The organism is Kordia sp., from assembly GCF_965283645.1.
Lineage (GTDB): Bacteria > Bacteroidota > Bacteroidia > Flavobacteriales > Flavobacteriaceae > Kordia.
The window spans coordinates 5,024,902-5,082,572 of the sequence record NZ_CBDIPG010000001.1; the positions used below are offsets into that span (position 1 = coordinate 5,024,902).

Annotated in this window: 58 protein-coding genes and 1 tRNA gene (1 of these 59 running past the window's edge); 27 read left to right on the forward strand and 32 right to left on the reverse strand. The window is 32.8% G+C overall.

What is annotated here, in order from left to right:
* The 5 genes from ACQ654_RS22065 to ACQ654_RS22085 form a co-directional block, all read right to left on the reverse strand.
* Positions 1–2,462: the 5' portion of an amidohydrolase family protein gene (locus tag ACQ654_RS22065; RefSeq protein WP_430412511.1), read on the reverse strand. 511 nt of this gene lie to the left of the window's left edge; only the first 2,462 of its 2,973 coding nucleotides appear in the window; its start codon is at positions 2,460–2,462; its stop codon lies off the left edge, out of view.
* 93 nt (positions 2,463–2,555) lie between these two features.
* On the reverse strand, positions 2,556–3,335 hold the full coding sequence (locus tag ACQ654_RS22070) for a hypothetical protein (protein WP_430412512.1): 780 nt from the start codon (positions 3,333–3,335) through the stop codon (positions 2,556–2,558).
* A gap of 37 nt (positions 3,336–3,372) precedes the next feature.
* Positions 3,373–4,008 (reverse strand): DUF6702 family protein, encoded by a 636-nt coding sequence (locus ACQ654_RS22075; RefSeq protein ID WP_430412513.1) that lies wholly within the window; start codon positions 4,006–4,008, stop codon positions 3,373–3,375.
* A 67-nt stretch (positions 4,009–4,075) separates the two neighbouring features.
* Entirely contained in the window at positions 4,076–5,098 is a 1,023-nt protein-coding gene (locus tag ACQ654_RS22080; protein WP_430412514.1) for a YHYH protein, read from the reverse strand.
* A gap of 17 nt (positions 5,099–5,115) precedes the next feature.
* Complete coding sequence (locus ACQ654_RS22085) at positions 5,116–5,403, reverse strand: EF-hand domain-containing protein (RefSeq protein WP_430412515.1); 288 nt, start codon at positions 5,401–5,403, stop codon at positions 5,116–5,118.
* Positions 5,404–5,600: 197 nt separating this feature from the next.
* On the opposite strand from ACQ654_RS22085, the gene ACQ654_RS22090 reads away from it, so the two are divergent.
* The gene (locus ACQ654_RS22090) at positions 5,601–6,611 is read left to right on the forward strand and encodes a sensor histidine kinase (RefSeq protein ID WP_430412516.1); all 1,011 of its coding nucleotides are present in this window, start codon (positions 5,601–5,603) and stop codon (positions 6,609–6,611) included.
* A complete protein-coding gene (locus tag ACQ654_RS22095; RefSeq protein ID WP_430412517.1) occupies positions 6,604–7,269 on the forward strand; it encodes a LytR/AlgR family response regulator transcription factor in 666 nt (221 codons plus the stop codon). Before ACQ654_RS22090 ends, ACQ654_RS22095 begins: the two co-directional genes overlap by 8 nt.
* A gap of 18 nt (positions 7,270–7,287) precedes the next feature.
* On the opposite strand, the gene ACQ654_RS22100 is transcribed toward ACQ654_RS22095, so the two are convergent.
* Positions 7,288–8,361 (reverse strand): DUF3810 domain-containing protein, encoded by a 1,074-nt coding sequence (locus ACQ654_RS22100; RefSeq protein ID WP_430412518.1) that lies wholly within the window; start codon positions 8,359–8,361, stop codon positions 7,288–7,290.
* Positions 8,362–8,558: 197 nt separating this feature from the next.
* On the opposite strand from ACQ654_RS22100, the gene ACQ654_RS22105 reads away from it, so the two are divergent.
* Complete coding sequence (locus tag ACQ654_RS22105) at positions 8,559–10,022, forward strand: aminoacyl-histidine dipeptidase (protein ID WP_430412519.1); 1,464 nt, start codon at positions 8,559–8,561, stop codon at positions 10,020–10,022.
* Between the two features lie 177 nt (positions 10,023–10,199).
* On the opposite strand, the gene ACQ654_RS22110 is transcribed toward ACQ654_RS22105, so the two are convergent.
* From ACQ654_RS22110 to ACQ654_RS22130, 5 genes are all read right to left on the reverse strand, one after another.
* Positions 10,200–10,385: a hypothetical protein gene (locus ACQ654_RS22110; RefSeq protein ID WP_430412520.1), complete on the reverse strand. Its 186-nt coding sequence runs from the start codon at positions 10,383–10,385 to the stop codon at positions 10,200–10,202.
* Positions 10,386–10,722: 337 nt separating this feature from the next.
* On the reverse strand, positions 10,723–10,953 hold the full coding sequence (locus tag ACQ654_RS22115; protein ID WP_430412521.1) for a hypothetical protein: 231 nt from the start codon (positions 10,951–10,953) through the stop codon (positions 10,723–10,725).
* A 183-nt stretch (positions 10,954–11,136) separates the two neighbouring features.
* Positions 11,137–12,339, reverse strand: a complete 1,203-nt coding sequence (locus tag ACQ654_RS22120; protein ID WP_430412522.1) for a peptidylprolyl isomerase — start codon at positions 12,337–12,339, stop codon at positions 11,137–11,139.
* A 13-nt stretch (positions 12,340–12,352) separates the two neighbouring features.
* On the reverse strand, positions 12,353–12,916 hold the full coding sequence (gene gldI / locus ACQ654_RS22125) for a gliding motility-associated peptidyl-prolyl isomerase GldI (RefSeq protein ID WP_430412523.1): 564 nt from the start codon (positions 12,914–12,916) through the stop codon (positions 12,353–12,355).
* 3 nt (positions 12,917–12,919) lie between these two features.
* Positions 12,920–13,933 (reverse strand): DHH family phosphoesterase, encoded by a 1,014-nt coding sequence (locus tag ACQ654_RS22130; RefSeq protein WP_430412524.1) that lies wholly within the window; start codon positions 13,931–13,933, stop codon positions 12,920–12,922.
* Between the two features lie 186 nt (positions 13,934–14,119).
* Between ACQ654_RS22130 and ACQ654_RS22135 the strand changes: the two genes are divergently transcribed.
* The gene (locus ACQ654_RS22135) at positions 14,120–14,539 is read left to right on the forward strand and encodes a nucleoside-diphosphate kinase (protein WP_430412525.1); all 420 of its coding nucleotides are present in this window, start codon (positions 14,120–14,122) and stop codon (positions 14,537–14,539) included.
* 139 nt (positions 14,540–14,678) lie between these two features.
* Here the strand turns inward: ACQ654_RS22135 and ACQ654_RS22140 are convergent, their stop codons facing one another.
* The 3 genes from ACQ654_RS22140 to recF form a co-directional block, all read right to left on the reverse strand.
* The gene (locus ACQ654_RS22140; RefSeq protein ID WP_430412526.1) at positions 14,679–14,885 is read right to left on the reverse strand and encodes a hypothetical protein; all 207 of its coding nucleotides are present in this window, start codon (positions 14,883–14,885) and stop codon (positions 14,679–14,681) included.
* Positions 14,886–15,109: 224 nt separating this feature from the next.
* Positions 15,110–15,406 (reverse strand): DUF721 domain-containing protein, encoded by a 297-nt coding sequence (locus tag ACQ654_RS22145; RefSeq protein ID WP_430412527.1) that lies wholly within the window; start codon positions 15,404–15,406, stop codon positions 15,110–15,112.
* 6 nt (positions 15,407–15,412) lie between these two features.
* Positions 15,413–16,492, reverse strand: coding sequence for a DNA replication/repair protein RecF (gene recF / locus ACQ654_RS22150; RefSeq protein ID WP_430412528.1), 1,080 nt, complete (start codon positions 16,490–16,492; stop codon positions 15,413–15,415).
* A 111-nt stretch (positions 16,493–16,603) separates the two neighbouring features.
* On the opposite strand from recF, the gene ACQ654_RS22155 reads away from it, so the two are divergent.
* Together ACQ654_RS22155 and ribH are read left to right on the forward strand one after the other, a co-directional pair.
* Entirely contained in the window at positions 16,604–17,416 is an 813-nt protein-coding gene (locus ACQ654_RS22155; protein WP_430412529.1) for a hypothetical protein, read from the forward strand.
* A gap of 5 nt (positions 17,417–17,421) precedes the next feature.
* Positions 17,422–17,907 (forward strand): 6,7-dimethyl-8-ribityllumazine synthase, encoded by a 486-nt coding sequence (gene ribH / locus ACQ654_RS22160; RefSeq protein WP_430412530.1) that lies wholly within the window; start codon positions 17,422–17,424, stop codon positions 17,905–17,907.
* 125 nt (positions 17,908–18,032) lie between these two features.
* Here the strand turns inward: ribH and ACQ654_RS22165 are convergent, their stop codons facing one another.
* From ACQ654_RS22165 to ACQ654_RS22175, 3 genes are read right to left on the reverse strand one after another with little or no spacing between them, the layout of a single operon-like run.
* Entirely contained in the window at positions 18,033–18,593 is a 561-nt protein-coding gene (locus tag ACQ654_RS22165) for an RsmD family RNA methyltransferase (protein WP_430412531.1), read from the reverse strand.
* Positions 18,594–19,430 (reverse strand): DUF3822 family protein, encoded by an 837-nt coding sequence (locus tag ACQ654_RS22170; protein WP_430412532.1) that lies wholly within the window; start codon positions 19,428–19,430, stop codon positions 18,594–18,596.
* Positions 19,408–20,262 (reverse strand): hypothetical protein, encoded by an 855-nt coding sequence (locus ACQ654_RS22175; protein ID WP_430412533.1) that lies wholly within the window; start codon positions 20,260–20,262, stop codon positions 19,408–19,410. The genes ACQ654_RS22170 and ACQ654_RS22175 overlap by 23 nt, the downstream gene beginning before the upstream one ends.
* Positions 20,263–20,452: 190 nt before the next feature.
* On the opposite strand from ACQ654_RS22175, the gene ACQ654_RS22180 reads away from it, so the two are divergent.
* The 6 genes from ACQ654_RS22180 to ACQ654_RS22205 all read left to right on the forward strand — a co-directional run bounded on the left by ACQ654_RS22180 (position 20,453) and on the right by ACQ654_RS22205 (position 26,063).
* Complete coding sequence (locus tag ACQ654_RS22180) at positions 20,453–21,877, forward strand: ATP-dependent DNA helicase (RefSeq protein WP_430412534.1); 1,425 nt, start codon at positions 20,453–20,455, stop codon at positions 21,875–21,877.
* 61 nt (positions 21,878–21,938) lie between these two features.
* Positions 21,939–22,808, forward strand: a complete 870-nt coding sequence (locus ACQ654_RS22185; RefSeq protein WP_430412535.1) for a hypothetical protein — start codon at positions 21,939–21,941, stop codon at positions 22,806–22,808.
* A 100-nt stretch (positions 22,809–22,908) separates the two neighbouring features.
* Complete coding sequence (kdsB, locus tag ACQ654_RS22190; protein WP_430413044.1) at positions 22,909–23,622, forward strand: 3-deoxy-manno-octulosonate cytidylyltransferase; 714 nt, start codon at positions 22,909–22,911, stop codon at positions 23,620–23,622.
* Positions 23,613–24,311: an HAD family hydrolase gene (locus tag ACQ654_RS22195; protein ID WP_430412536.1), complete on the forward strand. Its 699-nt coding sequence runs from the start codon at positions 23,613–23,615 to the stop codon at positions 24,309–24,311. The genes kdsB and ACQ654_RS22195 overlap by 10 nt, the downstream gene beginning before the upstream one ends.
* On the forward strand, positions 24,311–24,934 hold the full coding sequence (locus ACQ654_RS22200) for a CatA-like O-acetyltransferase (protein ID WP_430412537.1): 624 nt from the start codon (positions 24,311–24,313) through the stop codon (positions 24,932–24,934). The genes ACQ654_RS22195 and ACQ654_RS22200 overlap by 1 nt, the downstream gene beginning before the upstream one ends.
* 46 nt (positions 24,935–24,980) lie before the next feature.
* The gene (locus tag ACQ654_RS22205) at positions 24,981–26,063 is read left to right on the forward strand and encodes an iron-containing alcohol dehydrogenase family protein (protein WP_430412538.1); all 1,083 of its coding nucleotides are present in this window, start codon (positions 24,981–24,983) and stop codon (positions 26,061–26,063) included.
* Between the two features lie 153 nt (positions 26,064–26,216).
* Here ACQ654_RS22205 and ACQ654_RS22210 read toward each other — a convergent pair whose 3' ends face one another.
* Positions 26,217–27,791: a hypothetical protein gene (locus tag ACQ654_RS22210; RefSeq protein WP_430412539.1), complete on the reverse strand. Its 1,575-nt coding sequence runs from the start codon at positions 27,789–27,791 to the stop codon at positions 26,217–26,219.
* A 201-nt stretch (positions 27,792–27,992) separates the two neighbouring features.
* Between ACQ654_RS22210 and ACQ654_RS22215 the strand changes: the two genes are divergently transcribed.
* Together ACQ654_RS22215 and ACQ654_RS22220 are read left to right on the forward strand one after the other, a co-directional pair.
* Entirely contained in the window at positions 27,993–28,550 is a 558-nt protein-coding gene (locus ACQ654_RS22215) for a 1-acyl-sn-glycerol-3-phosphate acyltransferase (RefSeq protein WP_430412540.1), read from the forward strand.
* A gap of 109 nt (positions 28,551–28,659) precedes the next feature.
* Positions 28,660–29,430 (forward strand): cupin domain-containing protein, encoded by a 771-nt coding sequence (locus ACQ654_RS22220; RefSeq protein ID WP_430412541.1) that lies wholly within the window; start codon positions 28,660–28,662, stop codon positions 29,428–29,430.
* 3 nt (positions 29,431–29,433) lie between these two features.
* On the opposite strand, the gene ACQ654_RS22225 is transcribed toward ACQ654_RS22220, so the two are convergent.
* The 6 genes from ACQ654_RS22225 to udk are packed head-to-tail and all read right to left on the reverse strand — an operon-like array spanning position 29,434 to position 35,104.
* Entirely contained in the window at positions 29,434–30,039 is a 606-nt protein-coding gene (locus ACQ654_RS22225; protein WP_430412542.1) for a carboxymuconolactone decarboxylase family protein, read from the reverse strand.
* Positions 30,040–30,042: 3 nt separating this feature from the next.
* Positions 30,043–30,546, reverse strand: coding sequence for a hypothetical protein (locus ACQ654_RS22230; RefSeq protein ID WP_430412543.1), 504 nt, complete (start codon positions 30,544–30,546; stop codon positions 30,043–30,045).
* A gap of 58 nt (positions 30,547–30,604) precedes the next feature.
* Positions 30,605–32,761, reverse strand: a complete 2,157-nt coding sequence (gene scpA, locus ACQ654_RS22235) for a methylmalonyl-CoA mutase (protein ID WP_430412544.1) — start codon at positions 32,759–32,761, stop codon at positions 30,605–30,607.
* A 21-nt stretch (positions 32,762–32,782) separates the two neighbouring features.
* Positions 32,783–34,144, reverse strand: a complete 1,362-nt coding sequence (locus ACQ654_RS22240; RefSeq protein WP_430412545.1) for a methylmalonyl-CoA mutase subunit beta — start codon at positions 34,142–34,144, stop codon at positions 32,783–32,785.
* Complete coding sequence (locus tag ACQ654_RS22245; protein WP_430412546.1) at positions 34,137–34,445, reverse strand: FtsB family cell division protein; 309 nt, start codon at positions 34,443–34,445, stop codon at positions 34,137–34,139. Before ACQ654_RS22245 ends, ACQ654_RS22240 begins: the two co-directional genes overlap by 8 nt.
* A gap of 50 nt (positions 34,446–34,495) precedes the next feature.
* Complete coding sequence (gene udk / locus ACQ654_RS22250; RefSeq protein WP_430412547.1) at positions 34,496–35,104, reverse strand: uridine kinase; 609 nt, start codon at positions 35,102–35,104, stop codon at positions 34,496–34,498.
* Positions 35,105–35,465: 361 nt separating this feature from the next.
* Here udk and ACQ654_RS22255 point away from each other — a divergent pair, with 361 nt between their 5' ends.
* Positions 35,466–35,708, forward strand: a complete 243-nt coding sequence (locus tag ACQ654_RS22255; RefSeq protein WP_430412548.1) for a GIY-YIG nuclease family protein — start codon at positions 35,466–35,468, stop codon at positions 35,706–35,708.
* Positions 35,699–35,773: transfer RNA gene (locus ACQ654_RS22260), tRNA-Pro, on the forward strand. The genes ACQ654_RS22255 and ACQ654_RS22260 overlap by 10 nt, the downstream gene beginning before the upstream one ends.
* 207 nt (positions 35,774–35,980) lie before the next feature.
* Here the strand turns inward: ACQ654_RS22260 and ACQ654_RS22265 are convergent.
* The 4 genes from ACQ654_RS22265 to ACQ654_RS22280 all read right to left on the reverse strand — a co-directional run bounded on the left by ACQ654_RS22265 (position 35,981) and on the right by ACQ654_RS22280 (position 39,979).
* The gene (locus ACQ654_RS22265; protein ID WP_430412549.1) at positions 35,981–36,454 is read right to left on the reverse strand and encodes a DUF4440 domain-containing protein; all 474 of its coding nucleotides are present in this window, start codon (positions 36,452–36,454) and stop codon (positions 35,981–35,983) included.
* 4 nt (positions 36,455–36,458) lie between these two features.
* Positions 36,459–37,958 carry an ankyrin repeat domain-containing protein gene (locus ACQ654_RS22270; protein ID WP_430412550.1) on the reverse strand — a complete coding sequence of 500 codons (1,500 nt, stop codon included), beginning with the start codon at positions 37,956–37,958 and terminating at the stop codon, positions 36,459–36,461.
* Positions 37,955–38,830 (reverse strand): CPBP family intramembrane glutamic endopeptidase, encoded by an 876-nt coding sequence (locus tag ACQ654_RS22275; protein WP_430412551.1) that lies wholly within the window; start codon positions 38,828–38,830, stop codon positions 37,955–37,957. The genes ACQ654_RS22270 and ACQ654_RS22275 overlap by 4 nt, the downstream gene beginning before the upstream one ends.
* Before the next feature lie 96 nt (positions 38,831–38,926).
* On the reverse strand, positions 38,927–39,979 hold the full coding sequence (locus tag ACQ654_RS22280) for a helix-turn-helix domain-containing protein (protein WP_430412552.1): 1,053 nt from the start codon (positions 39,977–39,979) through the stop codon (positions 38,927–38,929).
* A gap of 190 nt (positions 39,980–40,169) precedes the next feature.
* Here ACQ654_RS22280 and ACQ654_RS22285 point away from each other — a divergent pair, with 190 nt between their 5' ends.
* The 4 genes from ACQ654_RS22285 to ACQ654_RS22300 are packed head-to-tail and all read left to right on the forward strand — an operon-like array spanning position 40,170 to position 43,352.
* Entirely contained in the window at positions 40,170–41,108 is a 939-nt protein-coding gene (locus tag ACQ654_RS22285; RefSeq protein ID WP_430412553.1) for a hypothetical protein, read from the forward strand.
* A gap of 12 nt (positions 41,109–41,120) precedes the next feature.
* Positions 41,121–41,942, forward strand: coding sequence for a hypothetical protein (locus ACQ654_RS22290; protein WP_430412554.1), 822 nt, complete (start codon positions 41,121–41,123; stop codon positions 41,940–41,942).
* 51 nt (positions 41,943–41,993) lie between these two features.
* Positions 41,994–42,869 carry a hypothetical protein gene (locus tag ACQ654_RS22295; RefSeq protein ID WP_430412555.1) on the forward strand — a complete coding sequence of 292 codons (876 nt, stop codon included), beginning with the start codon at positions 41,994–41,996 and terminating at the stop codon, positions 42,867–42,869.
* 9 nt (positions 42,870–42,878) lie between these two features.
* The gene (locus tag ACQ654_RS22300; protein ID WP_430412556.1) at positions 42,879–43,352 is read left to right on the forward strand and encodes a DUF1905 domain-containing protein; all 474 of its coding nucleotides are present in this window, start codon (positions 42,879–42,881) and stop codon (positions 43,350–43,352) included.
* Positions 43,353–43,614: 262 nt separating this feature from the next.
* Here ACQ654_RS22300 and ACQ654_RS22305 read toward each other — a convergent pair whose 3' ends face one another.
* The gene (locus ACQ654_RS22305; RefSeq protein WP_430412557.1) at positions 43,615–44,196 is read right to left on the reverse strand and encodes a TetR/AcrR family transcriptional regulator; all 582 of its coding nucleotides are present in this window, start codon (positions 44,194–44,196) and stop codon (positions 43,615–43,617) included.
* 421 nt (positions 44,197–44,617) lie between these two features.
* Positions 44,618–45,373 (reverse strand): SDR family NAD(P)-dependent oxidoreductase, encoded by a 756-nt coding sequence (locus ACQ654_RS22310; RefSeq protein WP_430412558.1) that lies wholly within the window; start codon positions 45,371–45,373, stop codon positions 44,618–44,620.
* A gap of 140 nt (positions 45,374–45,513) precedes the next feature.
* Between ACQ654_RS22310 and ACQ654_RS22315 the strand changes: the two genes are divergently transcribed.
* The 3 genes from ACQ654_RS22315 (at position 45,514) to ACQ654_RS22325 (ending at position 47,679) form a co-directional block, all read left to right on the forward strand.
* Positions 45,514–46,011 carry a hypothetical protein gene (locus tag ACQ654_RS22315; RefSeq protein ID WP_430412559.1) on the forward strand — a complete coding sequence of 166 codons (498 nt, stop codon included), beginning with the start codon at positions 45,514–45,516 and terminating at the stop codon, positions 46,009–46,011.
* A 6-nt stretch (positions 46,012–46,017) separates the two neighbouring features.
* Complete coding sequence (locus tag ACQ654_RS22320) at positions 46,018–46,539, forward strand: MepB family protein (RefSeq protein WP_430412560.1); 522 nt, start codon at positions 46,018–46,020, stop codon at positions 46,537–46,539.
* Positions 46,540–46,602: 63 nt separating this feature from the next.
* Complete coding sequence (locus tag ACQ654_RS22325; RefSeq protein WP_430412561.1) at positions 46,603–47,679, forward strand: DUF418 domain-containing protein; 1,077 nt, start codon at positions 46,603–46,605, stop codon at positions 47,677–47,679.
* An 11-nt stretch (positions 47,680–47,690) separates the two neighbouring features.
* On the opposite strand, the gene ACQ654_RS22330 is transcribed toward ACQ654_RS22325, so the two are convergent.
* Positions 47,691–49,028 carry a sensor histidine kinase gene (locus ACQ654_RS22330; RefSeq protein ID WP_430412562.1) on the reverse strand — a complete coding sequence of 446 codons (1,338 nt, stop codon included), beginning with the start codon at positions 49,026–49,028 and terminating at the stop codon, positions 47,691–47,693.
* Complete coding sequence (locus ACQ654_RS22335) at positions 49,029–50,399, reverse strand: sigma-54-dependent transcriptional regulator (RefSeq protein WP_430412563.1); 1,371 nt, start codon at positions 50,397–50,399, stop codon at positions 49,029–49,031.
* Positions 50,400–50,564: 165 nt separating this feature from the next.
* On the opposite strand from ACQ654_RS22335, the gene ACQ654_RS22340 reads away from it, so the two are divergent.
* From ACQ654_RS22340 to ACQ654_RS22355, 4 genes are all read left to right on the forward strand, one after another.
* Entirely contained in the window at positions 50,565–51,809 is a 1,245-nt protein-coding gene (locus tag ACQ654_RS22340; protein WP_430412564.1) for an efflux RND transporter periplasmic adaptor subunit, read from the forward strand.
* A 284-nt stretch (positions 51,810–52,093) separates the two neighbouring features.
* Positions 52,094–52,795 carry an ABC transporter ATP-binding protein gene (locus tag ACQ654_RS22345; RefSeq protein ID WP_430412565.1) on the forward strand — a complete coding sequence of 234 codons (702 nt, stop codon included), beginning with the start codon at positions 52,094–52,096 and terminating at the stop codon, positions 52,793–52,795.
* 38 nt (positions 52,796–52,833) lie between these two features.
* Entirely contained in the window at positions 52,834–55,251 is a 2,418-nt protein-coding gene (locus ACQ654_RS22350; protein ID WP_430412566.1) for an ABC transporter permease, read from the forward strand.
* A gap of 1 nt (position 55,252) precedes the next feature.
* Positions 55,253–57,646, forward strand: coding sequence for an ABC transporter permease (locus ACQ654_RS22355; RefSeq protein WP_430412567.1), 2,394 nt, complete (start codon positions 55,253–55,255; stop codon positions 57,644–57,646).
* Positions 57,647–57,671: the final 25 nt, after the last annotated feature.

Genomic DNA, 57,671 nt, shown 5'->3' on the forward strand with positions numbered 1-57,671 from the left:
GCACCATGTGCTTTCATTTTATCAGCAACTTTATATCCTTCAAGAATATGTGTAAATGTATTTATAGTGAAGCCAAACTTGTCAGCAACTTTCATCAACATATTAATTTCGCTTTGTACATATGAATGACAAGAAACAAAACGTTTACCGTTTAAGATTTCAAGAATTGTTTCCATTTCTATATCATAACGATAGTTTCCTGCTTTCTTTTGCGCTTCGTATTCTTTCGCTCTTTGAAAATAATCTGTAAATACTTGCTCAACTCCCATACGCGTTTGCGGAAAACGAGTTGTTTCGGTATCGCCCCAATTACTTTGTTTTACGTTTTCACCTAAAGCAAATTTGATAAATCCGTCAGCATTTTTAAACAACATTTCGTCTGCGGTACGGCCCCATTTTAAGCTTAAAATAGCAGAACGTCCACCAATTGGATTGGCAGATCCGTGTAGCAATTGAATTGCTGTAACACCACCAGCTAAGTTTCTGTAAATATCTACATCTTCTGGGTTTACAACATCTGACATTTGCACTTCTGCTGTAGAATTGTGTCCAGCTTCATTAATGGCAAAAGCTCCAATGTGCGAATGTTCATCAATAACACCAGCTGTTAAGTGTTTTCCTGTGGCATCAACTACTTTGGCATTTCCTGCGCTGAGGTTTTTTCCAATACGTGCAATTTTTCCATCTTTTACTAAAACATCCGTATTTTTTAAGATTCCGTCTTTTTCATTGGTCCAAACGGTTGCATTTTTAAATAAAATGGTTTCTTGTTGTGGTAAAGTTCTTGATCCGTATGCACCATTTGGATAGGAGATAGGCAACATTTTTGGTGCGTCCATCTTTTTATCATTTCCACCTTTGTCAGCTGTCGGTTTAGAAACTTCTTTTTGAGTTGCATTGAACGCTGTTTCTGAACCATTTGCCAAAATAGCTTTTCCAGAAAAATATGTTGGATTGTCTATGCGTGATGTTAAACGAATAAATGCTGTTTTCGTTGTATCAGCAGTTGTAAATTGTAATTGTAACCAATTGTCTTTAAGCGAAATTTTAGAACCTAGTTTTAAAGAATCTTTCTTTACTTGTGCTTTTAATTTTGCAGGCGTACCAGAAATATCAACATCATACGTTTCTCCAGCTACATTAAACACATATTTTCCACGAATATCTTTTTGAGATTTATCACTAAATACATTTGGATTTCCTTGAACCCAGTTTTCATAAATAGTAGTTTTATTCTCAAAAATATCGCCAGAAGTGATTAAAAAGTTAGCTTGTTTACCATTTTGAAGCGTTCCAACTTTGTCTTCTTGCTGTAATATTTTAGCAGGAATTGTTGTCAAAGCTTCCAATGCTTTTGTTTTATCTAAACCGTATTTGATAGCTTTTAATAAGTTCGCTTTAAAATCTTTAGCCGTTTTTATATCGTGCATTGTAAAGCTAAACGTAATGCCTTTATCTGTTAATACTTTCGGATTTGAAGGCGCTTGATTCCAATGTTTCATTGCTTCCAATTCTACAACACCAGCCGCATACGGGTCAGAAACATCATATGCTTTTGGAAAGTTGATAGGAATAATGAACGCAGCATTGGTAGCTTTCATTGCGTTGATATTTTCATATTCAGTTCCATCACCAACTAACACATATTGAATTCCAAAATTGTCACCAATAGCGTCCGTTTTGATACTATTATGTTTGTTTCCAGAATGAAATATTTGTACTAAGTTTTTATTTTTGATTAATGCTTCTAAGGCTAAATCTTGACGTTTGGCATTTCCTTTAGCATACCAATCTGCATCGTAATACATTTGACGAATGAGCGCCATACTTCCCATTAGAGAAGTTGGATACGATTGACGTGAAGCGTTACTTTTACGATACGATAAGTATTGTGCAGAACGATTGTCCAAAATACGTGTGCTGTTGTCTCCATCGGAATTTAATGCGACTAACATTCCGTTACCTCTGACAATTCCGTCTTGTACATGTGTATTTACAGTACCGAAACCAGCTTTTAGCAAATTGGTTGCTTTTTTAGCATCAAAAGAAAAAGTTGTTAATGGATTTGTTTCTGGACGAATATGATCGTTCCAGTAGTAACCTTCACGACCAGCGTCGTATTGTGGAGCGGATCTCCAATTACCATTTCTTTTTGGTTTTGTAGTTCCAAAATCTGAAAATGGATCAATAAATGAAGGATAGATACTTTTTCCTGTCAAATCTACGACTGTAGCGTTTTTGGGAATAGAAATATTTGCTCCCGATTGTAATACTTTGCCATCTTGTATTAATAGAGTTCCATTTTGAATCACTTTTGTGGGAGTGACGTAAATTGTGGCGTTTGTGAATGCTGTTATGGTATGTTGTTCAGTTTTTACACCATCATTTTTAGGAAAATAATCCTGTGCAAATGTGGAAAGACTACACAAAAATAATAACAGCAGTAAGTACGATTTTTTCATTGCTTACTTTAGATATTAGGTTGATTAGTTATAAAATTTAAAGATAAGATATAAATGCCTTTTTGTGCTGTATTCAGTGTTTTTTAACGTTTATTAACGAATTGGAATCTGTGTGTTTTGAATCCATTTTTGGACTAAATTTCGATTTGTGGTAATTTCCGCAAAAACATAGATGTCACTTTGGAAACAAGGAGAAGTTTCTGCTTTTTCAATCATCACTTTGTTGTCGTAATAACTTGAATGTAGAAAGTAGAGTTCGTTGTTTTTGATAAACACATAGCCTACGTGATTGCTCAATCCTACAAAGTAGATTCCATCTTTATAAGCGTTGTTCAGTTTTGTTTTGAGTTGATCAAAGGAAACATTTCTGTAGATTTTTAGTTCAGTTCGCGGTTGTAAACTGAGGGCTTCATTCATGCCACCTTCTTGCGCCATTCTGTAACGATTTAATTGAAAACCAAGATGTTTTAGCGTTGTGGAAACAAAATAGCCACAAGCAATCTCACCATCATTTGGAATGTTGGTATGTCCGTTAAAATCCCAAGGTGTTCCATACCAATGTGGAACAATTTCGTTTATGAGTTTGTCATGCAGATATTGCGAAGCTGTGTCAATTGCCTTTTGTTTGTTTTGTGTCAATTGTCTCGCAAAATATTGACGATCAGTTGCAATTTGTTGTTTCAAGTTATTGTAATTTCCTTTTGGCGTAAAGTTGATTCCTAACCTTAAAGAATCAAGCGTAGCCGAATCTATAGAAATTTCTGTTGTTTTATCAGAAGTTTCAATAGTTGTTGCAATTGTTGCCGTATTTCTATGTTCTTTCGCGCAAGCAACACAAAAAACACATATCATAAGAAGTAAAACTCTTGTCATATGTGTTAAACGAAAAAAAGGATGTTTTCTTTTGTAGCTAATTCAAATTTTGAAACGAACTTTTTTCTTTTTGCTGTTTTCTTCTGATATATATTCCAACTGGAATTAAGATGAGTGCCAAATATCCTAACATTTTGAGGTCGAAAATACTTGCTGTTTGTGTTTTTGAAGCTATAAATTTAGCGTCTTTTACTGTTAATTCTAAAGTGTGTTTATTGGCGTTGTTTAAGACAAAATGTTCTTTGTTAAATCCTTCCTTCAGAATTACCAATGCACTTTGATTTCTGTGAATGTCACTAAATGAACTGTTTTTAATATGTACAGATTTTAGGTCAGTTGGAATTCCTGACACTTCAAAAACGACACTTGTTTCATGCCCTAGTTTTACACTACCATTACTAATTTGAATAGTTTCACTGCCATTGCAACTAATTTGAAGATTGTTTTTGATGTGCTGTATCACCATTTGCTTAAATTCTTCAGGCGTTGTATATGGCGTGTCTGCAAAGTGTAGATTTACTTCTTGTTGAAAAGCAGTTAAGGATGCTTTTATTTGAAGAATCCATGTATTGTTTTCGGTTTCTACTAACATTGTTGTAGATGTATCTGGCTGATGTGCGTTTGCAAAAAATGATAGTAGCAATACACTTAAGAATACGATTTTTTTGTACATAGTATGTTGTTTTTATGTTTAGTGAACCATCAATCTCAATATATAATAAGATTGATGATTCGTTTTTTTAAAGTGCGTATGCACCATTTAAACAGTCAATAAAACTATTCGTTCCAGGTGCGGCAACATGATAATGATAACCTCTAGTTTCGTCTGTGTGGCCTCTACATTCGTCTAAATCAGTTGGTTCATCACCATTTGCATCTAACTGTGCGTACAATCCGTAACCATCAACGGCATACCCAATCATTGCTGCATGATTGTCTGTTTGTGCTAGTTGTGTAGAAACACCTGTTGCGGCATGATAATGATACCCTGCGGCTAAGTTTATGTGTCCACCAGCATCATCAAAAGGAGCAAGTGTGTATGCGCCTAATATTGCATCTGTTGGTGCTGGCGCGTCAAATCGGACGCCATTAAAGGCAAGTCCTCTTACAGATGGACCAGTTGTAGCTTGTCCTGGAGGTCCTGGCGAACCAAAAGAAACTGGACTTGTTTGTGCAACTGGCGTTATTGGAATTAGATACGTTTGTGTAAGATCGGCAACATAGGATGGCAAACATTCTACACAGTAATTTTCATACTCGGCTCCTACATTTGGATTGGCGGCATTGGCACAATCATCTTCTGTTAGTGTTTTGTATATATTTCCACTTGCATCATACATTTGCCATGTATTGTCATTGTAAAATGTTGACATGTTTTCAATAAAAGCTCCATCTACATCATATACGAGTCCGTTTTCTAACCAAATTCCTCCAGCTTCTGCAGTATCAGAAATACTATCAGGGCACCAAGGTCCCATGTTGTGATCGGCTGGAGTACTTGTAGAAACAATTTGATAACAATCGGTTTCTGTTCCGTCAGAAAGTGTACATGGAACAGTTGTAATTGTTACCGAGCCATCTGTTGTGAGGAAAAGTGATGCATCTACGCTTACAGTTTCATTACTTGTTGGATCTGTCGGGTCAGTTGTATCAGTAGTTGTAGTTGCATCATCACTACTACTGCAACTTACGCAAGCTATTGTCATAAAATTTATTAAAACCAAGCTTACTATGTTGATTATATTATTTTTTATTTGGATCATAGGTGTGTTTTTTTGAGTTAGTTTCTTTCTCTTCTTTTTGGTTTCGGAGCTTTTTCAAGTTCTTTTTTCGTGATAAAACCATCTTCATTGGTGTCAATTTTAGCAAAATCTTTTTTTAATGGACCTTTGATTTCTTTCAACGAAAGTTTGCCATCTTCATTTTTGTCTAGTTCTTTGAAAATTTCATCAACTGTTGGCGGTTCTTTTCGTTCATTTTGATTTCTTGATTGTGCATTTACAGACATAATTGATAAAGCTGAAATGATTGCAAATCCGATAATTGCTTTGATTGTTTTCTGTGTCATGATATTATTTTTTTTAAAGTTCGTACGCTATTATGACTTCAAAGATGCGGTATAGATTAATGCAGTTTTTGACTTTTCAGCGAATGCTATGAAGTTTTCTGTGAATGCCTAAATTGCTCCTGTGAACGTTTATTATTGAAGCGTGTATTTGACTACTTTTTACATTTCTTTTATTTTTATTTACCTTTATTTGTAGCATGAATAGAGGAAATAGAGTTTTAATACAAGTTCTTTTTTGGGCAATTGTTTTGTTTGTAATTGCACTAAGTCAGGTAGATGCAGTACGTTTTTTAGGTGAAAACTGGCTGGCTTTTATTTTTCAAGCAGTGTTAATTATTAGTGTTGTATATCTGTTGGCAGATAAGTTATTATTTAAGAAAAAATATGCTTGGTTTGTATTGATTTCGATAGTACTAGTTGTAGTTTTTACAATTATTGCTTCCATGCTTCCAGCCGCCGCTGGACCGCCAAGATTAGAAATGATTGATAGACCTAGAAAGTCACCAACTCCCTTTTTAATCAACTTTTTATTACTGAGTTTAACATTTGTAGTAGCCGCAGTTATCGAAATATTTCTTTTTGCCAAACGAAAAGAAGAAGCATTAATTTTAAGCAAAACGGAAACATTGGAGACTGAGTTGAAGTTCTTAAAGGCACAAATAAATCCACATTTTTTATTCAATTCTTTAAACAATATTTATGCGCTTTGCGCGATTGATACCACTAAAACTCAAAAAAGTATTACATATTTGTCAGATATGTTGCGCTATGTATTATATGAATGCGAACAAAAAACAGTTTTAATTCAAAAAGAAGTAACGTATATTGAAAATTATATAAATTTATTTAAATTAAAAAGTAGTAAAGAATATTCTATAAAGACACATTTTTCTATTGAAAATCACGATTTAAAAATTGCACCGATGCTTTTTATTCCTTTTGTTGAAAATGCTTTTAAACATGGTAATATTGAGCAAATACATGAAAATTACATACATATTTCAATTGTGTCTAGCGGATCAGAAACTATTTTTACGATAGAAAACACAAAACCCAACATACCAACCGAAAAAGATGCTGTTGGCGGGATTGGAATTAAGAATGTAGCAAAACGATTGGAAATTTTATATCCTGAAAAACATTTGCTTGCAATACAAAATACGAATACCATTTTTAAAGTAGAATTAAAACTAGAAACGAATGCTTAGTTGTTTAATTATTGATGATGAAGAATTAGCAAGATTATTGCTAACGTCGTATGTAGATAAACTAGATTTCCTAGCATTGAAAGGTTCGTTTGAAAATCCGCTTGACGCGATTTCTACATTGAAAGAAACCACTATTGATGTCGTTTTTTTAGACATTCAAATGCCGCAACTTAAAGGAACCGATTTTGCAAAGTTGATTCCTGCAACTACAAAAATTATTTTTACAACAGCGTATTCTGAATATGCATTGGAAGGTTTTGAACTTAGCGCGTTAGATTATTTATTAAAACCAATTTCGTTTGAACGTTTTCTAAAAGCCGTTCATAAAGTACAAGATTCAAGCGTTTCGGAAGCTCCAAAAACAATTACGGTAAAATCAGGATATGACTTGCATAAATTGCAATTGGAAACGATTACACATATTGAAAGCGCAAGTGAATATGTCGTTTTTTATACAGATGCAAAAAAAATAATGAGCCATCAATCGTTGAAATCTTTAGAGAAAACACTAAATGCAACACAATTTATGCGCGTGCATCGTTCATATATCATCAACAAAAATAAAATTACGGGACTCAAAGATAAATATCTATTATTGGATACGATTAAAATTCCTGTGAGTGAAAGCTATTACGAAGCGGTAAAAAAGTTGTTTTAATATATAAAACGATAAAATTTAAGGAATTAAGGTGTGTTTTTTATCATAATTCACCAAAAGCGAAACCACATAACTATAACTCAAAATTCCTCCAGATTGATTATTTGCTTTCAAAAACTGATCAAATGTAAACTTAAACATAGGTTTTAGTGGATTTCTATGTGAAGTCCAAAAAGCCCGAACTTCGTCGTAATTCTTCTGAATTCCAGGGTGTAACGTTGCTTTTAAGCGTTCATATTCTTCAGGATTTCTATTGTAAACTTCTCGTAACGAATGCCACACCATAAAATTATACGCGCCATACTGAAAGTAAATATCGTCATTATGTAAAGCCGCCATGCAACCAATAAAATTTGCTTCGTTTTCAGCAGAAAAACCTATCTGATGCGCTTCTTCATGACTTGCCGTTACAGGAAATTTATACACAGGAATTTTACTATTAATCTGTGCTTCGTTTGTAAACGGATTCAAATAACCACTAAAGCCCATAGTTGTCAAAAAACTACTATAAATAGACTTTTTTAAACTGCGATGAGCAAATGTAAATTGCGGTTGCGTTACACTAAAATTATCATAACCATTCAATGTCTTGGTGAAAATTTCACTCGTTTTATACGGAATTTCAACTTTTACCGTATCATTTTGCGTAATTTGATATTGAATTTGATTTGCTTTTGTGATGGCTCTTTCGGTAAAATTCACAAGTTCTTCTGTGGTATATTTTCGATCTAAATCAAGTGATTTGTAAAGCGGCAATCGGTAATAATTCATTCCCCAAAGTAAGTGGAATGTAAAATATGTTAATGTAATTACAATATACGTATCAAGCAAAATACGCTTATACTCAGTTCGAATCAAACGGAAGTTTTTATATACATAGCGAATGATTAAAATTCCTGCAATTGTATAAAAAATATCGCCTATCGAAAACGGAATCCAACCAAAAACAACTCTAAAAACCTTTGAAATAATAGGGTAAAAACCATTACTGTAATATGTTTCTACAAACGCAGGGTACTTTGCAAGTATCTTAATAGCAATGAATTGAATTGGAAAAGATAGTGCAATCAGTAGTTTTGTTCTCTTGGTCATAAGCAATACATTTGAACATTATTTGGGAAAATGATACATAGCTAATGTAAAAAAACTAAATCATTATTTCTAAAATGATACACTATTTTTCAAGCTGTATAAATTATCCTACAATCTATTTCGTTAAAAAAAGAGCTATATTAAGAGCAAACATTTACCTTTGTAAAACAATTAATTCAATCCATAAACAAAATAGAATGAGTCAAGAAGTAAGAACTTTAGCCCCTAACGGGCTTTGGAATAAATTCGCAGATTTAAATGCAGTGCCAAGACCTTCAAAAAAAGAAGAACGTGTCATTGCTTTTATGAAGAAATTTGGAGAAGATTTAGGTTTGGAAACCGTCATTGATGAAGTTGGAAATGTAATCGTAAAGAAACCTGCTACTACAGGAATGGAAGATAGAAAAGCCATTGTAATGCAATCGCATTTAGATATGGTACATCAAAAAAATGCAGATACAGATTTTGATTTTGACGCACAAGGAATTGAAATGATTATTGATGGCGATTGGGTAAAAGCTAAAGGAACGACACTTGGTGCAGATAATGGACTTGGAGTGGCTACAATTATGGCAGTTTTAGAAAGTTCAACAATTGCACATCCAGCATTGGAAGCTTTATTTACGATAGATGAAGAAACTGGTATGACAGGTGCAATGGGTTTAAAAGGTGGTTTGCTTGAAGGTGAAATACTTTTAAATTTAGATACGGAAGAAGATGACGAAATCGGAATTGGTTGTGCAGGAGGAATTGACGTTACTGCAAGACGTTCATACGTTGAAGAACCAACGCCAGAAGGAGTTGTTGGCTATAAAATTACCGTAAACGGATTGCAAGGTGGACATAGTGGAATGGACATTCATAAAGGATTTGGAAATGCAAATGTGTTGATGAATCGTTTGTTGTTTGATGGATTTGAAAATTACGGATTACGCATTGCAACAATAGATGGCGGAAGCTTGCGAAATGCAATTCCACGAGAAAGTGTTGCAACAATTGTAATAGACAAAGTACATCAAGATGCGTTTGAATTTGAAATGAAAACGGAAATTGACACAATTAAAAAAGAATTTGCAACTATTGAAGCAGATTTAGAAATTGAATTTATCATTGTTGAAACACCAAATAATGTAGTAGAATTAGGTGTGCAAGAAGGAATTACACGTTCACTATATGCCGCGCACAACGGTGTGTTTCGTATGAGTCCAGATATTGAAGACCTAGTAGAAACGTCAAATAATATTGCACGTGTGATTATAAAAGATGGTGAAATTAAAATTGGATGTTTAACTCGTTCTTCTGTAGAAAGTGGGAAAATGGACTTGGCAACAAAATTGAGAGCTTCTTTTGAATTATCAGGTTGTGAAGTAGAATTTTCAGGTTCGTATCCAGGTTGGGCACCAAACATGAATGCTTCTATATTACCTGTAATGGTTGATTTATACAAAAAGTTAAACAATAATGAAGAGCCAAATGTAGCGGCTTGTCACGCAGGGTTAGAATGTGGAATTTTAGGAACAAATTATCCAGAAATGGAAATGATTAGTTTTGGGCCAACCATTCGCGGAGCACATTCACCAGACGAAAGAGCTAGTATTTCGTCTACTCAAAAATACTGGAAATACGTATTAGAAATCTTAAAGAACATTCCAAAGAAATAATTTTACTTAAAATACAAAGAGGTTGTCTAAAAAGACGTCATTGCAAATGAAGTGAAGCAATCTGTAAAATTTAAGTTATTAATTTACAGATTACTTTGAAATTTAAAATTTCTCATAATGACAGTACTAATAGCTTTTTAGACAACCTCTTTTTTAGTTATAAAAATGTAGTTCTATTTAGCAAGCCAATCTTGAAAGTTCACAACATCCTGTTTGATTGGTTAATAGTGTTGTCTGACATGCATTGCCGCAATAGGTTTGTAGCGTAAGACATTGATGATGCATACCTATTGTAAAATTATATTTTCCGCCAGATGTATCTAGTTGAGTAACGGAAGAAACTTTTTGTTTGCGTAGGTTCAATGAGATTTTTTGTTTTTTCATGGTAAGTTTAATTTTCTGGTTAAATTCTTAACCTACAATATACATCAAGTATTTACTATTGAATTACGGGAAAGCCATCAAAAAACGTTTTGTTATAGTTAATATACGGTCTAAATTTTGACTAATATGCCATCAATCTACTTTGATAATTACAACTCTGCTACTATTAATGAAGCCAATAATCAATCAGTCTTAAAAATCTCAAAATGGAGAGTTAAATAAAATAGTTTCTGTATTTACACTTGTAAAAAAGCCTCTTTTTGACTAAAAAGAGGCTTTATTTTTTTTCTAATATTAAATGTATAGGTTGTTTTACTTAACAAACTAATGTAAACGGATGTGTAGTTGTTTGTGTATGTGTACAACAGCTAGATGGCATTGTAGGACATGTATCTGTTGGACAAAATACTGTGCGACAATTTGCTTGTATAGTTATAAACTGAATTGTAGTTGTAGTGATTACAATGATTCCACCATTCAATTGTTTTTCATCTAAAGAAGAAATTCTTTGCTTCTTCAACTTTAATAATGCTTTCTTTTTTTTCATGATCTTAGTTTTTGGTTATGCTGGCTAATATCGTGTTAAGAAGTTATTTATAAAAGAGTAGAAAAACGTATCCTATATGGTGTTTTTCCTAAAAATAAGTATGGTTTTACTATAAGACATAAAAAAACGGTCATTTCAAATTAAAGAAATAACCGTTGTATGATTTTACTATGTTTCGTTGAATTACTTTTCACCAACAACAACTAGTTCAAAAACTAAATCTGTATTTGGTTTAATCCCAGGTCTTCCTCTTTCTCCATATGCTAAATGCGAAGGAACAAATATGGTAGCTTTATCCCCAACGCTTAATTGTTGAAAACCTTCTTTAAATCCTGCAATCATTTGTGCGTCAGGACCAATTGCTGTTGTCATTGTAGTATAACGATTAGCCGCTTTTTGTTGCGGATTTACTAAATCTAATGCTTCAGCTGTTTCTAAATTATTTGTTTGTAATAAATTTCCATCTGTAAAATACACTGCATAATATGCTTCAACTGTAGAATTTACAGTTAGTTTTTCTCCATTTCCTTTTTCAGAAATAAAATATTTTAGACCTGAAGGTAGCTCAGTCGCTTTCGCTTTTTGCTCAGTAAACTTAGCTAATGTTTTTGCTGTAATTTCATTTCTCTTTTTCTCAGCTTCTTCTTTTGCTAGTCTAGCTTCTTTTGTCTTCTCCTCAAAAACTTTTGGTGCATTAAACGAACGTGCTTCTGAACCTTGACGAATAATTTCTACTTTGTTTATTTTAATAGTATCCACAGGTCGGTTCATGGCTTGTGGTGTTTTAGTTACGGGAGTTTTAGCAATAAGATCTACTGTGACCATTTTTACAGAATCGATAGCTTTTTGTAATGCCGTCGCATCAGAAATTTTAGCTTTCAATGCTTTTCTGTCTTCTGGCTTGATCACAACTTTTCCAAAAACAGTATAGTTTCCGTTTAATGAAGGGTATGGTACGTGTGTAATGTAAAATTGACTTCCATTTGTATTTTTACCTGAATTAGCCATTGCTAACGTTCCAGCCTGATTGTGATCTAATGTTTCTATAATTTCATCATCAAACTTATAACCAGCATCACCAGTTCCGTTTCCTAATGGATCACCAGTTTGAATCATAAAGTTTTCCATAACTCTATGAAAAATAATTCCGTCATAAAAAGGTTTCCCTTTTTTATCATCCGCTAATAATGGATGTGTTCCTTCTGCTAAACTTACAAAGTTAGCCGTAGTAACTGGTGTATTTTTATAATCTAACTCTAAAAGTATATTTCCTTTCGTTGTTTCTATTTCTGCATAGAGTCCATCTGCTAAATCTGGGTATTTAGAACTGTTACAAGATGTAAATGCTACTGCTATGATCGCAATGAAAATTGTGATTTTCTTCATGATAAAATTCATTTTAATTTTCTGTTTCTAGGTTTTTGTTATCTTTTTTTATGTTGAGTAATGTAATTGTAGATTGAATCGGAATATTAGTTCCTACTTTTTTATTATCACCATGATATCCATACGCTACATGTGATGGGAATAGAAACGTAACAGTTTCTCCTTTTTTCATCAATTGTAATCCGTACCGTAATCCTGCAATAATCTGTTGCTTATTTACAACATATTCTTGTATGCCTATTTCTTGTTTTGTGTAAATGGTGTCACCTGCAATTTTGGCGATATTGTACTCATAACGAAGTGTATCTCCTTTTTGTGGTGTATATGTTTCTTCTGGTGAAGATTTTTCATAGAAATACCAAAATCCATTTTTGGAAGCTATATAGGTGTGTGCTGTATCTTTCTTAATAAAATCTTGAATCATTGCTTCTTCTTGCGCAATTAATGCTTTGTTTCGTTCAACCGATTCCTTTAAAAACGTTCCTGAACGAACATTTATAGGTTTACGTGCTTCTTGTTGCGCGCAGGAAACTATTGCCAAAAAAATAATACCAAGAAGAATGATTTTTTTATACATAGTCTAACTTAATTCATTTTTATAACCTGCTAAAATTTTAGTGAAATTTTTAACAGTATCTTCCATAGAATTATCACTTCTTCCACCTGCGGCATTTGTATGTCCGCCACCATTAAAATGTGTCCGTGCTAATTCATTTACCGAAAAATTACCTTTTGATCGTAATGACATTTTTATATACGGTTCTTGTAAATTTTCAATAAAAATTGCTGCAAATTTAATGCCTTTTAATGATAATCCATAATTTACAAAACCTTCTGTGTCACCTTTTCGGAAATCATGTTGTAAAAGTTCTTGTTTTGATAACGTAATATATACCGTATTGTATTCTTCTAAAACTACTAAATTTTTCAAAGCACAACCTAATAATTGTAGCTTACTTAAGCTATTGGTATCATAAATTGCATTATGAATTTCTGAGTTTTTAGCGCCTTTATCCATCAAACTAGCAATGACACGATGTGTTGTACTTGTAGTTGCAGTAAAGCGGAAAGAACCTGTATCTGTCATGATTCCTGAATACATACAAGATGCCATTTCTGGTGTAATTGTATCTTCTTCACCAAGAAAACAAATAAAGTTGTATACCATTTCACAGGTAGAACTCATACTTGTGTCCGAATACGTATATTTTGCATAATCAGCAGGTTGCTGGTGATGATCGATCATAATAAAGGTAGCATCACTTGTAGCAACAACACTTGACATTTCTCCAATTCGACTCAAATCATTAAAATCTAACGTAAAGATAACATTCGCTTCTTTTATAAATTTTTCAGCAGCTTCTTGTTGTGTGTCAAATTTTATAATTTCTGTTTCTCCAGGCATCCATTTTAAAAACTCAGGATAATCATTTGGAGCAACTATAATTGCTTCTTGCCCTTTGTTTTTCAAGTAATGCCAAAGTGCTAGCGTAGAACCAATAGCATCACTATCTGGATTTTTATGCGGAATGATTACAATATTCTTTGGTGTTTGAAGTACGGTTTTTATGGCTTGTATATCAACTTCGTTCATGCGTTTGGCTTCTCTTTTGTATATCTAAAAACTATAAAAAATGGAGCAGAAATACGTGCTTCCCTTTTCATAGGTGGCTAATATACTAAAATAGCCTTGTAAATAAATTGTATTTGTGTACTTTTGCACCGAAAATCAACATAGATTTTACAAAATACGAACTTATAATTATTTATACATACCATAATGGCTGGAAAAAGAACTTTTACCATGATTAAGCCTGATGCTGTAGAAAACGGACACATCGGAGCTATTTTAGAAAAAATTACTGCTTCAGGATTCAAAATCGTTGCGTTGAAGTTAACGCAATTAAGCAAGCGCGATGCAGAAGCATTTTACGCAGTTCACAACGAAAGACCTTTCTTTGGTGAATTGGTAGAATTTATGACTAGAGGACCAATTGTTGCAGCAATCTTAGAGAAAGACAATGCAGTGAGTGATTTTAGAACGTTAATCGGAGCTACAAATCCTGCAGAAGCAGCAGAAGGAACCATCAGAAACTTATATGCAACTTCTATTGGAGAAAATGCAGTTCACGGTTCTGATAGTGATGAAAATGCAGCTATTGAAGGTGCTTTTCACTTTTCAGGAAGAGAGATTTTCTAAGGAAAATTATACTATAGTTTATAGAAGAGCTTCAATCGTTTGATTGAGGCTTTTTTGTTTTTAGAGTATTGGATTGTTAGTATCGCTTCGCTCTTAGTACGTCAGTATTTCAGTTTTTACGATAAATTCCACATAATACTTAACTTGTATGACAATTATTAGAACAATAATAACAACCATTTACGTCATCATAATACTTCTTTGCCTCTTTAACTGCATCTTTGCAATTGTCAAAACTCCCTAAGTATATTCTATTTTCTTCTTTTGGAAGCCAGCTACATCCAGATTTATGCACTTCATGATCTCCATTAGATTGTGCATTTTTATTAACATAATAGTATGCCATATTTTCAAATATTTAAATGTTGAAATCAAAATTAATTAAAGAAAATATGATAACATTATGGTATTCCTCATATGTATGAAAATTAAATAGTGAATTAGTTTAGTACTAACTCTCGATAACTTTATATTAGTTTTAGTATTTTAAATAGATTCTTGCTTTTGAAGGAATGACAGTCAGATAATCTAAGAGCGAAGCGATACTTACCCTCTAAAACGTTAGCGTATCTATCGTAAAACAATATGCTTTATTAATTCCTTTCCTAGACTTTCATTAAGCATTTTGATCATTTTGTCTTTTCCATAGCTTAGTTCTTGACGTAAAACTGCAGAAGATAAAGAAACGTAGAGTGTATCATTTTTGAGAATGACATTTGTAGTGTAATTATTTACACCATTTCCCATCAATTTTGCCCAAGCATCACGTGCGTCAATTTTGTCCAAACCATCTTCCAAACGATTTTCGGTGACAAAATCCTTTAATACTTCACTAATAGTTCTATGTTCGGTGTGTCTTTTCTTCAAAATAAATTACAATTTAAAAATCTCGTATGACTGATGAATCTCTTTTACAATCGCTTCTGTTCTATCTACATGCGTATCACTGATAAAAATTTGTCCAAAATCTTCATGATTTACTAATGACATTATTTGTGCAACACGTTGTTCATCTAACTTATCAAAAATATCATCTAAGAGTAGGATAGGAGTCACATTGACTAATTGTTTGATAAAATCAAATTGTGCTAACTTTAACGCAATTAAAAATGATTTTTGCTGTCCTTGACTTCCAAATTTTTTGATTGGATACGTCGCTATCGAAAATATCAAATCATCTTTGTGCACTCCGACACTTGTATATTGCAATACTTTGTCTTTAGTCAGATTCTCTTCAAGCAAAGATCGAAAATCTTTTTCATGTAATTGACTCTTGTATTCAATATTAACAGTTTCTTTTTCATTTGAAATCGCGTTATATCGCGATATAAAAATTGGCACAAAGGCTTCTAAAAAGTTCTTTCGTTCAGTATAAATTTTCACACCTAAATCATGTAGTTGATCGTTGTAAATGCTGAGTGTGTCACCATCAAACGTACTATTTAATGCAAAGTATTTTAATAACGAATTTCGTTGCGAAAGCACTTTGTTATAATTGATAAGATTCTGTAAATATTGTTTATTTGATTGCGAAATAACACTGTCAATAAACTTTCTACGTGTATCACTTCCTTCAATAATCAAATCACGATCTGCAGGCGAAATAATTACCAATGGAAGAAAACCGATATGTTCTGAAAGTTTGTCGTATGCTTTGCCATTTCGTTTTACAATTTTCTTTTGTCCTCTTTTAAGTGTACAAATAATATTTTCGTCACGTTCTCCTTTTTCATACGCGCCATCAATCACAAAAAACTCTTCTCCGTGTTTAATATTTTGTGTTGCCACAGGATTAAAATAGCTTTTACCAAATGATAAATGGTAAATAGCATCTAGAACATTGGTTTTTCCAACACCGTTATTCCCGACAAGACAATTTATTTTTGGACTAAAATCGAAAGAACTCGTTTCGAAATTCTTATAATTTACAAGTGATAATTTCTTTAGAAACATGAAAATAGTAGCATCATTACAATAAAAATGCAAATTATTGAAAAATATCAAATAAATAAGCTTTTAATTCTACTTAAAAATTTTATTTTTGCGCACATTAATATACAATATATGGCAACTTACAAGAAAAGAGGATATAAAGTAAAATCTAAAGAAGAGAAAGAAAAAGAAGTTTCAGCTGAAGAACTAGAAAGTACAACAGCAGAAGTTTTTAATACTTTAGACGAAACTGCATCCAAAACAGAAGAATGGGTAGCAGGGAATCAAAAATATATCTTTATCGGTATCGGTGCAATTGCAGTTGTTCTTTTAGGATATTTAATTTACAGTAAAGTATTTGCTGCTCCACAAGAGCAGGAAGCTGCAAATGAAGTGTTTCAAGCAAACTCTTATTTTAACGAAGCTTTAAGTGTAAATTTAAATGACAAAATGGTAAATGGATTGACAACAAGAGATTCATTATTCAATTTAGCTTTACAAGGTGGAGAAGGAAAGTATGGTTATTTAAATATCATTAAAAACTATCCTGGAACAAATGCGGCAAACTTAGCAAACTATAGTGCTGGTATTGCATATTTGAACTTAAACAATTACGAAAAGGCAATTGAGCATTTATCAAACTTTGATTCTTCTGATATTATCATTGGAGCAAAAGCAAAAGGTGCTTTAGGTGATGCATTTGCTCAATTAGACCAGCAAAAAGAAGCATTAGAATACTACGAAAAAGCTTTCAAGCATAGTGATAATGAAGCAACAACTCCAATGTATTTACTAAAAGCAGGAATTACTGCCTTAGATTTAGGAGAAGCTGGAAAAGCATTGCAATATTTCAATAGAATTGAAAGAGAATATGCTGACTTTAAAAACACTGCTGACGGGAAAATGTTAGAAGTATACATTGGAAAAGCAGAAGCCTTGAACTAGAAAAGATGGCAACAGTAAATAAAAATTTATCTACATACGATAAAGCTACAATCCCAAATGCGAAAGATTTTCGGTTTGGGATTGTTGTTTCTGAGTGGAACGAGAATATTACAGAAGGACTTTGTGAAGGCGCAATTGCCGCTTTAACAGAGAATGGCGTTACAGAAAATAACATCATTCGTTGGAATGTGCCAGGAAGTTACGAGTTAGTGTATGGTGCAAAACACATGCAAAAAACACAAAAAGTAGATGCTATTATTGCAATAGGAAGTGTGATACAAGGTGAAACGAAACATTTTGACTTTGTATGTAGCGCAACTGCACACGGAATTAAAGATTTGAATGTACAGTCCGATATTCCAGTAATTTTTTGTGTATTGACAGATAACACGTTGCAACAAGCTATTGACCGTTCTGGTGGAAAACATGGTAACAAAGGAATTGAAGCTGCTGTAGCGGCGATTAAAATGGCAGCGTTACGGAAGTTTTAAATTATGAATTCATAATTCTGAATTAAGAATTAGAACAATATACAAACCGTTATAGAAACTTCTGTAGCGGTTTTTTTATGAAGTAAACCCAAAACCAAACACCCAAAACCTAAAATCCAACACAACTACTCTTCTTCACTAGAAACTTCAGGAAGTTGAAAAAAGCTAAATACCGAACTTCCATAATTTTTTGAGAAGCTAAAATAAGGTGCATGCTCAAGTTTTGTTTCTTTTGCGTGTTCTAAGATTAAAAACCCATCTTCGAGTAGCAATCCTCTTTCAAACACAATGGAAGCAATACGTTCAAACTGTTCTTGTGTAAACGCGTATGGTGGATCTGCAAATATAATATCCGATTGTATGTGTGTGCGTTCTAAAAACTTGTACACATCACTTTTAATTGCTGTAATATCGAGTTCTAAAGCTGTAGTTGTTTTCTTTATATAACTCACACAATTATAATCTTTATCTACGGCAGTAATTTTTTCTGTACCACGCGAAGCAAATTCGTAACTGATGTTTCCAGTTCCAGAAAATAAATCCAATACGCTGATTTCATGAAAGTAATAATGATTGTTCAGAATATTGAAAAGCGATTCTTTTGCCAAATCCGTTGTTGGTCTAACAGGTAGCTTTTTTGGCGCTGTCAATCGTCTTCCTTTATGTTTTCCAGAAATTATTCGCATTTAAAAATTTGTTAGTAATGTGAAATCTGTATGATTTTTTGGTTTAAGAACACTTTCGTGAAATGTAAACGGGTATTTTTTATCTATAAACGAAACATTTCGCACGTATGTGTATGTAATAGTATATAAATGATCTTCTTTTTCAATATCACCTAAGAAATAAAGTTGAAGTTCATTGGTATTCAATTCAAGCTGTTCTATGGTGAACAAAACATAGTATATAAAATCTTCAGCAGTTACATATTCAAAAGAATTATAGAGTAATAGCTTTTTATTTTTGACTACAATAATTTCAAATTGATCTTTCTGAACATGAACATATACTACAGTTCCATCACTAGTATCGGGCAATTGAAAAATGTTTTCTAACAAAATTGTCGCAAAATGTTTGTAAGTAAACGATCCGTATTTGTCAAAAAACAAATTATTAATATTTACATACGGAATGTACACATTTACCATGTCATTGTTAGTGACCACATCAAAAGTAATGTAGTCATTTGGTAAAATTTTGTTATTGTATTTTAAGTAATCAGGCAAGTTTTTATCCGAAAACAAAGGTTTTGGAACAAACGTAGCTAAGGTATTTATGTGACTGATTGTTACTTCTTGAAAAGACTGATCAAATATGTTTTTATGTGCATTTAGGGTATTGATGATCTCAACTTCTAACTGCAACGGATTGGTAACCGTTTCAAATGTAAAATGCTGTAAAGAAGTAATTTTATTCTCAATAGTATCTAGGATACAAAAAGAAAGTCCATTCAGAGAAATCTGAATGGACAACTTTTGAAAATCTGATTGATTTATAGTGTTACTTTCTTTGTTCAATTTCATAACTCGTTGGCCAGTTTCCGCTATCACTTACTTTATCAAGTGAACCTACGAAAATTTCTTTTCCATCAACTTCATCTACAGAAATAATTCTTTTCTCTTGTTTTAGTAAGTCTTTATCTTGATCGTATAAAATAACATCTTTAGCTACAGAAACTTTAAAAACAGGCGCATTGTATCCGCTAATTTCTATAGTTTTTGTTTCCATTTTGAATGTTTCTTTATCATTTTTAGCAAAAGGTACATATTTCATTTTCTTATAACGATCTGTTCCTTTAAACAAAGAATCTATAACTGGCTCAAAACTCAACGTATCAATAATGACAACTTCTTTTAACTTGTCAATTTTATACACCTCGTCATATTCCATATAACTAGAATCTCTTTTTTCAACGATAGCAAATTTAGCTGTATCAATGAATACTTCTAACGCAGAAAAATCCTTTGCATACGTTCCAGTAATGGTTTTGTGCGCTAACTGTGAATCTCTAATATCTTTTAAATTATCAATAACAGCTCTGTATCTTTTCACTTTTTCTTGCTTAAACTCTACAGGAGCCATGATAGAATTGTAAATTTTATATCCAAAAAATACAGAAGCTAACATAAACCCTAAAGCAAATATTGGGCGTAATTTTCTAGGAACTAACTTTTCGATAAGGACTAAAAGACCAATTGCAATTGCAATAGCAACAATAAGAATTAAAGGCGTTTTAATCGTATCCATAAAGCCTCCTTTAACTTCTGCGTTTTGCGCAAATGATGCTACAGGCAGTAATAAGAAAACAGTTACTAATGATAAGACTAAATTGAATTTTTGTTTTACGTGTTTCATCTCTATTAAGAATAGTTTTGTTTTAAGAACATCAATATACGCAAATCTACAATTTTTTTTTAATCGTAAAAGTATTTAGCCAAAAAAAGCATGTTTATATTTATAAAAAATCAATTGATACACAATCATTCAATTTACTTTTCTATTTTCGTTCCCTGATATCTGAAAAGATCAGATAATTTTTACAATTATGGATGCAACTACATTTTATAAATTACTCAAAAGTAAATTCCCACACGAAGTTACTTTTAAACAAGATGTAGTTTTACACAAACTTTCAGAGTTTATCTACGGAGATGATAATGATGCATTATTCTTGCTAAAAGGATATGCAGGAACTGGAAAAACTACAACAATTGGTACACTTGTTACCCATTTGTGGAATACCAAAAAAAAGTCAGTTTTGCTTGCGCCAACAGGTCGTGCCGCAAAAGTAATTAGTAATTATGCAGGAAGACAAGCACATACAATTCATAGAAAAATATACTTTCCTAAAAAAGATAAAGGTGGCGGTGTAAGTTTTGTATTGCAACCAAATAAGCATAGAGATACACTTTTTATTGTAGATGAAGCGTCCATGATTCCCGATTCGCCAAGTGATTCCAAGCTTTTTGAAAATGGTTCATTATTAGATGATTTAATGATGTATGTCTATTCTGGACATAAATGTAAATTGATTTTAATTGGAGATACGGCGCAATTGCCACCTGTAAAACTTGATATAAGTCCAGCGTTAGACGAAAGAACGTTAGAACTGAATTATGATAAAAATATAACACTCATTGAATTAGATGAAGTTGTCCGACAAGATGCAGATTCAGGAATATTAGTCAATGCAACCAATTTACGCGAACAATTGCATGATGAATTTTATGCAGAATTCAAATTTCAACTCTTAAATTTTCCTGATATTATTCGATTAATTGATGGATACGAAATTCAAGATGCCATTAGCGATTCCTATTCTGATAACGGAAAAGAAGAAATGGCAATTATTGTCCGATCTAATAAAAGAGCCAACATTTACAATCAGCAAATACGAAATAGAATTTTATTTAATGAAAATGAATTATCTGCTGGCGATTATTTAATGGTTGTAAAGAATAACTACTTTTGGTTGCCAGCCACTTCTGAAGCTGGATTTATTGCCAATGGCGATATCATAGAAGTCTTAGAAATTTTTGCCATTAAAGAATTATATGGTTTTCGCTTTGCAGAAGTAAACATACGCATGGTCGATTATCCAAATCAGAAACCATTGGAAACGGTATTATTATTAGATACGATTCATGCAGAAACACCAGCACTTTCGTATGAAGACGGAAACCGATTGTACCAAGAAGTCATGAACGATTATGAAAGTGAAACTTCTAAGTACAAGAAATTTCTAAAAGTAAAAGGCAACAAATATTTCAATGCACTACAAGTAAAATTTAGTTATGCAATTACCTGTCACAAATCGCAAGGTGGACAATGGAAAACGGTTTTTATTGAGCAACCATACTTACCCAATGGAGTTGGAAAAGAATACATGCGTTGGTTATATACAGCCATGACGCGTGCGCAAGAAAAGCTATATCTCATTGGATTTTCAGACGACTTTTTCATTTCTTAAAATACACTAAAAATAATTTTACTATTTTTAAAAAATTAACCATAATCAATAATTGTATCGCATGAATAATTTGTACTACAAGCCTTCGGGCAAAGTAAACCCAATTAGTATAGTATACCTACTTTTAGCAATATGTCTTGGAGCGCCCATTTTGGCATTCATTTATACATATGCAATTCTCTGGATTCCATTTATTTATCTAAACTTTTTATGCTTAGCTGGAATAGCTTTTGGTCTCGGATTTGTAGCAAACTTTGTCGTCGGTTTTGGAAAAGTAAGAAACGCTATGGTTGCCGCTATATTCGGATTGCTTGTCGGAATTGCAGGATTGTATGTAAGTTGGATAATATGGTTAGCGCATCATTTCGGACAAGCATACATGGATATTGCTCTTAATGCAGATGTAATAATTAATGAAATCGGATATGCCAACGAAGAAGGGACTTGGGGAGTAGGAAGAAGTGGCGGACTTGTTAGTGGAACAATACTAAGCATTATCTGGATTATTGAAGCTGTTGGAATGATAGGAATTCCTGTATTCTTTGCATTTTCGAAAGCTGGTGAACCTTATATTGAAAATGATGATAACTGGGCAGAAGAAACACTCATTGGTCCTTTTGAAATTGTATTGAATCAGACAGCACTAAAACAGCAACTAGAAACTAAAAACTACGAAGAATTATTAGCCATTGCACCAGCAGAAAACGCAGGACAAGGTTCGCACACAATACTTCAATTGCATCACGGAGAAAATAGAAATCAAGCAAAAGAATTTTATCTAACTGTAAAGAATATGATTGAAAAACGAGACAAAGACGGAAATCTTGATTTTGATGAAAAACCATTAATTAGTTTCATTCATATCAGTAAAGAAGCTGGACAGCAATTGCTAGCCAAAATAATTTCTGATGCGACAGTTGTAGAAAATTAAAAATGAATTCATAATTTCAAATACGTTTTAAACACGTCAAATTATATTAAAAATTGTATTTTTGAATTCATAAAAACAAGCACATTTGAAAATAATAGCAATGATTCCGGCACGATATGCAGCTTCTCGCTTTCCTGGGAAGCTAATGCAAGACTTGCATGGAAAAACCGTAATTACCAGAACGTACGAAGCTACGGTGGCTACAGGGCTTTTTGAAGAAGTATATGTAGTTACAGATAGTGATGTCATTCGTGAAGAAATAGCACGCAATGGCGGCAATGTAATTATGAGTAAAAAAGAACACCAATCTGGAAGTGATCGTATTGCGGAAGCTGTACAAAATGTGGAAGCAGATATTGTTATCAATGTTCAAGGTGATGAGCCATTTACGGAAAAAGAAAGCCTTCAAAAAGTAATAAATGTGTTTTATGATGATCCAAACAAAGAAATAGATTTGGCTTCATTAATGGTTCAAATTAAAGATTGGGACGAAATCAACAACCCAAATACAGTCAAAGTGATTGTCGATCAGCGCGATTTTGCATTGTACTTTTCGCGCTCACCAATTCCATATCCAAGAGATGAAAATGCAGGTGCAACATACTTTAAACACAAAGGAATTTATGCATTTCGAAAACAAGCGCTGTTAGATTTTTATGAATTGCCAATGAAAACGCTGGAAGCTACTGAAAAAATAGAATGCATTCGTTATTTAGAATTTGGCAAAAAAATAAAAATGGTAGAAACCACTATTGAAGGTGTCGAAATTGATACACCTGAAGATTTAGAACGTGCAAAAAAAGAATGGAAATAAAGTATAATACAATAAAAGTCATCGCTTTTGATGCCGATGATACGCTTTGGGTAAACGAAACCTATTTCAGAGATGTAGAACACAAGTTTGCACAACTGTTAACTGCATATGAAACTGAAAATACCATTGATCAAGAGTTGTTTAAAATGGAAATGAAAAATCTTCCAATTTACGGTTACGGAATCAAAGGTTTTATGCTTTCTATGGTTGAAAGTGCAATTGAATTATCTAACGGGAAAATTTCAAACAAAGTACTTTCTGAAATTATTCAATTAGGAAAAGAAATGATTTCCATGCCTGTAGAATTGTTAGACGGAATTGAAGATGTATTAGAAGAATTAAGCAAAAAATACAGACTATTAGTACTCACCAAAGGCGATTTGCTCGATCAAGAACGAAAGCTTGAAAAATCTGGCTTGACCAAATATTTTCATCATGTAGAAGTGATGAGTGACAAAAAAGAAAAAAATTACAAAGATTTGCTCGATCATTTAGAAATAAATGTAAACGAATTTTTAATGATTGGAAACTCACTAAAATCAGACGTGTTACCAATTATAAACATAGGAGGAAAGGCAATTCATGTTCCATTTCACACAACTTGGCAACACGAAACTGTTTTACCAAATGAAGAATCTGATGCATATCATGTCGTAAAAGACATTACTCAGGTGTTAAACTATTTATAATGCAAAAGTTAAATACAAACACTTGGAATCGGAAACAACACTTTGAATTTTTTAACACATTCAAAGATCCGTTTTTTGCAGTTGCAACGCCAATGGATGTTACCAACGCGTATCACTTTGCAAAAACAACCAACAATAGCTTTTTTGCAGTCTATTTGCACGATTGTATGAAAGCAATTAATAAAATAGAAGCGTTCAAATATCGTATTGAAAATGAACATGAAGTTGTGATCCATGATAAAATTCATGCATCAGCAACCATTATGCGTCCAAACAAAACCTTTGGATTTTCATTTATTGATTATGATGCCGATTTTGAAATATTTAAACAAAATATAGAAGCGGAAAAAGATCGAATTATCCATTCAACAGATTTGTTTCCGCCAAAAAATACAGAAGATTGTGTATTTTGTTCAGCGTTGCCGTGGACACATTTTACAGGACACAAAGAACCATTTCACGGGAAAAAAGAATCGGTTCCAAAAATAGCTTTCAGTAAAATGGAAGTGCAGAATGATAAAAAAATAATGACGGTTTCAGTATCGGTAAATCACGCATTGATGGATGGCTATCATGTTGGACAGTTTACCGAAAAGTTTCAAGAAAACTTATTGAAACACTAAATAACCTAACGTAATATTTATATTTACACCATTAAACTAATTAACTATGCAATATAAAAACTTTCCAATGGTTCCCAGAGTAATCTTCGGAAGAGGAAGTTTTAACCAAATACAGGAAATTCTTGCGCCAAAACGTTTGAATACCAAAGCACCGTTTATCTTCTTAGTAGACGATGTTTTTGAAAACCATCCTTGGCTTATTGATAGAATTCCAATTCGATTTTTAGATCAAATTGTTTTTGTTTCTGCGGAAGAAGAACCAAAAACTTCACAAGTTGATGCATTGGTAAATGAACTAAAAGGACGTTTCACGGAAAATCCATCAGGAATTATCGGAATTGGCGGCGGAACTTTGTTAGATATGGCAAAAGCTGTTTCAATTATGCTAACCAATGAAGGAAGTGCGGCTGATTATCAAGGTTGGGATTTGGTAAGTAATGAAGCTGTATACCATGTGGGAATCCCAACGATTTCAGGAACAGGCGCAGAAGTTTCACGAACAACTGTATTAACAGGTCCAGAAAAAAAATTAGGAATCAACTCAGATTTTACACCTTTTGATCAAGTTGTATTAGATCCAGAATTAACGCGCGGTGTTCCACAAAATCAATGGTTTTACACAGGAATGGATTGTTATATTCACTGTATAGAATCGTTAACAGGAACGTACTTAAACGCGTTTAGCCAGAGTTACGGTGAAAAAGCGTTGGAACTTTGCAGAAACGTTTTCTTAGAGAAAAATGTACGTGATGAAGATTCGGAAGACAAATTGATGATGGCATCTTGGCATGGCGGAATGAGCATTGCATATTCACAAGTTGGTGTTGCACATGCCATGAGTTACGGACTTTCATACTTACTTGGAACAAAACACGGAATTGGAAACTGTATCGTATTCAATCACTTAGAAGAATTTTATCCGCAAGGTGTTTCTGAGTTTAAGAAAATGGTTCGCAAGCACGATATTGACATTCCAACAGGAATTTGTAAAGATCTAACAGATAAAGAATTTGATAAAATGATTGACATTGCCTTAATGTTAGTGCCACTTTGGGAAAATGCATTGGGTAAAAATTGGAAAGAAATCATAACACGAGAGAAGTTGAAAAATATGTACATGAAAATGTAACTTCAACAAGCTCAATCAATAATACAATAGCTCAATTTTTTTAAAAAACTAACTCTTTCATTTCGAGCGCTGTCGAGAAGCTAAAGAAATCCACAATTGCGATTGAATCTCGACTGCGCTTGATTTGAAAATATAACAGTATATCTAAAGTTGTCAATCAAAAAAGAATTCTTCCATAGTTCCGATATTTAGCCAACCTCTTTTTTTCTTTCTGCGGATGCGATAAAAATGATCAGTTACTTTTTCTAACAAATCGTACTGAACGGTTCTATGTGTAGGGAAAATGCCGACTTTATTATTTTTATAAAAACGAATTATACCATTCTTTTCCAATGCAATACTATCAAACTGTGTTGGAAGTTCCTGTTTTGCATCCAGATAATCAACATGCCTATACATGAGTTGTTTGTGGCGAAAAATTACCGTATCAACCTTTTCGTAATCATGAGGAAATTGATACTTATATGAACGTATTCCGTATGATTTCCCGTTTTTTACTTTAAGTAAACTAGTGATGTATTTTTGATCGAACAATTCATTCCCCAATAGATAAATTGTGTCTCTATTTGTTAAAAAACTAATTTCTTCATTTTTGGGAAGATTTCTCAAAATCACTTTTTGTGTTTTCTGTAAAGCCCAAGTCTCCTTTTTTGTTGCGTACAGATGATTTGTTTTTGAATCAATCCTGTAAGTTGTGAGCGTTGCGCCACCCCAAACTCGTTTATTAGGATTTGGAAAACTGCCAAGATGATTTCCATAAATGTCATAGAAAAAAGCACCTTTGTCCGTCAAAAGCTCCAAAGCTTCGTCTATAAAATAAAAATCATATACAGTTTCAATAGGTATTTTTTCAGCCGCTACGTTATAAACCGTAAAATGACTGTCTTTTTTTGTGATGATAAAAAAATCAGAATGATAAATGGCATCATAACTTTCGGGCAACACTTTAGTGCCGAGTCGTGTATGTAATTCACAAGAATGATTGTCATTTTGATGAATTCTATAATAGTCTGAAAATTTAAAAAAGCGATATTTCTGATAGTTATCAAGAGTATAATCTTCACTGTTCACTTTTGAGAAACTCGTAATTTTTTCTTTTGATGCTAACGAAATAAGCATGTCTTTTGCAGGAATAATTATGTCAACAATATCTTGAGTGTCAAATAAAAGAAGTAGTTGTTTATTTTGCCTAACTTCAAGATAGACGATGAATAGGAAATTGGTGTTTTTAACTTTCCATGAAATATTATTTTCTTGGTGATTCTTTTCGTTTTTCTGAAGTGATATTTCATATGTAACAGCGATATCTTTGTTGATAAAACGCGTCAGCTCTTTTTCGTTTGTTGGTGTATGTGTAAATGTTCTATCCCAGCTTGTTTTCGTTAAAAAATCATCAGGAATTGACGTCATTTCATCAGTTTTCGTAATAAATGTATGACTGTCCTGTATTTCTTTCATAGTAAGCGTATCGTAGAAAATTTCTTTTACAATCAACTCATCATCTTGAATTTTTCCTCTCAGCGAAAGATTGTCTGTATAATTTTGTAATTCAAATTCAACTTCCTGATAGTGTAGCGAATCAATCTTTTTATAGAATATATGATTTCCACGTTCATTGAGTGTAATCAGATCAATATTAGTCGTTTTTATTGTGTGTTGCGCATGACCAATCGCAAAAGCGAAAAACAATAAAAGATATGTAGTAAAAATTGTTTTTAGGTTCTTCATTTAATTATAATTACAATCTAAAATTAACCTCTTAAATACGCAAAAACAATAAAGAATACGCAAACTAACCTTTTGAGTGAGTAAACTGATAATTCATTGTCTTTATACATTATATAGCAATTAAATAGTACAATAATGCAAACTTCATTACCTTAGCCATACTGTTGAACAGGAATATGAATTACTAAAGAAAATCTCCTAATGATACGAGCGATTTACAAATTTATTTACTTCAAACTGATGGGTTGGAAAATTGTCGGAAATTTTTCTGATGAGGTGAAAAAATGTATTGTTGCGGTAGTTCCACACACAAGTTGGCACGATTTCTACATTGGTTTATTGATAAGAGGAGTTACACAGAAGAAAATTAATTATGTAGGAAAAAAAGAACTCTTTAAGTTTCCGTTTGGTTGGTATTTTCGTTGGACAGGTGGCGCGCCAATTGACAGAACGCCAGGGCAAAACAAAGTGCAAGCTATGGCGGCTGTATTTGACGGGAAAGAAGAATTTAGGCTTACGTTAGCGCCCGAAGGAACTCGAAAACGTGTTGACGAATTACGTACAGGATTTTATTACATAGCAAAAGAAGCCAATGTGCCAATTACCTTAGTTGCGTTTGATTTTGGTAAAAAACAAGTCAAAATTGACGAACCATTTTACCTAACAGACAACATGGAAGCCGATTTTGAATACATTCACGAATTCTTTAAAGGTGTTGTTGGAAAAGTGCCCGAAAAGAGTTTTCGATATAAGGAATAATTATGAAACTTTTCGATTAATATCTGATAATTGATCCTTCGAAATTGCTTATTATTTCAAATACTTCAATGTGTTGAAATACTATTTTTATTTAAAAACAACATTACGTATGAACCGATTTCACCTTCTTTTATTCCTATTGATAAGTGTACAATGTTTATATGCGCAAAAAGCAACAACTGATTCAATTTTAAAACCTTTTAAGATAAGTGAACGTTATTTGTCTGGTTTAGACATTCCGAAAGTAACTTTAAAAGCGCATCCGGAAAGAGCTTATTTTCAAAAGAGAATTTACAAAGGTTCAGATTTGAGTATTTTTATCTTATCAAGTGAAACGGCAACAAATACAATTGCAAATTTTCCAATTGATGAATTTGTCTATTATTTAAAAGGAAAAGCGGAAATTACAACCAAAAACGATCAAAAAATAACATTTCTTTCTGGAGATTATATTTGTGTACCGAAAGGTTTTTCAGGAACTTGGATCAATAATGGTGGAAATACGTATCATTTAGAACTTTCTGTAATTTCTAATAAAAGAGCGGCAAAAGAGACAATTTCAACACCAAATATTCCTTTTTTATTAAACAGAGAACTATTATCAGGAATTGAAAATTCAAGTAAAGAAACGTCACTATTTTCAGGTGTAGAATTGAATATGAAAACAGTTTCTGAAAAAGCAGGTTTAAAAGAAATTTCAAAAACAAACACAGATCAATTCATTCATGTATTGGATGGAATTGTCACAATTATACCTAAAAACGGTGCGTCTGAAACATATTTACGAGGAGATTTTTTTATACTGCCAAAAGGGTTTTCAGGTAGTTGGAAAACCGAAGCGCAAGATACTTTTAGAATGTTACTTGTTACTTCAAAATAACGACTAACGATGATCCCAAGAAGATTCATCATCTTTATTATTGGGTGATAACCCTAAGATTTCACCTTTCGCATTTACACCCAAACCTAACACAGTTCTGTTGGCATAATTAAAATACGCAACCACTTGATTTACCTCTAAAATTTCGCCATCGTCATACCCAAAAGCACGAAGTGCATCAATATCATCACGAGTTAAATCTGCAGCAGCGAATGTTAACTTTTCTGCATACTTTACCAAAGACATTTCTTTTTTAGATAAAATTTCTTCTAAAGAATTATTTTCTATGTGTTTTCTGATGGAATTTGCTTTTTCGTCGTTGTTTAAAAAACGTTTCATTCCTGCAAAATGATGTTCGTAACAATAGTCACATTTATTAATGAAACTTGTATACGTTCCTAACAATTCCAAGAACCAATTTGGAAACGTATTATTTGAATGATGCAAGGTGTTTTTATACAAACTCATATGTCCTGTAAGTGTGTGCGGACGTAAACTATGAATGCCTAATACATTGTCAATTTGGTTATTAGGACCTTTTATTTTATTATAAATTGATTTGAGTTTCCCTGTAGATTTTTCAAACGGAATAATGTGAATCCAACTCATAAGTTATATTTTTTGCTTGGGTAGTTTTTGTTCTTTTGGCTTTTCTTTTTCTTGTCCAATTGCACCAGGAAACGACAAATTCGTACTTGAATAAATGGTTCCGAACGTATAATTGGCATTATACACTTGCGCAACGGCATCAACCACTTGTGTTTCAGATAATTCTTTTAGTGGATGTGTAAAAACGGACCAAAGAATAGCATCTGAAATGGCGTATTTCACATCTAATGCAGTATGAAAATTTGCTGTTAAACAGTTTTTCAACGTTTTATCGTCGATGTTTGAAACTTCTGTAATGGGAGAAATAATACGCATTCGATTGTTTTTTTCGTCTGTCAAACAAATAAAAAGTTTGTCATTTACAGCAAATCGCCAGTTTCCAGCTTGCCCTTGAATGGTGTCTGAATTTTTGGTTAAAATTTCGCCTAATTTGGTGTTGTTCATGTGTTGTGCAGACATGAAACTAAAACTTACGACTAAAACGATGCATGCAATTATCTTTTTCATTCAAATGATTTTTTATGATGAATCAGTCGAATAAAATTGTAAAAACAAACAATTGTAACTATTCGTCAATCAAAATTTCTAACAATTGAATTGCCGCTTCACTAATTTTAGTTCCAGGGCCAAATACAGCAACTGCGCCAGCATCAAATAAAAATTGATAATCTTGATGTGGAATTACACCACCAACAATCACCATAATATCTTCACGACCGTACTTTTTCAATTCTGCAATTACTTGCGGAACGAGCGTTTTATGTCCAGCGGCTAATGAAGAAACACCTAAAATGTGCACATCGTTTTCCATGGCTTGTTTTGCGGCTTCGGCTGGCGTTTGAAATAATGGTCCAATATCTACATCAAAACCAACATCTGCATAGCCTGTTGCCACAACTTTTGCGCCACGGTCATGTCCATCTTGTCCCATTTTCGCAATCATAATTCGTGGTTGGCGACCTTCTAAATCTGCAAATTTGACTGCCAATTCTTTTGCTTTCTGAAACGAACTATCGTCTTTTATTTCTTTGCTATACACACCTGAGAATGATTTTATTTGTGCTTTGTATCTTCCAAAAACAACTTCCAACGCATCTGATATTTCGCCTAAAGTGGCACGTTTTCTTGCGGCATCAACAGCTAACGCTAGTAAATTTGTATTCCCTTGAAAAAGGGAATCTTTTGAATCTGTACTAAAACGTGCGGCTGTTGTTAATTTTTCCAACGCTTCCGTAACTTCCGCAGCGTTTCTTTTTTTCTTCAACGTGTCCAAACGTGCTAATTGCGCATTTCGAACCGTTTGATTGTCAACTTCTAAAATATGTAATGGATCTTCTTTGTCAAGTCTGTATTTATTTACACCAACAATTACATCTTGTCCAGAATCTATTCGTGCTTGTTTACGTGCTGCAGCTTCTTCAATGCGCATTTTCGGAATTCCAGCTTCAATAGCTTTCGTCATTCCGCCCAATTCTTCAACTTCTTCAATGAGTTGCATTGCTTTGTTTGCAATTTCATGTGTTAGTTTTTCCACATAATAACTTCCTGCCCACGGATCAACTGTTTTGGTAATTTTTGTTTCTTCTTGTAAATATATTTGTGTATTTCTTGCAATTCGCGCTGAGAAATCCGTTGGTAATGCAATGGCTTCATCCAATGCATTTGTATGTAAACTTTGCGTTCCTCCAAATGCCGCCGCCGCTGCTTCAATACAAGTGCGCGCTACATTATTGAAAGGATCTTGCTCAGTAAGACTCCAACCACTTGTTTGGCAATGTGTACGCAGTGATAATGATTTTTGATTTTTCGGATTGAATTGCTTCACGAGTTTTGCCCACAACATTCTAGCCGCTCTCATTTTGGCAATTTCCATAAAATGATTCATTCCAATTGCCCAGAAAAATGATAGGCGAGGAGCAAAAGTATCAATGTCCATTCCTGCGGCCAATCCTTTACGGATGTATTCCAAACCATCTGCCAACGTGTATGCCAACTCAATATCACAGGTTGCGCCAGCTTCTTGCATGTGATAGCCAGAAATACTGATACTGTTAAATTTCGGCATGTGTTCTGACGTATATTCAAAAATATCAGAAATGATTTTCATTGAAGGTGTTGGAGGATAAATGTACGTATTACGGACCATAAATTCTTTTAGAATGTCATTCTGAATCGTTCCTGCTAAGAGTTCAGGTTGTACGCCTTGTTCTTCTGCGGCAACAATATAGAATGCCATAATTGGTAACACGGCGCCATTCATCGTCATAGAAACCGACATTTTATCCAATGGAATTTGATCGAATAGAATTTTCATGTCTTCCACCGAATCAATGGCAACACCAGCTTTTCCAACATCACCAACTACACGTTCATGATCACTGTCATATCCACGATGTGTTGCTAAATCGAACGCAACCGAAAGTCCTTTTTGTCCTGCGGCTAAGTTCCGTCTGTAAAACGCATTGCTTTCTTCTGCTGTAGAAAATCCTGCATATTGACGAATTGTCCACGGTCTGCGAACGTACATTGTAGAATATGGTCCACGAAGATTTGGCGCAATTCCTGCCACAAAATCTAAATGTGAAACATCTTGCATATCATCTTTTGTGTACGATGATTTTACTTCAATATCTTCCGCCGTTAGAAATGAAGCTTGTGTAGTTTCGTTTTCAAACGTTTTCGTTTTGTCAAGTGTGATATGTTGAAGATTCTTTCTAGTCATGCTCATAATTTGTTTTGAAAATTACTCCTGCTTTAAACGTTCTTTTTCTAGTTTAGTTGCCAAACGTCTTAGATTGATTGGAATGACTAATACTTTCCGTATTTCGTTTTTTGAAAACGGTTCAATTTCCAAATCGTGCTTCATTTTATCTTCAGGATTCGGATATTTGTTTGTTCCTAGCAATACTTCTTTACCTTCATCAAATAAGGCTTGCTCTTTTAAGTCGCTTTCTTTTATTTTTCGTTGAATTGTTCCTTCTTTCAATTGCTTTAAGAACCCGCCAGTTGCTTCAATATCTTTGAATAACGTTAGTGCTTTTTCAGCTAATTGATTGGTGATACTTTCAATATAATATGAACCTTCTGTTGGGTTGTCCGTTTTGTCAAAATAACTTTCATCTTTTAAGATTCTGAGTTGATTTCGTGAGATACGATCGCCAAATTCATTTGCTTCATGATATAGAGCGTCGTATGGTAAATTATGAACAAAATCAGCACCGCCCAAAACTACACTCATACATTCTGTCGTAGTTCGTAACATGTTTACATTGTAATCATACAAGGTTTTGTTACGTTTTGAAGGTGAAGCAATGATGATACATTTTTGATTAAGATTGTATTCTTTTGCCAATACGCTCCATAATTGACGCAACGCTCTTAGTTTGGCAATTTCAAAGAAATAATGTGTGCCAACAGTCACACTGAATGTGATTTTGTTGGTAATTTTTGAACCGAAATGATTCAAATATTCATTTGCATGCGAAAGTGCGTAGGCAAGTTGTTGCACCATTGTTGCGCCCGCGTTTTGATAGGTATCAACATGAATCGTTAGGGTGCTCTGGAAAGCATCAAGCTGTAAGATGGTTTCTAGTTGTTCGTGATCTTTTGCAAGATTTTCGAACCAATTTCCAGATGAAGCTAGCTGTCCTATGATATCAACTCCAACGGTGATGTTTGCATTTTGTTCTTTCGCGAAAGCGGCAACTTTTTTAAGATACTCCGAAGACAAAAACTCTAATTCTATATGAATAGGAATTGTTTTGAGAGCAACATCTTTTAGCAATGTTTTTATTGAAATTTCTTTGGTAGAAATTACTAAAACCAGACTTTCCGCGCCACGTAAAAGGATATCTTTTATGTTTTGATTTGATGCTGAAGCGTCAGTTACACGGATACGTTGCGTAACTTTCCATTGTGTCGTTTGTGTAAGAATTGGTTGGACTTCGCCAAAGTTTTCACTGTGATAAAAAGGTGTAATGTCAATACCTTCTTGCGTAGCTGTAATGAGTGTCTGATTGTAGTCAGCACCTTTTAAGTCTACTTGTATTTTTTGTTTCCATTGTGTAGCAGAAACATTATCAAACTCGTTAAATAAGTTACTCATTGTCTTCTAAATTTAGGCTATCTGCATACTCGATGATGTAAATTTCTTCATTTTCTTTTTTCATGAAATAGCGCTCACGTGCAAATTTTTCCAATTCGTCAGGGCTTAAGAATTTTTTGATATTCTCCCGATCTTTTTTGATTTCACTTTGCAAGTTTTCTTTTTGTTTTTCTAACAGTTCAATTTGTCTGTTAAGTTCTCTGTGTGTAGAAAACCAAGAGTTTGCATCTAAAAATAGCATCCATACGATAAATATGGCTGAAATGATGATGTATATATTTTTGAACTTGTTTAGATTCATTGTGTATGCAATTGCGCTACGATAAAAATGCTATGTAAATGTACTAAATATTAGGCTAATCGTTCGCTAATAATTGTTCGAACAATATCCACGGCAACCGTATTGTATCGATTGTTTGGAATGATGATATCTGCAAATTCTTTTGTAGGCTCAATAAACTGTTCGTGCATTGGCTTTAACGTGTTTTGGTAACGTGCTAATACTTCGTTGATTTCACGTCCACGTTGTGTAATGTCGCGTTTGATTCTTCTTATTAAACGTTCGTCAGAATCGGCATGAACAAATATTTTGATGTCAAACATTTTACGAAGTTCAGGATTTGTCAGAATTAGAATTCCTTCTACAATGATTACTTTTCGCGGTAATGTGTGAATTGTATCTCCTGTACGATTGTGTTTTACAAACGAATATACAGGTTGATCGATGGCATTTCCATTCTTTAATTCTGTTAAATGTTTACAGATTAAATCAAAATCAATAGATCGTGGATGATCGAAATTTATCTTTGTACGCTGTTCGTAATGTAAGTGTGAAGTATCGTTATAGTAAGAATCTTGTGAAATGATTCCGACTTCGTTTTCGGGTAATTGTTTGATGATTTCGTTAACTACGGTTGTTTTTCCACTTCCTGTTCCGCCGCCAATACCAATAATGAGCATATGTTATTTAGTTTTTTAGTCGAGCACAAAATTAAGTAAATTATTCATTTATTTTAGATAAAAGCGTTTAGATCACTTTGCTGTTAACATCAAAAAATTAGATTCATATAGAATCGATTGAAATTATTTTAAAAATAAATAGTTTTTGCTTTTGTGTTTCTAGAAAAGTCTTATATTTGCAATCCAAATTTTCGGGTGTAGTTGTAAATTCAATAGAAAATATAACTATGAAATTACACTCTCGAAGAGTACTACGCAAATGTGTAGCATTGACGAAGATAACGCCTTAGCGTTATTATCGCGCTGCGTTTGGGACGCGGAGGTCGTCACGCTTGAGGCGTGATCACCCAAATTAAGGAGTATGATAGTATATATTCTTTACAGTGAATTGAAATCAAAATATTATGTTGGTCAAACGCAAGATTTTGAAAAAAGATTAATACGACATAATTTAGGTTATGTGAAGTCAACTAAAAGTGGTTTACCATGGAAAGTTGTTACAATTATTGAAGTTAAAAATAGAAGTGAAGCTCTTATTCTTGAAAAGAAAATTAAAAAACGAGGAGCAAAACGATATTTAGAAGATAACCAATTCGGGGTGTAGCGTAGCCCGGTTATCGCGCCGCGTTTGGGACGCGGAGGTCGCAGGTTCGAATCCTGCCACCCCGACAAATAAAAAGTCTTGCATTAGCAAGACTTTTTTTATGCAATACATTTAAGCTCGCTTAAGAATGTATTGCATAAAAAAAGGGTTCCGAGCGCGAAGCGATCCAAGACTTTCATTTGCAACAAACCCAATTCAGGGTCACGTAGTAATCCTTTGTTCTTCCTAGTTGAGTTTATTTAGAAATGTATTTTAATCAAATTAACTTTACTTTACTTCCGTTCTTTAAAACCAGATACATGCGAAGAAATCGCTTTCCAAAGAGTATCTTTTTTAATTAACACATTACTCGATTCATATTGGCTATATACAGAATCTTTATAGATATATCCAGTTCCAGAAATGATAGCGGTTCCGTTTTTATAAATAGCCAAACGTTTGATTTCATAACGGAAAAAATCGTGCTGTGTAGCATTTTTTTTAATCCAATTGAGTTCATCATTTTTGGTATATCTATTCCCAGAACCATCAATAAGTTCAAAACTTTCATCTAAAATTTGATCTAACAAAATCGTGTCTTGTTCTTTGTATGCTTTTGGCCATAATACTTCTTTCATATTCCGAAGCGTAGATTCATCTTTTGATGTAATTTGAGAAAAAGTTGATTTTTGAGTATTTTCTTGATTGCAACTGCTTATAAAAAGTGTGAATATTACTGCGAAACTTATTATTTTTAGAACGTTCATGATGTTATTCTTTTTTAAGGATGAATTTTATTTTTAGTTTTCCAAACCAAGCTGGTTTATTTCCATTAGGATAAGTTTCGTCAAACATGATAAGTTCTAACAAATCATTGTTGGACGTTATTTTATAATACTGTTTTCCACCTTCAAAACCTGGAACTTTTGCAATATCAGGAGTCGCTGTAATTACATTTTCATCAATTTGATAACTTCCTGTATTGAATACAATCGTCTGAAACGCTTTTGTAATTTCTTCCGTTGATGGTTTGGATAAATTTTGAAAAGGAGTCCGTTTTTGCATGCGCGGATTGTACATAAGCGCATAGTTTTTCTTAGAAAATAGAAAACGTCCATGATCTTCTTCTTTTCGAATATAAGTTGTGTCTGCATACATATATTGAATTTCTTGCACTTTCCACGAACCAACGATACTGTTTTCCGCTTGTTTTTTCGTTTCAATAAGTTGAATGATTTCCGTTAAGTCGGACAATTTTGCAACATCATATGCGCTATACGTATTGTCCAACGCTTTGTATGTATAATCCGCATTGTGATGTATTAAGAGTTTTGCGAACGTTTTATGTTTATACCAAAGCGTCCAATGTAGTGCAGAAGCATTGTTTACAGTATCTTTGGTGTCAATTGTTGCTCCATTTTGAATGAGTAAAGAACCAATTGTGACATTTCCGTCAATAGCGGCTCCAATTAAAGGTGTTAATTGATATGTATTTCCTGTACTATTTACATCAGCGCCAGATTTTAATAATAAATCTACAATTGCAACATGTCCAAATCGTGCCGCCCACGCAAGTGGCGTTTGTCCAACACGGTTCATTTTATTGACGTTCACATTGTAATTAATTAATAATTTGACCAATTCATAATTTCCTTGTTGCGCGGCAAGTTGCAGTATTGGAGTTTCTAATTGATCTTTTGTGTTTGCCGAAAGTCCTTTTTTGAGTAATTTCTCAGTCGTTTTTAGATCATTTTCAAGAATTGCCGTTACAAGTTTTTTTTCTTTTTTCGTTAATAAACGTACAATTTTTGTCGTTCTAAATACATTCGCAACAGAATCATGATGCCAAAGTCGGAAAGCAACATCAACAGCTTTTCCATGTTTACTTTTTAAGAATAAATCTGCGTCTTTTTCTATCAATAAGTTCATCACAGGAATTTTCCCAGAGAATGTTGCCCAATTCAACGCATGATCTTTGTTTTTATCAACGGCGTTTATTTTTGCACCATTTTCTAACAAAACGCTACAGATTTCAATATTTCCAATGGAAGAAGCATACATTAATGGAGTTCCTTGCAAGCCTTTTAATTCGGCAAGATTCACATTTGCACCTTGGAGAATGAGTTGTTTTGTTTTTTCAAGATTATTTTCTGAAACAGCTCGTACTAATGGTGTTTTTCCTTTTTCATCATGAGAATTTATCGAATTTTGTCCAAAACTAATTTTCAGTAGTAAGAAACAAATGAGTGTTAGTATATGTTGTCTTTTCATGATAGTGTTTGTGTTTTTTTCTTTTTAATTTTAAACCAAAAAAGTACAGCAGTTAGCAACCAAAGAAATGTCCAGATAAAATCATTAATAGGGCGATTTAGAGAAGATGCTACAAAAGCAGTATTTGAAACATCTGAACTAATATTGAGTGCGCCATGAAATACAACAGCTATCCAAATGACGTTTTTTCTAAGCATGGCAATTCCGAAAACGATAGAAAAAATTGTACAGAGCAATGGCATTAAGATGAACCCGCCAATAATTGGATATTCAGGATAATTATGACCAAGTAAAATAGCGGGTAAGTGCCACAAACCCCAAACAATTCCAATGGCAATAAATCCTTTTAAGCTAGTATCGGAAGCCCATTTTTGCTGTAAATAGCCACGCCAGCCATATTCTTCGCCAAAAGCAAATAGTAAGCTGTACAACAATGTGCCAATGAAGTAAGAGAGTGCGTAGTTTCCAATAAATGCATACCAAGGTTGTGGAGTCGCGCCAAAAATCATAGCAACACCTTTAACGCTAACATTGCCGTTTTCTATGGAAATAAACCCTTCTTTTAGTGTAGCCGCATTAAAAAGTAGTGTAAGTAACAGTGTTGAAATTTCTATTAAAAGCGGAATAAAAGCGGCAAATACTAACCATTTCCAATCTTTTAACGGATTCCAAGAAACTCCTGTGAAGAGTCCTTCTTTGTGATACAAACGCATTATGATTGCCGCCAATGCAGGAATCCACATGAGCACTAATGTCCAAGAAGAATCGCTCGAATTGTCATTGATAACAAAATAGTAAGGAATGCATGAAAGTAGCATGACTAGCACACAAAATTGCCATCCTTTTTTGTGTAAGTTGAATTTTGTTTTCATAAAATTTTTTGATTGATGAATGAAAGTTCAAATGTCAAATCATTTCTATGAAAAAGGGCAAGAAAGCAGTGTGATTTCGTTAAGATTAATTATTTTTTACATATTATTTTCTTTTCGAAATTTGGAAGGTGTTGTGTTTGTGAACTTTGCGAATGCTTTGTAAAACGTAACTTTATTGTTAAATCCGGCTTCTTCTGCAATCGCTTCAATTTTGTAATGTTTAAATTTTTCGTCTGTAAGCAATTGTTTGGCAAAAGTAATACGGTGTTTGTTTACATAATCATTGAAATTCTCATGAATATGTTCTGAAAATGTACGCGAAATGTATTGTGATTTTGTGTTCAGTTTTGCTGCCAAATCGTCAACTGATAAATTGTTTTGTAGGTAACTTTTTTCTTCCGAAAATAATTTTTCAAGCTGTTGCTGAATTGTCTTCATTTCGTGAACATTTAAACTTGAAGTTTGATATTTTGCTTTGAATGTTTTAAAGAATTTTGGATCACGATACAATACAAATGCAATTGTAAATACGAAAATGTTTGAAAATAAATAATACCATTTAAAATCGAGCCAGCTATTTGCAAAAAGGGTAAATAGTGAAATCACAATGTTGGCACTAATAAAAATTAAGCCAATTCCCGAAAGGTAGAAGAACACATTTGTACTGAGTTTTGCTTTGTGTTTTCTAACAAAAACAATCAGAAATACAGCATATACCAATTGATGTAACGCTCGAAAATAGTTAGCTGGCATAATGTATTTCATAAAGAAATTGATATCACCAAACAATTCTATTTTGCGTTCAAACGGTTGAAATGTATATTCAATCAACATTATATTTATAATGATTAACGGAATTAAATGCAACGCATCTTTACGCTGTAATTTGATCTCTGGTTTTATAGTTGCTCTAAAATGAAGCCACAGTAACGGACCATACAAAACACCAACGGAATGATAGAAAAAACCTAAAATTTCAGGCACGGCATATTTAATTTCTGTCGTTCCGTAAATGAAATAACAAATTTCAATACTGAACAGTACTGCATAAATAGCTAATGATCTATTTTTTAATTCATTTTGATAGAAAAATAATCCGCCAGCAGTAAATATTGTAAATAATGCTTGAATGAATAGAGCTAAATACAAAGTTGAATTTTTTAGAGTTTAAAAGTAATATTTTTGATTTTGGAAATTATAAAAGTATCTTCAAAATATTCTAAAGTTTAAAAATTGTAGGTAAATCAATCAAATTATAATTTGTACATTTAAAGTATATCTCAGTTTTTACTTATGAATGAATTATATGCTGAGATAAGCTTTAAAATAAGATAAACAGATGAAATATATACAACGAAGCATCTTCATTTATTTTGCGCTTTTGTGTAGTAATTATGTGTTGGCTCAAAATGATTTTGAAAGATCAGATTTTGATTTTACCTACGGAGTCGCCACAAAATTCACGATAGAATTTAGTCCACAAGGTGCTGTAGCTTATAAATTGAGTTTAACAGGCGGCATTGGTTACGACATTGACAATGCGGTATTGCCTGCACTTCATACCGGACTTTTATTGTTTAATACAAATAGTGTCGGAGCAGACCAAAGCAAGCCTCCGTACCGATTACAAGCCCATTTTTTTGTGAGTACAATAGCTACATTACGACTGGATAAACGAGATTTTAGCCCGTTTGAAAGAAATGTTCCATTGTATCATTTTGCCGATTTTACATCAAATCCGCTTCAAAATCCGTACAAATCTTCCATAAGTTACGGTGTCATTTTTATAGAAAATAGGCAAAGTCAGCGTGTAGGTTTCTTCAATGCAAACGTTATGGGAGTTGCGCAGTTGAGTTATTACAACGATGGCGGACCAATTTTGGGTTGGGCAGGCGACAACAGAGATCGGTATTATACAGGCGGAATTACGCTTAGTTATCACGGAAACCGAAGTGATTTAATAGATTTGGTAGAGCTGAGTTATCATAAATATACAGGGTATCAAAAATATGCGTTTGACGTAGCAGATCATTTACAAATAGATTTCCTCAATTATGCTGACACCGAACAATTTGGGTTGAATCAGCAACGATGGCGATTGAATTTTTCGAATATGGAAAACGGTTTTGGTGGTAGTTTTTCATTGTATAATTATGCACGATTGGATTTACAAGATTTTCTACATTTTAAAACCAACGTTCCGTATCATCCTGATTATTACCAAACGTATCGCATGATGTTTGGAATGCGACATGAATACAATCATACACAATTTTAAAATTTTAGAAAGATGAAAAAGGTAATAATTTTAGTCGTTTTCTTGTGTTTGTTCACTTCCTGCCAAACAGGTTTATATTTGGTAAATCAAGAATATATGAATCAACGCGTTACGCAAACCAAAAGTTTTCCCGTTGAAGAATTTGAAATATATGTGTTTGATCTTTGTGAAGATTACGAAGTAAGTTCAAAGGAAGAATTGAAGACCCGATTTTGTGATTGCCCGAGCGATTTTTACGATGAAGCAAAAAAGCGAGATATTCGTAAAGTAGAAGAAATATATATATTGAAACACAAAGCTTCTAATTTAATATTGTATTTCACTACGTTTTCTCATAAATATATACTTAGAAAAGAGAAATTCTTAAATGATCAAAAAATCTATGAAAACAAAATTATTTTAGATCAGATAGAGAATATTTACATCGGAAAAATTGATACAGAAAAAAATGAAATCTATTTCAAAGGAATCGATAAATTAAGAGATGTAACCTTCTATTTTGATCCAGCTCAGTTTCCTGAAAAAATATTAGTAACCAAAGGAAAAATGACTACTGCAGAAAATGGGTATAGCATAAAAGAAACGATTCCGCTAGATGATGTGTTTCGTAAAAATGTGAAATATATAAAAAACTCAAAATACACGATCGATTATTATAAAGGAAATAACTATGAAGAGTTGCCAAAACATGTTTCTACAATCAATATTATTGCTGATGAAGATGAATTGGAAGTAGTATTTAGTTTCAACGATTTTGAAGAACATTACAAATTGGCTTCCAAAAGAATACGATTTTATCCAAGTTTTGAATCAATTGTGGCTAGTGAAAAGTGATATCATTCTTTAAAAATTTATATCTTCGTTCACTTCAAAAATCATCACTAAATGAAAATACAGTTACCAACTTTTATGTGCATTATACTTTTAATTGTTGCATGTGGAAACGATTCAAAGAAAACAGAAACGACTCCAGAAAACCAAGCAACAACTGAAGTTTCGAAGCCTACATCAGTAGCTGATCAAATTGTGATGATCAAGGAAAATTTTTCTAAAATAGAAAATCAGCAAGAATCGTTTGTGAAAAAGGAAACCATGACAGATGCTGTTGGAGTAACTATTGAACTTTTAGGATTCTATAAAGAAAATACACCTGCTAAAATTGTAAAACTAGAAGCTGGCGAACACGGTTCTACAAAAACTTCCTACTACTTTAAAGACAATACACTGTTTTTTGTATTTCAACAAGAATTTAGCGAAGTATCTATGAATGGTCCTTTTACAGGAATTGAACACCGTTTTTATATTGCTGATGGAAAACTAATTCGAGTGTTGAAAAAAGGTAAAACGTTCGAATCTGTTGATATTGACTTAACGAAGGTTGAAAATGAAGATGTAACGGCAACTTGGAAAAATGAATCTACTGCTGTAGCAGAATTTACAAAATCCGCTAGAAAAGCGAGTGCATTATTGTTAGAAACGAGCATTGGTTTGGATGATGGACGTTGGATCAGTAACGATGATCCGAATGCTGGAATTGAATTAAAAGATGGGAAATTGATCATGTTTCACGAAAGTGCAACAGCCACTTCAAATGATGTGTATGATTATCAACTAACAGAACACGAAGGTGTTGAATATCTTACATTGATTGATAAAAAAGGTGATAAACTCGAGTATTCAATCTTAGAATATACGGATGAAATTTTTATAATCAGTTACTTGGTACGCGGAAATAAGTTAACTTATAGTAAAGAAAAGTAATGCTGATTTATGCTGTATAAAAGCAAACAAACCATAAAAAAGAGAGGAAGTTATTACCATTTGGAAATTTCAGCGGAAGTAGTACATCAATATGAAAAAAAGCGCGCCACACGATTCATCTGCACGATTGATGAAAAAGTGAAATTGCATTGTGGATTGAATCATTTGAGCAATGGAAACTATTATATAATGGTTGCAAAACGTTATATAAAAGCGTTGAACAAAGAAGAAGGCGATTTGGTTTTGTATACACTTGAAGAAGATCCTAATCCGCTTGGCGTGGAAATTCCAGCAGTATTGGAAGCTTTTTTAGCGCAAGATGTAGATGGAAAACGAATCTTTGATCAATTGACTGATGGAAGAAAACGAACCTTAATATTTTCAATCTTACGAATCAAGAACTTTGACAAACAAGTGCAAACTATACAAAAATTTTTAATAGCTGAACACGATAAAATTCAAGCTAAAAAAAAGAACTGGTAACAATTTAGTATTTACAAGTTCATATATGTATTGATGACTGAATTTACAGAACATCTAAAAAAGTATCCAATAAAGATGACGCTCTAGCTTCAAGAAATGATTTTGGAATGTATATTTTTGGCGCTATTATTTACAGAACAAATTTCTACGGATTACTCAAAGAAAAAGTAAAACATGTTTTCAAGATAGATAGTACCATAGCAGTGCTAACAATTGTTTTAACCGTCGCAATTCAAGGAGCACTTTGGATTATGTTGTTTCTCTAATCTAATAACGTTAATACAGTATCTACAGAAGCTAATAATTCTTCTTCATTTGAATCTGTCTTAGAAACAATTTTTATTCCGTTATAAAATGTATGTAAAATGGAAGCTAAATTTTTAATGTTTTTCGTTGCCGAAATTTCCCCAGATTGTACACCTTTTTCAAGAAAATCATGAAACGTACGTTCCATAAACGCTTTATTCTCTTGAATAATCAATAGCATTTCATCATCATTCGGAACCAACTCAGTTGTTACATTAATCACAAAACAACCTTTGCGTTCTGTATCACAAACTGCTTCCGAAATTCCGCCTTTAAAAAGTTCTCGCAAACCTGCTTTTACACTTTCCTGACTTTCCAAAAAAGCTTGCAATTGCTTTCTATTTGTGGTTTGATATTGCTCAAAAGCTTTGTCAAATAACTCTTTTTTTCCACCATACGTGTCATAAATACTCGCACGATTGATTCCTAAATAATCAACCAAATCTTGCATAGATGTAGCATGAAAACCATTTCGCCAAAAAAGACACATTGCCTTATGTAGCGTTTCCTCTTCATTAAATTTTTTAACTCTTGGCATACAACTAAAATAGTAGGGACAGTAAAAGCTGTCCCTACAAAAATACATATAATACTAAGATGATTCCTAATCAAATCATCATTCTTAACGTGAATTCGATATAAAAGTTAATAGGCTTTTTGTTCTTTTCCGCAGTGTAGTAAGGCTTTCTCGTTAAAAATTTTTGAATCCTTGGAGAAAATTTAGGAAAGCCTAACGGTTTTAGCTTTTTTCCGCTAAAAACACCGCTGGAAATGTTTACATTCATGAATCCCTTAATATAAAATAAGTATGCATGAACTAAAAGTGCCTTTTCTATGTTTCGTTTTCTTTGGGCAAACAAATAAAATGAAAAATAGAAACTGAATTTCTGTCATTTAACTATACCTCTTATAAAAATTGAGAAAGGTATTTTTATGAAAATTATATCGAAATCTAGTTCTTAACTCAACAATGGATTCACATTCATTCCACCATCCACATTATATTCGCTTCCAGTAATAAATGAAGCTTCATCAGACGCTAAAAAAGCAACTACATTTGCAATATCTTCGGGTTGTCCGAAACGTTTTAATGGAATTCGTTGTTGCATTGCTTGTGCCAATCCGTTTAATTGCTCTTCAGGCATTCCTGTTTTTCCAAAAATTGGTGTTTCAACAGGTCCAGGATTTACAGCATTCACCCGAATTTTTCTAGGTGCCAACTCAGTTGCGGCAGTTCTAGTAAAAGAATTCAATGCAGCTTTTGTAGCCGCATAAATTGCCGTATTTGGCATTCCTGTATATGCATTAATTGATGATAAATTGATAATTGACGCACCATCATTTAAAATTGGTAAAAACTTTTCTGTTGTAAAAACGGCGCCTTTAAAGTTAATTCCAAACTGAGCATCATACACTTCTTCTGTAATTTGTCCGATTGGAGCCGGAATAAAAATTCCTGCATTTACAAAAAGAACATCTACATTTCCGTGTGATTCTTTTACTTGATGTACCAAACTATCAATCGCGTCAAGCGAAGTTACATCGGCTACAATTCCTGTAACGCCCAATTCGTTTGCTGCTTTTTCTACACGTTCTTGTGATCTTCCTGTAATAATTACGTTTGCGCCTTTTGCTTTCAACTTTGCTGCAGAAGCATATCCAATTCCGCTATTTCCTCCTGTAACTACGGCTAATTTTCCTTGTAATGAACTCATATTATATAATTTTTTATGATTAATTTTATTTTAGAACGATCGTTCCGAATACAAATATATAAATAACAGAATGATCATTCCAAATAAAAATTGAAATATTTTTTAATACATTTGGAGTACCAACTAGAAATTACGTCAACATGCAATCAAATACACAAGAATTAACACCAAATAAGTACATAAAATCATTATCCATAATTCACATGACGTTGTTAGCAGGAATGATTTTGTTTGGTGGATTTGTATTGTTTCAATTTAGTGGCGGAATTACACCAGCTTTAGACACAAACGATACGTTACTTTTAGTATTTCCAGTCATTGTAGTTGTAGCAATTTTGGCAAGTCAGGCAATATTCAAAAAACTAATAGTTGCTACAGAAAGCAAAACCGATTTAAAATCAAAATTAGTGGGTTATCAAACGGCAACCATTATAAAATTGGCATTGATAGAAGGTCCTGCATTTTTCGGAATTGTGTTGTCAATGACTACGGGAAACACAGCTTACATTGCAATTGCAATCGTTTTGGTAATTTATTTTTTACTCCAAAAACCAACACTTACCAAAGTAGAACGTGATTTAAAATTACGAGGAGAACTTCGAAATCAATTTAACAGGTATGATGAAGTAATTGATTAAAAATGTATGAATACACCATCTAAAAAGTTACCATTTCATATTTCAAAAGTTAAAAAAAATGTATATGATGTATGTGGTTTTGAACTGTCTAAATTTCAACTAAATGAAGAAAGTACGGAATATGAAGCGTGTACATTTCAGTTAGAATCTTCTCAAATTATTTCCAGAACGGCAAAAATTACACCTAAAAAAGTGGGCCAATTTGTAACTATCTGGAAACGAAATTTAGCAGGAATCACAACGCCATTTCATGAATCAGATACATTCGATTTTCTGGTTATAAATGTACAAAAAGATGAAAGTTTTGGTCAATTTGTATTTCCGAAATCAATACTTATTCAAAAGCGAATTATAGCAACAACAACAAAAGATGGAAAACGCGGTATTCGTGTGTATCCACCTTGGGATTTGCCAACGAGCAAACAAGCAATTAAAACAAAAGCTTGGCAATTGAATTATTTTCTTCCAATTACTACACATGCGAATGATGTACATAAGATTAAGAAAATATATTTTAAGGAATTCTGAAGAATCATGCAACTCTTTCATTTTTTTATTGTCAGTATACTATAAAATTGACCGAAAAAATATATGGAAAATAGAATCATAGGAATTGATGTCGCAAGAGCTTTGGCAATTATAGGAATGATTCTCGTAAATTTTAAAATGATTTTTGGGCAAGAAGGAGATAGTTGGTTACTAAACTTCACGGCGTTATTTGAAGGAAAAGCGGCGGCTTTATTTGTAATTTTAGCAGGAATCGGAATTGCATTTATGACCAACAAAGCGATTCAGAATAATGATAAAGTTCAATTGCGTCAAGCGCGAATAAAAATTTTTAAAAGGGCACTTTTACTATTCATCATCGGACTTTCATACATTATCATTTGGCCAGCAGACATTCTACATTTTTACGGAATATATATGTTGGTAACGCTATTCTTTTTAAAAGGAAACACACGGCATATCATTTTTGGAATTCTTAGTTTTCTACTACTTTATCCAGTGTTGATGTTTTTTATAGCATATGATACCGGCTGGAATTTTAACAATTATTCATATACAGATTTTTGGACGATAAACGGTTTTGTACGAAACCTATTTTACAACGGATTTCATCCTGTAATTCCTTGGACAGCTTTTATGTTATTGGGTTTGTGGTTTGGACGACAAGATTTGAATAACGAAAAATTCATCAAAAAAACATTCATTGTTTGCGTGCTCATCGTCATAGGAATGCAATTATTTTCAAAAGCATTAATTTATATACTTTCTGAAGGAAATGAAAAAATAATTACAGAATTAGCGCCAATTTTGGGCACAAGTCCAATGCCACCGTTACCCATATACATGATTTCATCTAGTAGTGTTGCCCTGTGTGTTATTTGTGTTTGTATTTGGTTTGCGAAGCGAATGCAACACGGTTTAGTTATTAAGATTTTAAAAAGCACAGGGCAATTAGCATTGACGTTTTATGTAGCACATATTATTTTAGGAATCGGAATTGTAGAATTACTATCAACAAAGGCATTGGGAGAATTTTCTATTGAATTTTCAGTGTTGTATGCGATTGTATTTAGTAGTATTTGTATCGCTTTCGCAGGAATTTGGACACGCTACAAAAAATATGGTCCGTTGGAATGGATTTTACGAAAATTGACAGGTTAATGTTACAGTTTTTAATTTTCCACGGTATTATCAAAACTCAACTTAAAACTCGTTACACCATTTTCAGATGTAAAGAAAATGTTTCCGTCATGTGCTTCTACAATGCTTTTCGTCAACGTTAATCCAATTCCTGAACCATCTTTTCGCGTGGTAAAGTAGGGAATGAAGATATTTTTTTGAATCTTCTTAGAAATTCCAATTCCGTTATCGGAAACGGTTATATGTACACGATTTTGATCTGTTGAAAGATTGACCGTAATTGTTGGTGTTGAAGCTTCTTTAAGGGCGTATAAACAATTGGAAATTAGATTGATAATTACTTGTTCGAGTTGTTGTTTATCTGCAAGAATTGTTACGTTTTCTTCGTGTAGAAAGTTGAGTTGAATATTATTTTCTTTAAATTCTTGCGCAAATAAATCCAACGTATTTTTGATAGTTTCTGTGAAATTGATCTCTTTTTTATCAGGCAATGGCAACTCTGATAATTGACGATACGTATTTACAAAATTGTTTAAGTGTAACGAACGTTTTTTGATAATTTTCAAGCCTTGCGATAATTCTTCCAACGTATCTTCATCAGGATCATCTTGCAAAAGCGAATCTAAATTTTCTGCCAAACTTGTAATGGGCGTAATTGTATTGATGATTTCATGCGACATTACGGTCATCAATTTATACCAAGATTCTTTTTCTTTTTTATCAATTAATTGCTGAATGGTTTCCATTGTCACAATCAAATATTCAAACTCATTTGTGTGTGTAATGGAAGTTTTTAGGAAAAACGATTCTACTTGATCATTCACCGTTAAGGAAATGGTATGTTTTACACGTTTCCACTTTTTGGAATCAATAATGGTGACCAAAGGCGTAATTTTTTCCTTTAATAATGCCCATTTATAAAATTTTGGAATCTTGAAAAAGTCTACAAAAGCTTTATTAAGCTGAAAGACTTCAATTTGTTCATTGCTATCTTTTCTTAGAATTAATACACCAATTGTTAAGCTTTCAATGATGTTTGTAAAAATTAATTGTTCTGAAGTATGTTGCTGACTTTTTATTCTATATTTATTTTGTAAAGCGGCTATTTTAGCGTGTAAACTGTTTGATCGTTTGTCAATCGAAATCATATTAGAAAAATCATCATGCAACAAACAATCTACTGTTTTTTCTACATCAATAAAGAGTTTTTGTAAATAATCAAAACATAAAAACGATTGAAATAGCAATAATAAGCTAAACCCAGAACCATTAATTAGATATCCTTTTTGAAAAAAATAAAAGATTAAAATCGCGTTAAGCGAAATCAAAAATACACGAATGCAGAGTTGTATGTATACTTTTTTTCCCATTTACAGTTGATGTTTTTCTAAACGTCTATACAAAGCGGCACGCGTTAATCCTAAATCTTTGGCGGCTTTGGAAATATTTCCATGATGTTTGTCCATTGCTTGCTGAATCAACATTTTTTCAGTTTCCTCTAAATTAAGCGTTACAGGTGCATTTGTCGTAACTTTTCGTGAAGAAAAATGTAAATCTTCCAATTCAATACTTGTATTGTCTGTAATAATTACGGCGCGTTCTATAATATGTTCGAGTTCGCGAATGTTTCCTGGCCAATTGTAATTTTTCAAAGCTGTTAATGCCGCAGTTGAAATAAAAGACAATTGTTTGCGATAGCGTTGATTCAATTTTTTTAGAAAATGGGTTGCTAATATTTCAATATCATCTTTACGATCGCGCAATGGTGGCAATTGCAATTCTATGGTGTTAATTCTGAATAATAAATCTTGTCGGAAGGTTTGCTCGTTTACCATTTCATGAATTGGTGCGTTGGTTGCACAAATAATTCTGGCATCAATTGGACGTTCATTTCCTTCACCTAAACGTGTTACTTTTCTATTTTGAATAACGGTTAATAATTTCGATTGAAGGTGTAACGGTAAGTTTCCAATTTCATCTAAAAAAATTGTTCCACCTGAAGCCAATTCAAAACGTCCAAGCGTATCTTTTTGTGCATCTGTAAACGCACCTTTTGCATATCCGAATAATTCACTTTCGAATAAATTTTCGTTCAATGCACCTAAATCTACATGAATAAACGGATGATTTTTACGATTGGATTGCAAATGAATTTCTTTAGCAAACACATATTTTCCTGTTCCGTTTTCCCCTAAAATTAACACATTTGCATCTGTTGGCGCAACTTTTTGAACCAGATTAATAGCTTTTTTCATTGCAACCGAAGTTCCAATAATATGTTCCGTTTGTTGGTGAAAATCTTTATCAACTCGTTCTTGAACAGTTTCAAGTTGTGTCGTTTTTCGTTTCGATCGAGCCAACTCAACACCAGCATTTACAATGCCATACAGTTTTTCGGTGTTCCAAGGTTTTAAAATGAAATCGGTTGCCCCTTTTTTAATGGCTTCTACCGCCAAATGGACATTTCCGAAAGCCGTCATGAGAATTACAGTTGTTTCCGGACTTATCTTTTTTATATGTTGCAACCAATACAAACCTTCTTTTCCATCTTCAAAACCAATGCGATAATTCATATCGAGCAACACTACATCAAAGGTTTGTGCTGTGATATGATTTCCAATCTTTTTTGGATTGTTAGTTGTGATAATTTCAGTGAAATATTTCTTTAAACTAATACGTGCCGAAAATAAAATATCGTCATCATCATCAACAATTAATATAGAAGCTTCTTTTTTTCTCATACTACATAGGTAGTAAGATGTTTGATAATGAACAAAAAAATGTTCGAAAATGAACACTCTTAAAATTGATTAAAAACTTAAGTATTTATATTTCAGATGTTTATGTATTTATTAATTCATGGCACAAGAATGGCTTTATACTTACCAGACAAAATAATTTGAACAATGGACAAGCAAATTCAACCAAAAAATAAAAAAACAAAACGCATGCTATTATGGGCAATTCCAATTGTGCTTTTGGTGAGTGTTATTTTAATGAATGCAACACGTAAGAAGCAAGTAAATTTAGACAAAGAAACTGTATCAGTAAAGGAAGTTGTAAAAGGTGATTTTGAAGATGTATTGTTATTTAATAGTACGGTTGAGCCAAAAACGTCTGTTTTAATCAATGTAATTCAAGGTGGATCGGTTTCTGAAATTTTTGTTGAAAGTGGTGAAACGGTAAAGAAAGGAACACCTTTAGTACGTGTGTATAATCCGAATGCAGAATTGAATTATTTGACACAAGAAACGGCGATTGTAGAACAGATTAATAATTTGAGAAATATTCGCGTAAGCATTAAAAATCAACAATTAAATCTAGACGAACAGTTATTAAGTATTGACAACGCGTATAAAAATGCGGAACGTAAATATGCGGTAGATGCGCGTTTGTTTAAAAAAGAAGTGATTGCTAAAAATGATTATGAAAATTCTGAGCAAGAATACAAGTTTCAGAAAGAGCGTAACGAAGTTATTAAACAAAAGGTTTCTTCTGAAAAAGTAGATCGAAATGTACAATTGGCGCGTATCAATGCTTCAGTGCAGAAGATGGAGGAAAGCTTGGAATTGTTGCGTAAAAACAAAGAAAACTTCATTTTAAAAGCACCAGTTGATGGTTTGTTATCATCATTTAATCCAACATTGGGTAAAAACTTTAATCAAGGTGAAAACATTGGAAAAATTGATGTGTTAGATGGTTATAAATTAACAGCTAAAGTTGACGAGTATTACATTTCAAAGTTACGCGAAGAAATCAAAGGAACAGTAACTATTAATGATACAAAGTTGCCAATACGTTTGTCTAAAATCTTTCCAGAGATTGTAAAAGGTGGTTTTCAAGTAGAATTACAATTTGAAAGTGACTCCATTCCGTCAGCTGTCAGACGTGGAATGTCATTAAAAAGTAAAATGTTTTTATCGAACAATAGCAAAGCTTTGTTATTACCAAAAGGATTGTTTTACCAAAGTACCAACGGAAAATGGGCTTTTGTATTAAACTCAGACAACAAAGCTGTTAAGCGAACGGTAAAAATTGGACGTGAAAATCCTTTCTACTATGAAGTATTGGAAGGTTTGAAAGAAGGCGATCGTGTGATTACTTCAAGTTACGACGATTTTAAAGAAATGGAAGAAATAAACTTAAACTAATTCATCATGATTGTATTTGTATTTATCCTTGTAGAAAAGCTTGTCACGTTGGTGTAAACGAAAAGTGAATATCGAATAGAGAAGTTAAAAGTTTTTATTCAAATTAACGAATTAAAAAAAAGTTAACAGAAGTGAAGTTTATAAGTTTAAGAGTTTAGGTTTTGAAACGAACTAAAGAATTAACAATTTACACACAACACACAACACACAACACACAACACACAACACACAACACACAACACACATAAATCATCAAAAAACGAACAGAAAAAAATAACGAAAAAATGATCACATTAACAGATTTAACGAAAATTTACAGAACAGAAGAAGTAGAAACAACGGCAATTCATAAATTGAATTTAACCGTAAAACAAGGCGAGTTTGTGTCCATAATGGGAACTTCAGGTTGTGGAAAATCTACCTTATTAAATATTATCGGATTGTTAGATGCGCCAAACTCAGGTAGTTATTCTTTTGATGGAACGGAAGTGGCAAAATTTACAGAAAAACAACGTGCGTCATTACGAAAAGCGAATATTGGATTTGTATTTCAAAACTTCAATCTTATTGATGAACTATCTGTATATGAGAACATTGAGTTGCCATTAATTTACAACAATGTAAAATCGAGCGAACGCAAACAACGTGTTACAGAAATTATGGAACGTGTTGGAATTGCACACAGAGCAAAGCATTTTCCGCTGCAATTATCTGGTGGACAACAACAACGTGTTGCTGTAGCAAGAGCATTAGTGACAAACCCAAAGTTGATTTTAGCCGATGAGCCAACAGGAAACTTAGATAGTAAAAACGGTAATGAAGTGATGGAATTACTAACCGAATTGCACGCTTCAGGATCAACAATTATAATGGTAACACATTCATCATACGATGCACAATTTTCAAGCAGAATTGTGATGATGAAAGATGGCGAAATCATTTCTGAGAAAACAAACACACGTGACATTGACGTGTTGGTTGAGTAACAAAAAATTAATTATTCATCAATTAAAAAACGATTAATATGTTACAAACTTGGATAAAATTATTTTTTAGGAATAGTAAAAAGAATTGGCTCAACTTAGTAGTCAATATCTCAGGATTAACACTCGGTTTTGCAGGTTTACTCATTGTATTATTATACTTCAATGATGAATTGAGTTACAATAAGTTGAATCCAGACAGAAATGAAATATTTAGAGTCATACACAAAATGTCAGATGGAGATGTTTGGGCAACTAGTACAAAGGTAGAAGGGGCAAAATATGAAGAAGACATTCCAGAAATTGAAGATTATTATTTAAGTAATAGTTGGTATGAAAACGCATTGGTAAAAGTAAATGACAAGAAAATCTATACCAGAGATATATTGGAAGGAAGACCAAATTTCTTTGACTTTTTCCCGTTTAAAATTATTGAAGGAAATACGACTACGTTTAAGCAAGCAAGAAATACTATTGCAATTTCGCAACAACAAGCTGAAATCTTTTTTGGAAATGAATCTGCCATTGGAAAATCTATAGATTTATCAAATAGAATATTTACAGTTACTACAGTTTATCAAATTGAAGGAAAGCATTATTTTATGCCAGAAATGGTTATTCAATATGAAAAGCAACCATTAGAGAGTCGTTGGGGAAATTTTTCAAACACATTATTTGTAAAAACAATTAAAAATCCAGAATTAGAAGATTTGGAGGAAAAAGCTTTAGCAATTTGGTATGAAAATGAAGTATTGCCATCAGCTAAAAAACAAGGAATCACTCCAGAAAAATTTATGGAAAAGTATGGGACAACTCCTGTTTTTGAATCTCTTAATGACATTCGATTAAAAACTATTTCCGATGATTCAGGACCAGAAGGTAGTGGAAATTACCAATTGATTCTTATCATGTTATCGCTGTCAATTTTATTAATAATAATTTCCTGTGTAAACTTTATAAACCTATCAATAGCTTCAGCAACACAAAGAGCAAAAGAAGTTGGTATAAAGAAAACATTTGGTTTGTCCAAAGGAACTTTAATTAGACAATATGCATTAGAAATAGTACTGCAAAGCTTTGTTGCATTTATACTTTCATTACTATTAGTGGAACTGATACTGCCTTACTTTAATCATTTTATGAATAAAGAAATCTCAATTTTAGACATAGGTTTATTAATTAAAATTGGGGTACTTACTTTCTTAATTTCATTATTTATAGGAATTGTTCCTGCAATATATATATCTAAATTTAAATCGGTAGAAGTCTTAAAAGGGAACATTTCAAGAAGTAAGAAAGGCGTTTTTGCCAGAAACATCATGTTAGGAATTCAATTTTTGATTTCAGGTTTTTTTCTTACTGGATCCATCATCATTAACAAGCAAGTTGGCTATATGATAGAGAAAGATTTAGGTTTTAACGGAGATCAAGTAATTATGATTTCCATGAATAAATACAAGGATCGTTATAAAAACTATTTGTTGGCAAAAAATGAATTGATAAAACATCCAAATATTGAAGCTGTTACTAGTAATTCTTTTATTATCGGAGGTGGAAGCTCAAACTCAACGAACTTTAATTACAAGGACCTTTCTGTACAAACAAATGCGAATGCAATAGAGTATAATTATTTAGATGTGATGAACATCAAGCTTTTAAAAGGAAGAGGATTGCAAGAAGAAATAGCATCTGATACAATCAAAAATATTTTAATCAATGAAACTTTAGCCAAAGCGTTACACATTTACGATGATCCTATTGGAAAAAAACTAAGTGCAGGATTTCAAGGTGATAATAATGATGGTAAAAATTTAATAATAGTTGGTATGGTAAAAGATTATCATGTCACAGGTTTAGATGGTAAAATACCACCAACGGCATTTATGCATTGGAATAGTTTTGATTGGATGAAACAAAATTTTTGGACAATTCAGCTTAAAGTAAAACCTACTAATGTTTCTGAAACATTAGGTTTTATTGAAGATTACTGGAAAGAAAACATAGAACAAGGATACCCTTTTAACCCTATATTTGTTAACAAACGCTTTTCACGAACATATCGAAAGTATCAAAAACAACAAACTCTATTTTTTATACTGACAAGTATTGTAATCATTATTTCATTACTTGGTTTGTTTGCCTTGGCTACACTGACAATTCAGCAACGATTAAAAGAAGTTGCAATACGAAAAACATTAGGAGCTTCCGTAAAAGAAATTATGTTTGAACTTTTAAAGAGCTTTTTAAAAATTACAATCATAGCTTCTGTCACTTTAATTCCAATTGCCTATTATTTTATGCAAAACTGGCTCGACAATTTCGTATATCGTATTGACATGCCAATTTGGCCATACATAATTACACCAATTATATTAGTAGTGCTCGTATTTATCGTAGTAGGAGTAAAGGCATTAAACGCCACAAAAATAGATTTAATTAAATACTTAAAATTCGAATAATATGGTACAGACTTGGCTAAAATTATTCTTTAGAAATAGTAAAAAAAACTGGCTCAATACAATTATCAATATTAGTGGTTTAACACTTGGTTTGGTAGGATTGATTATCGTGTTATTGTATTATACAGATGAGAAAAGTTACGATCAGTGGAATCCTGAAAAAGATGTTGTGTATAAAGTTGCACACAAATGGGGCGACGGACAAGTTTATGATGACGCTACAGATCCAGAAGGAGCCGCGGTAAAAGAAATTGTTCCCGAAGTATTGGATTATTGCGCAGTACACTCTGGTTATAATAGTCAAATATTACGCTACAAAGACAAATCTGTGTACGAAACAAAAATTGGTAGAGCAAACGCTAACTTTTTTGAGTTTTTTCCACATGAAATTATAAAAGGAGATACGAAAACCATTTTGGCAACAAAAACGGCAATTGCACTTTCTACGGATTTAGAAAAACAATTATTTGGCGAAAAAGAATCTATAGGCAAAACCATTAAATATGGAAAAAGGGAATATATCGTAACAGGTGTTTATAAGTTGTCAAAACCTTCTATATATATGCCTAATGCAATGTTGCAAAAACCAATTACGACGAGCACAAATTGGGGTGGTTATAGCTCATTTACATTTTATAAGATCCAAAAAGGAGCGAATATTGCTACTATAGAGAAAAAAATTCACGACATATATGTTGAGAATTATTATAAAATAGAAGCTGCCGAACAAGGAATTACGGTAGACGAATATGTGTCCATGCAAGGTTCTATGCCAATCTTAGAAAACTTAGTTGATTTACGTTTACACGGAAAAGGCGATGATGGCATGATGGAAGGAAAAGGAAACTATTTACTGTTAATGATCATGTTGAGTTTATCAATTTTAATTATTATAATCTCTAGTATAAACTTCATCAATTTATCCATTGCTTCAGCAAGTCAACGCGCAAAAGAAGTTGGTGTAAAAAAGACACTTGGCGTTTCAAAAATTGGATTGCAGTTTCAATTCATATTAGAAATTGTTATACAAGGAATTATTTCGGTATTTCTGGCATTAATTATTGTAGAATTATTATTGCCAATATTTAATGCATTCATCAACAAAAGTTTATCATTAGAAAGTATTGACATTATTTTTAAAGTAGCATTAGTAGCTATTGTAATTTCTGTAATCATCGGATTCATTACCGCTTTATACATCTCTAATTTTAAAACAATTAGCGTTTTAAAAGGAAATTTTTCAAGAAGTGGACATATGATTTTTGTACGAAATCTGATGTTAGGATTACAATTTGTTATTTCTGGATTTTTCTTTATTGGAGGTTTGGTTGTGTTTGCACAAGTACATTATATGAGTACAAAAAAATTAGGGTTTTCGGGAGAAGAAATCTTAGTTGTAGAATTCAATGATACACAAAAGAGTAGGGTAAAGCAATATAAATTAATCAAAAGTGTATTTAGCAACAACTCAAATATAGAGGGCATTTCGTCTACATTTTTAGCACCTGGAGATGACAATGATATTTCGTTAGATGTAACATATAAGGACATGGTGGTTGATACCAAATTTATTCCGCTCGATTTTGGTCATTTGGAAATGATCAACACAAAAATTGCGAAAGGAAGATACTTTTCAGAAGAATTTGCTTCGGATACGATTAACAATTTAATTTTCAATGAAACGGCTGTAAAACGTTTAGGAATTGAAGATCCTATTAATAAAATAGTGGAAACAAATGATAAAAAGTTTAAAATTATTGGTGTTGTAAAAGATTATCATATCGAAGGATTAGACAAAGAAATTCGCCCAATGTTTTATACTTATTATACAGGTTTTAAATGGGTAAGAGGCGCAATGAGTACGGTTCAATTCAAAATAAAACCAGGAAGAAAGCAAGAAGCGTTAGCCGAAATTGAACGTTTTTGGACAACAGAATTAGAGCCGGGTTATCCGTTTTCATTCTACTACTTAGATCAGCATTTTAGTAAAACACATGACATTTATAAAAAACAACAAACCTTATTTTTCATTCTCACATTAGTAGTCATATTTATAGCTTTACTTGGTTTATTCGCGTTAGCAACCTTAACCATTCAGCAACGATTGAAAGAAGTAGCTATTCGCAAAACACTTGGTGCATCTGTAAAGCAAATTATAGTGCAATTGGTAAAAAGCTTTATCAAAATTACAGGAATTGCAATAATAATCTTAATTCCAATTGCATATTACTTTATGCAAAATTGGTTGAATAATTTCGCATATCGAATTGAAATGCCGTTATGGCCCTACATTATTGCGCCAATTGTATTAGTACTATTAGTGTTTATAGTTGTTGGTATCAAAGCATTTAACGCTACCAAAGTAGATTTAATTAAGTATTTAAAATTTGAATAATATGTGTATAATTTAGCATAATTTT

Coding starts and splice junctions, on each gene's coding strand:
- ACQ654_RS22225 (WP_430412542.1), bottom strand. CDS start 30,039: ATGAGTTGGATTCACATTATTCCGTTTGAAAAATCTACAGGGAAACTC.
- ACQ654_RS22085 (WP_430412515.1), bottom strand. CDS start 5,403: ATGACACAGAAAACAATCAAAGCAATTATCGGATTTGCAATCATTTCA.
- ACQ654_RS22310 (WP_430412558.1), bottom strand. CDS start 45,373: ATGAGTTCATTACAAGGAAAATTAGCCGTAGTTACAGGAGGAAATAGC.
- ACQ654_RS22270 (WP_430412550.1), bottom strand. CDS start 37,958: ATGAAAAGACAACATATACTAACACTCATTTGTTTCTTACTACTGAAA.
- ACQ654_RS22230 (WP_430412543.1), bottom strand. CDS start 30,546: ATGAAAAAGATAATTGCATGCATCGTTTTAGTCGTAAGTTTTAGTTTC.
- ACQ654_RS22295 (WP_430412555.1), top strand. CDS start 41,994: ATGAAAATACAGTTACCAACTTTTATGTGCATTATACTTTTAATTGTT.
- ACQ654_RS22290 (WP_430412554.1), top strand. CDS start 41,121: ATGAAAAAGGTAATAATTTTAGTCGTTTTCTTGTGTTTGTTCACTTCC.
- ACQ654_RS22175 (WP_430412533.1), bottom strand. CDS start 20,262: ATGAAACACGTAAAACAAAAATTCAATTTAGTCTTATCATTAGTAACT.
- ACQ654_RS22355 (WP_430412567.1), top strand. CDS start 55,253: ATGGTACAGACTTGGCTAAAATTATTCTTTAGAAATAGTAAAAAAAAC.
- kdsB (WP_430413044.1), top strand. CDS start 22,909: ATGATTCCGGCACGATATGCAGCTTCTCGCTTTCCTGGGAAGCTAATG.
- udk (WP_430412547.1), bottom strand. CDS start 35,104: ATGCTCATTATTGGTATTGGCGGCGGAACAGGAAGTGGAAAAACAACC.
- ribH (WP_430412530.1), top strand. CDS start 17,422: ATGGCAACAGTAAATAAAAATTTATCTACATACGATAAAGCTACAATC.
- ACQ654_RS22305 (WP_430412557.1), bottom strand. CDS start 44,196: ATGCCAAGAGTTAAAAAATTTAATGAAGAGGAAACGCTACATAAGGCA.
- ACQ654_RS22105 (WP_430412519.1), top strand. CDS start 8,559: ATGAGTCAAGAAGTAAGAACTTTAGCCCCTAACGGGCTTTGGAATAAA.
- ACQ654_RS22265 (WP_430412549.1), bottom strand. CDS start 36,454: ATGAACGTTCTAAAAATAATAAGTTTCGCAGTAATATTCACACTTTTT.
- scpA (WP_430412544.1), bottom strand. CDS start 32,761: ATGACTAGAAAGAATCTTCAACATATCACACTTGACAAAACGAAAACG.
- ACQ654_RS22320 (WP_430412560.1), top strand. CDS start 46,018: ATGAATACACCATCTAAAAAGTTACCATTTCATATTTCAAAAGTTAAA.
- ACQ654_RS22185 (WP_430412535.1), top strand. CDS start 21,939: ATGAATAATTTGTACTACAAGCCTTCGGGCAAAGTAAACCCAATTAGT.
- ACQ654_RS22090 (WP_430412516.1), top strand. CDS start 5,601: ATGAATAGAGGAAATAGAGTTTTAATACAAGTTCTTTTTTGGGCAATT.
- ACQ654_RS22350 (WP_430412566.1), top strand. CDS start 52,834: ATGTTACAAACTTGGATAAAATTATTTTTTAGGAATAGTAAAAAGAAT.
- ACQ654_RS22210 (WP_430412539.1), bottom strand. CDS start 27,791: ATGAAGAACCTAAAAACAATTTTTACTACATATCTTTTATTGTTTTTC.
- ACQ654_RS22245 (WP_430412546.1), bottom strand. CDS start 34,445: ATGAATCTAAACAAGTTCAAAAATATATACATCATCATTTCAGCCATA.
- ACQ654_RS22200 (WP_430412537.1), top strand. CDS start 24,311: ATGCAAAAGTTAAATACAAACACTTGGAATCGGAAACAACACTTTGAA.
- ACQ654_RS22165 (WP_430412531.1), bottom strand. CDS start 18,593: ATGCGAATAATTTCTGGAAAACATAAAGGAAGACGATTGACAGCGCCA.
- ACQ654_RS22070 (WP_430412512.1), bottom strand. CDS start 3,335: ATGACAAGAGTTTTACTTCTTATGATATGTGTTTTTTGTGTTGCTTGC.
- ACQ654_RS22115 (WP_430412521.1), bottom strand. CDS start 10,953: ATGAAAAAAAAGAAAGCATTATTAAAGTTGAAGAAGCAAAGAATTTCT.
- ACQ654_RS22300 (WP_430412556.1), top strand. CDS start 42,879: ATGCTGTATAAAAGCAAACAAACCATAAAAAAGAGAGGAAGTTATTAC.
- ACQ654_RS22215 (WP_430412540.1), top strand. CDS start 27,993: ATGATACGAGCGATTTACAAATTTATTTACTTCAAACTGATGGGTTGG.
- ACQ654_RS22220 (WP_430412541.1), top strand. CDS start 28,660: ATGAACCGATTTCACCTTCTTTTATTCCTATTGATAAGTGTACAATGT.
- recF (WP_430412528.1), bottom strand. CDS start 16,492: ATGTTTCTAAAGAAATTATCACTTGTAAATTATAAGAATTTCGAAACG.
- ACQ654_RS22180 (WP_430412534.1), top strand. CDS start 20,453: ATGGATGCAACTACATTTTATAAATTACTCAAAAGTAAATTCCCACAC.
- ACQ654_RS22080 (WP_430412514.1), bottom strand. CDS start 5,098: ATGATCCAAATAAAAAATAATATAATCAACATAGTAAGCTTGGTTTTA.
- gldI (WP_430412523.1), bottom strand. CDS start 12,916: ATGTATAAAAAAATCATTCTTCTTGGTATTATTTTTTTGGCAATAGTT.
- ACQ654_RS22285 (WP_430412553.1), top strand. CDS start 40,170: ATGAAATATATACAACGAAGCATCTTCATTTATTTTGCGCTTTTGTGT.
- ACQ654_RS22315 (WP_430412559.1), top strand. CDS start 45,514: ATGCAATCAAATACACAAGAATTAACACCAAATAAGTACATAAAATCA.
- ACQ654_RS22205 (WP_430412538.1), top strand. CDS start 24,981: ATGCAATATAAAAACTTTCCAATGGTTCCCAGAGTAATCTTCGGAAGA.
- ACQ654_RS22075 (WP_430412513.1), bottom strand. CDS start 4,008: ATGTACAAAAAAATCGTATTCTTAAGTGTATTGCTACTATCATTTTTT.
- ACQ654_RS22100 (WP_430412518.1), bottom strand. CDS start 8,361: ATGACCAAGAGAACAAAACTACTGATTGCACTATCTTTTCCAATTCAA.
- ACQ654_RS22340 (WP_430412564.1), top strand. CDS start 50,565: ATGGACAAGCAAATTCAACCAAAAAATAAAAAAACAAAACGCATGCTA.
- ACQ654_RS22195 (WP_430412536.1), top strand. CDS start 23,613: ATGGAAATAAAGTATAATACAATAAAAGTCATCGCTTTTGATGCCGAT.
- ACQ654_RS22330 (WP_430412562.1), bottom strand. CDS start 49,028: ATGGGAAAAAAAGTATACATACAACTCTGCATTCGTGTATTTTTGATT.
- ACQ654_RS22170 (WP_430412532.1), bottom strand. CDS start 19,430: ATGAAATTGAACAAAGAAAGTAACACTATAAATCAATCAGATTTTCAA.
- ACQ654_RS22240 (WP_430412545.1), bottom strand. CDS start 34,144: ATGAGTAACTTATTTAACGAGTTTGATAATGTTTCTGCTACACAATGG.
- ACQ654_RS22120 (WP_430412522.1), bottom strand. CDS start 12,339: ATGAAGAAAATCACAATTTTCATTGCGATCATAGCAGTAGCATTTACA.
- ACQ654_RS22345 (WP_430412565.1), top strand. CDS start 52,094: ATGATCACATTAACAGATTTAACGAAAATTTACAGAACAGAAGAAGTA.
- ACQ654_RS22135 (WP_430412525.1), top strand. CDS start 14,120: ATGGCTGGAAAAAGAACTTTTACCATGATTAAGCCTGATGCTGTAGAA.
- ACQ654_RS22275 (WP_430412551.1), bottom strand. CDS start 38,830: ATGAAAACAAAATTCAACTTACACAAAAAAGGATGGCAATTTTGTGTG.
- ACQ654_RS22095 (WP_430412517.1), top strand. CDS start 6,604: ATGCTTAGTTGTTTAATTATTGATGATGAAGAATTAGCAAGATTATTG.
- ACQ654_RS22130 (WP_430412524.1), bottom strand. CDS start 13,933: ATGAACGAAGTTGATATACAAGCCATAAAAACCGTACTTCAAACACCA.
- ACQ654_RS22335 (WP_430412563.1), bottom strand. CDS start 50,399: ATGAGAAAAAAAGAAGCTTCTATATTAATTGTTGATGATGATGACGAT.
- ACQ654_RS22140 (WP_430412526.1), bottom strand. CDS start 14,885: ATGGCATACTATTATGTTAATAAAAATGCACAATCTAATGGAGATCAT.
- ACQ654_RS22325 (WP_430412561.1), top strand. CDS start 46,603: ATGGAAAATAGAATCATAGGAATTGATGTCGCAAGAGCTTTGGCAATT.
- ACQ654_RS22155 (WP_430412529.1), top strand. CDS start 16,604: ATGGCAACTTACAAGAAAAGAGGATATAAAGTAAAATCTAAAGAAGAG.
- ACQ654_RS22255 (WP_430412548.1), top strand. CDS start 35,466: ATGATAGTATATATTCTTTACAGTGAATTGAAATCAAAATATTATGTT.